Here is a 57,671-nt window from a genome sequence, read left to right as displayed (position 1 = left end):
CAAGCCAAGGCCCCACAGGCTACGCCTGAAAGCGTGTTGCCGCTCATGACAGTGGAGCCTATGGAGCTTGAGATAGGCTATGCCCTCATACCCCTAGTGGACCCCTCTCAGGGCGGGGATATGCTTGAACGCATAAGCACCATAAGGCGGCAGATGGCGCTCGACCTGGGGCTTATAGTTCCACCTATAAGGATAAGAGACAACATTCAATTAAAGCCTACGGAATATGTGATTAAGATAAGGGGAGTGGAAATTGCAAAGGGAGAGCTGATCCCCGATCATTATTTGGCCATCAATACATCGGGCACAGAAGAGACCCTTGTGGGTATTCCTACCACGGAACCCACCTTTGGGCTTAAGGCCTTTTGGATATCTCCCGAAATTCGCGAAAAGGCCGAAGAATTGGGCTTTACCGTAGTTGACGCTCCGTCAGTGTTAGCCACGCATCTGTCGGAAACAATTAAAAAATATGGCGCTGACCTGCTTTCAAGACAGGACGTGCAGAAGCTCATAGATATGGTCAAAGAAAACTATTCTGCCGTGGTAGAGGAGCTTATGTCCGTGATATCTTTGGGCGAGGTCCAGAAAGTCCTTCAAAATTTGTTGCGCGAGTCCATACCCGTACGCGATTTAGTTACCATATTCGAAGCTTTGGCCGATAACGCCCGCATTTCAAGAAACGTAGATTTCCTTACGGAAAGGGTGAGAGAAGCCCTTTCCAGGCACATAACGCACAGGTTTAAGGGAGATGACGGTCAGATCACGGTGATGACGCTTTCGCCTACCTGGGAGCAAAAAATTAGAGAGTCCTTAAAGGGAGACCTGCTGCAGGGTTGGCAGCTGCAGATGGACCCAAAGGAATTAAACTCAATGACTTCCCTTATCGCTAAGGCCGCCGAGAGAATGGCCATGGAAGGCAAGTTTCCGGTGCTGCTTGTCCATCCTGATGTTAGGTTTATTGTGAGAAAGATCATCGAAAACAAGCTGCCTGATGTACATGTTGTTTCATATAATGAAATAGAACCGGGCACTAAGGTCAGATCTTTAGGGATGGTGGAATAGATATGCGGGTCGTCAAACAGATAATTTATGAGGTGGATGCGGAAAGTGAGGCCTTTGAGAAGGCCAGAAAAAAGCTTGGTCCCGAAGCCGTCGTCTTATCAAGCGTCCCGGTTAAACGTGGGGGATTTTTAGGGTTGTTTAAAAAACGGAAATATATTGTGACTGCAGGTATTTTGGAGGACGATGAAGCACAGGAAAAGCTTGAACAAGGAAAGCGCGATCGCTTAATCGCCTTTCAGAAGTTGCTTGAGGGCGCATCGACTACTTCCTTTGATGTAGCATTAAATAAAGACTCAAATAACTTTTCAGATGTCCTTGAATTATCCAACGAGGCTGTTGCTTTATCGCATAAGCCGATCGAAGAAAAGGATAGATATAATCAGAAGCAATCCCCTGAAACCCTGGCCCCGCTTGGAAGTGATAACATTTACGAAGGATTGATGCAAAGCGGTTTCGACCCCCTTATCGCTATGGAAATAGTTAAGGAATATGCAAACATCAAGGAGGATAAATCCCTCGACGAATTTCTGGCCGATCACACCTTGGTGACGGGCAAGGATTTCATCTCAGCCTTAGGTGGCAAAAGGGCCATGTTCATAGGCCCTACGGGTGTGGGCAAAACCACCACCATAGCCAAGCTCGCAGCCATATTTGCCCTTTGGCATAAAAGAAAAGTCTTGCTCCTTGGGGCCGATACCTATCGCATAGCTGCAGTGGAGCAATTGCGCACATATGCAGGCATACTGGAGGTGCCCATGGAAGTTGTCTCGAACGCCGGCGACGTGGAGAGGGCTTTAAGTAATCACGATGCCGAGATTGTGTTGGCAGACCTCCCGGGAGGGAGCCAAAACGATCTCCTACGACTGGAAGAGTATCGCAAGGTTTATGAGGCCCTGCGTCCTGATTGTGTCCATCTTTTAATAGCGGCTAATCTTTCTTATCCTACCATGGCAGATGTCATGGAAAAGCTTAATGTGGTTCCTTACAATGCTATCATATTTACGAAGTTGGATGAGGCCCCTTCGCTGGGAAGTTTATTTAGGTTGATCAAGACCTACAAAGTACCTTTATCATACATTACTACAGGACAAGACGTGCCGAGAGATATAGAAGTGGCCTTACCCCTTCGACTTGCAAGGCTTGCTTTAGGCTTGGAGACGTTAAGACAAACAAGGGTTTAATGCGATGAAAAAGAAAGATCAAGCCTTCGAATTAAGGAATTTAAAGAGAAAGATCGCCGGTGGCATAAAGACTTATACGGTAGCAAGCGGCAAGGGCGGGGTTGGCAAAACAAGCCTGTCGGTCAACCTGGCTTTGGCCCTGGGAAGCATGGGAATTCGGACAATAGTGCTTGATGGTGATCTTGGCCTTGCAAATGTGGATGTCATGTTTGGGATGTATCCGAAATACCATCTAGGACATGTAATAAGCGGTGAAAAGAAGCTGTCGGAAATACTTGTCTCGGTACAGGAGAACGTGTACATATTGCCTGGAGGGACAGGTTTACAGGACATGGCAGACCTAGATATGACAAAACAAGTTAAATTGATCGAGGAGTTTTCATCTTTGGAAGAATATGGCAATGTCTTGTTAATTGATACGGGCGCGGGGATACATCGTTCCATAGTGGTATTTGCTATCGCCTCCGATTCATTGATCCTCGTTACCTCGCCTGACCCCACTGCAATCAGAGATTGTTACGGCTTGCTTAAGGCGGTGTCTCTGAGTGCCGCTGCGTCACCGGAAGTGCATCTTATAATCAATATGGCCAAATCAAACAAAGAGGCCCTCGAGATTGCATCGAGGCTTCAATTCACTGCAAGGGATTTTTTGGACATAAATCTCAATATGGCTGGTTATATCTTAAGAGATCCCCATGTTGAGGAGGCCGTGAAAATAGGAATACCTTTTATCATCGCAGACCCGAATTGTGAAGCTTCAAAGTGCGTCATTCAGATTGCACGAAAGATCTTTAACCTAGAAAATGAAGAAGGGATTGAAGAGGTTCCTACTGGCAGAGGAATTAAGGCTTTTTGCATGCGACTTTTGAGACAACTCCAATTGAGGTGAACGTCATTGGACAAGTTGCTGTCTATCCTCTTGGAAGAAAGAATCAGCTCTAAGGTCGTAATAAATGTCACATCGGGCTTATATAAGGGCAGTTATCCTTCAAGGATCGAGGATGTCAAAGATAATCTGGTAGCTGTCTCTCATCCACTTTTTAAGAATGCGCTTGTGCCATTATATAGGGATACCATCTTAGAGCTGGTGATGTACGAGAAACAGCCGCCGACGATGATTCCAATGAAGGTCTTGCGCAGGAGCATGAGCGGCAACGTCTCGTTATTGTGGCTTGTCCCTGCGGGAAACCCCGTCAAGATCCAAAGGCGAAGGTACGCCAGAGTCCAGTGTAATGTTGATATTTTGTTCTTCCCGCTTTCACTGGAGGAAATGTTTCCTATGGTTGGTCGCTGGGAAAAAGCTAGCTGCGTCGACATTAGTTTGGGCGGCATGAGATTGAGGACGAAAATGAAAGAGATGGGCTTGGATGTGGGCCATAGAGTGTATTTATGGGTAAACTTGAGCAGTGAAAATATTTTTTTAATATCCAATATCGCTCGTATTGTAGATGAAGGAGTTTTTCGCGAAATGGGGTTGCAATTTGAAGGTTATCCCCGCTTTGTTGAAAAAAGGCTCATCAGATTCATAAGGGATAAAGAATTAAGAAATGCAGGTGACGGGCTTCATGATTAAGCAGATAAAGGTATTAGTCGTCGATGATTCGGCTTTCATGCGCAAGGTCATCTCCGATTTATTGGAAGAGGATCCCCACATTAAAGTAATAGACAGGGCTAGAAATGGGAAAGAGGCAGTTGAAAAAGTTATTAAATTGCAACCTGATGTGGTTACGCTTGACGTCGAAATGCCGCAGATGGATGGGCTTGCTGCCTTGAGGGAAATAATGCGCCTTAAGCCCACCCCCGTCATCATGGTAAGCAGCCTTACGCGTCAGGGAGCGGAAACGACCATAAAAGCTCTGGCTTTGGGTGCGATCGACTTCGTGACCAAGCCCTCGGGTACCATATCATTGGACATGAAGACAGTAGCTCAAGAACTCAGAGAAAAGGTCATTGCTGCTGCTTCTGTCGCGGTTGAGAAGCTTACAGGCGTTGCTGTCTTGCCGATGATAGAGGTAAAAAAAGCACCAATTACAAGGAAAGGCCAAGTGGAATTGGTTGCTATTGCAGCGTCTACGGGAGGGCCTCGGGCTATACAGAGAATATTAGAAAAAATAGAAACTACATCTATAGCACCAATAGTTATCGTTCAGCACATGCCCAAGGGCTTTACCAAGAGCTTTGCGGAGAGATTAAACGAGGTCTCTAAACTTGAGGTAGTAGAAGGATACGACAATTTACCATTGAAGCCCGGTATGGCGGTAGTTGCCCCAGGGGGTAGTCATCTTATAGTAGAATACAATAAGATGAGACAGTTGGTATCTCGTTTATCGGACATGCCTCCACTTCATTCGGTTAAGCCCGCTGCGGATTTCTTGTTTTTAAGCGTGGCCGACACTGTCGGTGGAGCATCTTTAGGTGTAATACTTACGGGCATGGGGCGAGATGGGGCCGAAGGGGCAAAGGCAATTCGACAAAAGGGAGGTTACGTAATAGCGGAATCGAGCGAGACCTGCGTGATATACGGGATGCCTAAGGCAGCGGTAGAATCTGGTGGTGTGGATGAGGTTCTTCCGCTTGATGTCATACCTGAACGCTTAGAGGAGATGGCCGTAATAAGGCAAAAGCAATAAAGAGCAGCAAAAGAACGGAGCTGATGGCGATGGATATGAGCGAGTATTTATCTGCCTTTTTGGATGAATCCAGTGAGCATTTGGAGGAATTGAACGACTTAATCCTGTTGCTCGAGAAAGATCCACATTCTCGAGATACCATTAATGAAATATTTCGTATTGCGCACACCCTTAAGGGCATGGCTGCAGCGATGGGTTACGAAGGCATATCTACTTTGACTCATGCTTTAGAGGATATGCTGGACCTAGTTCGAAACGATGAATACGAATTGAAGACAGAGGATATCGATCTAATGTTCAAATGTCTAGACCTTCTTTCTGCAGCTATCGGAAAAATCAGGGAAGGCGGCAAAGAGGGGGAATTGGGCGACAAATTACGAGAAGTTGCAAGCGGTATAAAGGCGGCCTTTAATCGAGACGGCAAGAGTATCGCTAAAAAGGTAGAACCCGATGCGGTTGACAGTTTAAGCTCCTTGGAATTGGGATGGTTTGATAAGGCAAGAAAACAAGGAATGGATGTTTATAAGATTTTTGTAAAGATGGCTGAAGATTGCGCCCTTAAGTCTGCAAGGGTATACTTGGTAATTACGCGTCTTGATGAGATAGGTGAGATCATTAAAACTGTGCCCTCCATAGAGGACCTCGAGAAAGAGAATTTCGATGATAGCTTTTTCGTTTATCTTGCCACTAAGGAACCAAAACATGAAGTTGAAAAGATTATTTCATCAATTGTCGATATCGATGCCTTTGCTGTCGAGATTATCGAATCTGAGCCCGAGGAGCTGGGTGCTGAGGAAGTCGCCAACCACAAAGATGAAGGCGGTCATGATCAGGTCGAGACGAAGAGCCAAGAGAGTGCTTTGAACGGTGCTTTGAGCTCTATAAAAAAACAACAGAGCACTACCGTGAGAGTTGATATAGGCAGGCTGGATAAACTGATGAATTTGGTAGGAGAATTGGTCATAGGAAGGGCGCGCATTGAGCGGCTGGCAGCTGAGGCAGGTTTAAGTGAATTTGAGGAGCCGCTGTTACAGTTGGGCAGGATCTCGACGGAAATCCAGGAAATAGTTACAAAATTGAGGATGGTGCCGGTTGCTTACGTCTTTGACAGGTTCCCCAGGATGGTACGAGATTTATGTAAGGGCTTGGGAAAGGAGGCCGAACTTTTTATAGAGGGAAGCGAGACGGAGCTCGATAGGACATTGATAGATGAGATCGGGGATCCCATGATTCACCTTTTGCGAAACGCCATCGATCACGGAATAGAACCGCCACAGGAAAGGATAGCCAAAGGCAAGCCTCGCAGGGGTTCAATCACGATAGCGGCCTACCAGGAGGGCAACAGCGTTGTTATAGAGGTAATGGATGATGGAAAGGGAATTGACCCGAAGGTTGTCAAGAAAAAGGCGATTGAAAAGGGGCTAATTACTAAAGAGGAAGCTGACCTAATGCCCGATGAAGATGCCCTGGCACTCGTATGCCTTCCGGGTTTCAGCACCTCCGATAAGGTGACCGACCTATCTGGTCGCGGGGTTGGCATGGATGTAGTGAAGAGCAAGGTTGAATCCCTTGGCGGGCAGTTCTACATAACGTCAAAGGTGGACGAGGGCACAAAGGTAATTCTAAAGTTGCCCTTGACATTGGCCATAGTTCTTGCCCTTTTAATACGCATAGGCGATGAAACTTATGCAATATCTCTGGAAAACGTTGAGGAAACATTATTAGTAGATAAACAAGATGTCAAGCATGTACATGGATCCCTGGTTACCACTGTTAGGGGGGAGATTCTATCGCTTCATAATTTGAAGACATTATTAAATTATCCTGAAGTTGAACAAGATGGAGAGGAATTCCCCGTCGTTGTGGTACGAGCAGGTGCCAGCGGCAAACGTCGTGGTCTCATAGTCGATGAACTGATAGGCCAACAGGATATAGTTATAAAACCTTTGGGGAAGCTCTTATCAAAGGTTCGGGGTATGGCGGGAGCCACGATTTTGGGTGATGGCAAGGTTGCTTTGATATTGGATGTGGCTGGCGTCGGAAATTGGTGATAGAAAGATGGAATATGACGAGCTGGGGAAGCTGAGTCCTTTCCATCTGGATGTAATCAGGGAAACCGTGAATATAGGGGCTGGCAATGCCGCTACGGCTTTATCTCAACTGCTGGGGTCCGTCGTGACCATGGATGTTCCTAAGGCGGAATTGGTGTCCATATATGAGCTGACTGACAGATATGCCTCGCCCACGGAGTTGGTTTGTGCTGTCTATCTAAGGTTCGAGGGAGAAATTTCCGGAAATATGTTATGGATAATGAGCGAAGAAACGGCCCAAGAGTTAGTCAATATATTGATCAAAAAGGATCTTGGAGATATGCTCCAGGATCAAATTGACCAAATTGCCGACAGTCTGTTGGTGGAGGTAGGCAATATCGTATTGAGCTCCTTTTTGAATGCCATAAGCGCCATGATAAACTGCGCTTTGCCGGTCACGGTTCCGGCCATTGCCCACGATATGTTGGGGGCCATACTCGATCTTTTGGCTGCCTATTATGGTATGACAGGAGAAGTGGCCATAATATCTGAGACTAAACTTTGCGTTGCCAGCAACAAGAATTCTCTGGGCGGTCATGTCATGCTTTTGCCGGATCCTCAGTCTCTGTCTACGCTGCTTTCCAAGCTGGGGGTGCTCTGATACCATGACGTCAGTCTATCATGTTGGTATGGGGGATATAGTGGTGGCTAAACATCCCGTGGTGCTTACTTCCCTTGGCCTGGGCTCGTGTATAGGTCTAGTAATATATGACGATATAGCCAAGGTGGCTGGTATGAGCCACATCATGTTGCCCAATAATCACGAAGGCAAGGATGTTAAAAAACTTGGCAAATACGCCGATACGGCTGTCCCCAAGCTGATTGAAGACTTAATAGCTTTGGGGGCCTTGAAATCCAGGCTTAAGGCCAAAATGGCCGGAGGGGCTCAGATGTTCTCGGTCCCAGGAAAAAACTCTGCCTCCTTCTTGGCTATCGGTGAGCGCAATATCGAAACCACAAAAAAAATGCTCGAACAGTACGGGATTCCCTTAGTAGCTAGCGATGTGGGTGGCAATAAAGGGCGTAGCGTTGAGTTTTACACTGATAATTGGATAATGATAGTAAAGGTGATAGGTTCCGAGGTAAAAAAATTATAGATATACAGCATCAAATCTTTATAATAGGAAATACAGGATAAAGGTAATATTGAAGGGAGCTAGACTAAATTGAAGGAGGCAGAGAAAAACGACAAATTTAAACTGAAAGAAGAAGTAAAGGAGAGCTCGGTTGATGTTAACATGGTTCAACTTCTTTCCGATCAGACCGGCATTTCGGTAGAGGATATCAAATCCATATTTGAGCATAGTAAGGGCGATTTGGAAAAATTAATAGATATAATAAAAGATGTTGCTCCTTGCTACATGGCGATTAAGGGTAAATTTCAGTCAAAAAGACAAGGCGACTTGAATGGTGCCTTTTGCCTAGTGGCCCAAGGAGTTACTGGTGATATTTTAGTCCTAAAAAGCTGGGTGGATTTTGAAAGTCTATCTCAAAGCTTTGATATCAAGGCAACATGGGAATCTGTATTTTCATATATATGCAAACTTGAAAATGTAAAATATAAGCAGGCTCAACGGAGGTTCGAAGATCTGTTGTACAATTTTTTTACCAATACGACTTTGAATAGACTTTTTACCTCGAACCTTAGCTTGGCTGAATTGCAAAAGTCGCTATCACAGGCGATTGCTAATACTTTTAGATCCGCTTTAGTACTAGATATAGATATTGAGAAATTTAATCAAATAAGATATAAGTTATCACCAGTTGCTGGGAAAAGTGCAGAGGAAGGAATTCCTCAAGGGCAAGAGGGGCAAGAAAATTTACAGCAGGCTGTCAAGAGCGTTACTTTAGCGTGTGTGCCGAGATTGGATGTAATCAAAGGTAAAGCTGTAGCTGACTTGAGGGAAAACGATGAGATCGAGGTGTCGATCGCTTCCTCTTATCCTCTTGGGAAATTCATGAATAGATTGTTTGCGACAAATAAATTAATGCCTGTCTTTAAAGTAAAATCCGTGCAGCAATTGCCAAGCGGTGCCTATATGGTGCGACTTTTTATATCAGATGGTATAGAAGGTGTATTCAAGAGCTCTGGAGAGTTAAAGGTTAGGACTATGGAGAAGGCGAATCAGCGGAAAAAGTCCTTATATTTCTTCGTCTTTCTAACATTGATTATGTTGATTGGGTTTTTTGTGTTATTTTTTGTTTTCAGGAGGTAAAAATATTGACCAAAAGGCCAACAAGGGAAGCCGTGGATAAAATTTGGCAACAATATATTGCTACCAAATCAGGCGAGCTAAAGGAAGAAATTGTTCGCATCCACCTTCCATTGGTTCGTTATGTGGCCAATAGGATGTCGGTAGTGATACCGGTAGGCCTAAGCCAGGACGACCTTCTGAGCTTTGGCGTGATGGGGTTATTGGATGCCATCGATAGATATGATCCTTCCCGCGGGGTATCATTTAATACCTTTGCCTTTCCGCGAATTCGGGGAGCTATCCTTGACGAGCTAAGGCGATATGATTGGTTTTCGAGAAGCGCTCGCGATAAAATTCAGCGCCTGGAAAAGGCCATTGAAATCTTGGCGGAACAGGGAAACAAGATTGACGATGAAGAACTAATGAAAAAGCTTGGAATGGACGAAAAAGAATTGAAGGAGCTTTACGAGCTCATGAGTCGCAGTTTTGTAATCTCTCTCGATGAGGTAATTTCCTTGGAAGAAGGAGAAGTTGAAAGGGGAGCGCTGATACCTGACTCCTCGCCCAGCCCGGAGGAAGTGGCGGAGAGCAACGATGAACATGAGAAGTTGAAGAGTGCTCTGGAAAAATTGCCTCAAAAAGAAAAGCTGGTATTATCGCTTTATTATTACGAAGGACTCACCTTTAAGGAGATTGGCGAGGCACTTGGCGTCACTGAATCAAGGGTATCTCAAATTCACGGCAAAGCTTTGACTTCATTGAAGGTGATGCTCAAGACGGAGGACCAAAAAATTATATGAGTGCGTGAGGTGAAAAAGAGGTGGACTCTCGGCCCTTTTCGGTCTATGTGCGTGAAGACGGTGTATACTTAGAGGTAAAGCCTGATATCGAAGTTGGCAAAATTGAGATAATAGGCTACCTTAAACGTCAGGGTATAGACGTTGAAGAGGGCCTCATTGAAGAGATCATAGACCAACGGAGAGGTGAGATAGTTAAGGTTTCAGATCAAGTCCCTCCCAGCGCCAGGGAAGCTTTAATTGAGGTCGAAATATCCGAAGATGGTCTTACTGCCTCGATTCATATAATTCCTCCGCTGGACGAAAGAAATTGGCCATCCCCCCAGGATTTGGAAGCAGAGCTAAAGAAGAGAGGTGTAGTTTTCGGCATCAAGGAAGGTGTCTTGGAAAGGATATGCTCGGAAAAATTGGGGCATCAATGGATAGTGGTTGCGGAGGGGATAAAGCCGGTAAACGGCGAGGACGCCGTAATAGCTCTAAAAGTTGATGTGGAAAGGTTAAAACCAAAAATTGAAGATCCAAACGTTGCCAGAGTGGATTTAAGGGAGCTGGGTGCTGTCATCAACGTCTTAAAGGGTCAAGTATTGGCTGAAAAGACGCCTCCGAAGGAAGGCCGGGACGGCATAAATGTCTTAGGTAAGCCCATAAAGGCGAGACAAGCAAGGGATAAAAGTCTCCCTAAAGGCAGTAATACGGAAATATCGGAAGATGGATTAAAACTGATTGCCACAATCGATGGCAATCTGGTGCCTAAAGATGGGAAACTGCACGTGATGCCGGTTTACGAAGTCGATGGAGATGTGGATTATGGAGTTGGAAACATAAATTTTATAGGAAGCGTTGTAATTAAAGGGTCGATACGCGATGGTTTCAGTGTGGTTGCGGGGTCCGATATTCAGGTTGGCGGTGTAGTGGAAGCCGCTACGTTGCGGGCCGGGGGCAAAGTGATGATTCGCGGCGGAATAAGGGGGATGGGCAAGGCTAGCATAGAGGCAGAGTCAGATATAATGGCGTTATTTATAGATCAGGCTTATGTTAAAAGCAACAGCAATGTCATAGTGGAAAGATCAATCATGCACAGCACCGTCATGGCCACGGAGAAGATAACGGTCATGGGCGGAAGGAAGGGCATTATAGTTGGAGGAAGCTCATCTGCCGGTTTTGAGATATCCTGTGTCACTCTTGGAAACGAAATTGGAACAAGGACCGAGATTCAGGTAGGGGTTGTGCCGTCGTTACAACAAGAACTAAAGTCAATCTTGGAAAAGCTGGAGGATTTTAGAGAGAAGCTTAATAGCATTGAGAATAACCTCAACTACATAAGAAAGCTTGAAGCCCAAGGCAAGATCGATCAGCCTAAAAAAGCATTAATGTTGCAATTGTCTAAGATGAAGTTACAGTTGCAGTATAACTTGGAATTTTACGAGGCACAAAGGCAGAAACTGGAGCAAGAGGTAGCAAAGATAAATGAGGCGTGCAGAGTAAAGGTTAAGGGTGTATGCTATCCGGGTGTCATAATAAATATGCGTGGTGTCATTTATATGGTTAAAGAGAAAATGGAATACGTGACATTTTATTACGATAAGGGAGAGATTAAGTTTTCACCTTATTTTTAATGTGGTGAGGCGTCATGTTGCGTCCGATTCAGTGGCAGATAACGATGTTAAAAGCGGGACAGGAAGATCTTCTATCGAAGGATGCAGCTTCCTCGGCGTCGCAGTTTGCCATGAGACAGGAGGCAATTGAGGCAGCAGAGCGCGACCAGTCTCAAGTTAAGCGCAAGGAAAATACTCCGGCAACAAATAAATTGGCCGCTGACGATCGCAACTCCCCTAAAAAGGGAAATTTCTCCGGCAAAAAGAAACGCAGAAGTCAATTGGCTAACGCTGATGCGGGCGTAAATTCTGAAGAAAAACACGAGGGATTGGATATTTATGCCTAAATTTTACGGACAATCGTTAAAGAAAGATCTTTTTATCGGTTATTTGTATGTCTCGTCCCAGAGTGATAAAGATATTTATACCGGTGCAGCAATGATGACAGACCTCAGGGGTATCCCCGTTGAGTTCAAGTATGTAGATCCCATAAGGCCCAGCAAGCTGGAGAAGGTATTGTACGGGAATGCCTTAGAAGCCTATCTTAAAGAGGAATTGATTCTCCAGAATTTGATTAAATCCATCGAAAAGAAGCCCGAAGTTTTGATTTGCCAGGATCCGTCGCTGATTGGACCGGCTCGCTCGCTGCTAAAGACCTACGTAATCTCAATAGAGCGATATGCCGGTTCGCCCTTAGAAAGCAGGGGTGCCTTTGAACGGTTGCCTGACGGCGAAAGCTTGCTCTTACAGGCAGAAGAGGTCGGTCCCCCTATCAGAGTGCATTTTGGGTTTTCCTTTCAGGAAACGGAAATCGAAGCCGTCTTGCACATCCTAGAGGAAGCCGCCTGTTACATGGACTTGCTCGAACCATTTCAACGAATAATAAAGGCATTGGACGTAGTTATAGAGGAAAGCTAATGGACGAACGCTTTATGGACCGCATAAAACGCCTCTTGTTTGGCAGGATCAAAGTTTGCTCTATTCCGCTAGCAGGCCATCTTGTGGAGGTTAAGGATGCCGGTTTTGAAGTGGCAATTAAACGATTGAACCCAAATATCGGCGTGAGAACCGAAAATTGGTCCTTCCCCAAGGATGTTGTATTCAAGGTATATAACATAAGCTTGTGTGCCAATGATGTTAAGGTAAATAAAGCCATGTTGGAGTGGAGAGGCGTAGATTTGAAAAAAGTGAAATTACATAAACTTGCTTCGGTCCGCTCGAAGGTCAATCTCTGCAAGGCCCTGCCTCAAGCCAGGACAAATAAAGCGGTTTACGCAAGTAAGGGAAAATTTTGCGAGAAAGGGACTATCCTCATTGCTGCATTTTGCCCTATAATTAGGAGCAAAGTCGTGAAATTGGTCTTAAGCAAAAAAGATGGCATATTACTTGTATGGTACTCAAACGAACGCGGTAGTGATGTTCCTTATAGTTTGTTATTGTGTCGAAAGCTCGATGGACAAAGTAAAGGGGAGGATGTGTTTTGGCTTTGGGTACCCATGAAGCCCGAAATAGGTGGAGGTGGTTAGGACTGCATCGAAACAGGGTGTAGTTTGTGCTATCATATATCATCGTAGAAAGTTTCTGAGAATCTAAAAAAACGAACAAATGGAGGTATAAGGTATCTTATGAGCAACGGGCAAGAAACGACCACCTCGGTGAAGGTCAATGAAGTGGTTAAATGTGTGGTGGAGAAGATAACTCCCTATGGAGCTTTTGTAAAGCTTGAGAATGGACAAAGGGGAATGATACATATATCCGAAATAGCTCAAGGGTATGTAAAGAAGGTCGAAGATGTTTTAAGCTTAGGACAAGAAGTTGAGGCTAAGGTGATAAAGATCGACGAGAGAGGTCGTATCGATCTTTCGCTTAAGGCGCTTCATTCTTCCGCTGCTGGCGATGGTGAAGTCAGATCTTCCCACCAACAGCACGGCGAGGATGATTTCGAAAAGAAGCTCATGAAGTTCATGAAGCTGAGCGATGAGAAGATCTCCGATCTGTATCAAAAATTGGGCGATACCAAAAAAAGCGGAAAGCGTAAGGCCAGCAACAAAAGATAATTTATCGTGCAGATTTATACATACAAAGGGGGCCAATGTGCCCCCTTTGTATGTATGGCCACTTCGGCCTAGGGACAGCAGTGTTCTTATGCATCAGATGAGGGGAAGATCCTTTGAGCCTGCGATTGCCCTGGGCATTGCTAGGCGTTGCAGGTGGGGGATGCCTCAGGTTTTGCTGTGTGTCCCCCTTTTTCGCGGTAAACCCTTCCCGACGACTTTTTGGCTGTCTTGTCCCTTTCTGGCGATGATGTGCAGCCAGATGGAGGCCTTGGGGGGTATAAAGCAGCTTGAGGAATTTATGAAGGACAATGCAGATGACAGAGATTGGCTTGATTTCAACGTAGAACACGCCTTGCTGAGGCTTGCTTTATTATCTCGAGGAGAAAGACGATATTTGCAAAAGGCCAGGAAAGGCATGATGGACAGGCTGCGTTTGTCCGGTGTGGGCGGAATAGCCCGTCGCAGCGAATTTAACGTCAAATGCCTCCATCTGCAGGTGGCTTCGTGGCTGGCGCTACGCAAACACCCGGCAGAGTCATGGCTCAAAGAGCGCTTGTCGACGGTCGAATGCGAGGAACCTGACAGGTTTTGCATAAATTGACCTTAAACGTGAGGGGATAGCGTTGTCATCTCGCTTTGGTACTGTGGATATAGGGTCAAATTCTTTGAGGTTTTTGGCAGTTGAGAGGGCAAGTGGGCTTCTATGTTACCTTGATTCGGGAATTTGGACGATACGTCTGGGCCGAGGTTTAAGGGATGGCGAATACGTGATACAAGAAGATGTCTTAAGCATGGCGCTGCTGACTGTAGAAGAAGCATGGAAAAGGCTTGATGCCCTACATGTGCCTTTGAATAACAGAGTTATCTTTGCCACGGAATCGCTGAGGTCATCATCTAATGCCCACGAAATAGCGGATATCGTAGAAAAAAAGACCGGCCTTGCTCTTAGGATATTGGATGGCAGGCAGGAGGCCCTCTACAGTTACAGAGGTGCCCTGCTGGGGATGGATGTGAACGACGCCTTGGTCTTTGACCTCGGGGGCGGGAGCTTGGAGCTGTGTTGCAAAAATTTTAACGTCTCCCTGCCTTTGGGAGCCATAAGGATAAAGGCATCGTTTGACGAAGATACAGTAGCCATTAAGAGCCATGTACGTTCTAAATTGCGCGAGGTTTTAAAGGAAGGTTCGATGATGCAGGTCGCGGAAATAATAGGCGTTGGCGGCACATCATCGACGGCGGCAATGATCCTTAAGGGCATCCCAATTAAAAATTACCATCCATCGAAGGTGCATGCCACTAGGATTGAAGAAAAAGATATAGAAAGCCTGATTGAATTTTTGAAGCAAATGGATGTGGAAGCTAGAAGACATCTAACAGGCCTTGAACCCGCCAGGGCCGATATCATAGTAAGCGGCCTTTGTGTTATCTCGGCGATCTTGGAGTTTTTTGGCGCGGATCGCTATACCCATAGCGAATGCGATCTTTTATGGGGAGTGCTAGCCGATGCCGTTACCGAAAAGGATGCAGTTGATGTAAAGGGCATATGTTGGGGGGTAAATTAGGAGATGTGGAAGGGCAGGTTTAGTGAAGACACGGCTGAAGTCGTTCTAAAATTCACCCAGTCCCTGGATATGGACTGGCAACTGGCCGAGGCCGATATAAGGGGAAGCAAGGCTCACGTCAGGACATTGGCCTCGGCTGGCTTGATAAGCGCTGAAGAGGAAGCCGCCCTCATCCGAGGCTTAGATCAGGTGCTGGAAGAGGTTAAAAGCGGGAAACTAAAGCCGCAGATAGAGCTTGAAGACGTCCACATGAACGTAGAGGCTCGCCTTACCGAACTTCTGGGTGACGTCGGCAAAAAGCTTCATACTGGAAGGAGCCGCAACGATCAGATAGCAACGACATTGCGGCTGTTTTTAAGGGATCAGCTGATTCAGATAGGCAGCAAGTTGAAGGCCTTTCTTGAGGCCTTGCTCGATCGTGCCGAAAGCCATATCGATTTCGTCGTTCCAGGTTACACCCACCTGCGCCGTGCCCAACCTATCAGCATGGGGCATTACTGGATGTCGCACTTTTGGGCTTTCAACAGGGATTTCTTGCGCCTTAAGGCGGCCTTCGAGGCATTGAGCGAATGTCCTTTGGGATCGGCGGCCCTGGCGGGTTCTACGCTTCCATTAGATCGCAAATTATCAGCCAAGTTACTCCGCTTCTGCAAGCCGACGGAAAACAGCATAGATTCCGTAGCGAGTCGGGATTACTTAGCAGATTTTCACCACTTCGCATCTTTATTTGCCGTGCATTGCAGCCGACTGGCCGAGGACTTGATAATATATAACAGCGATGAGTTCGGTATATTGGACCTTCCTGATGCCTTTTGCACGGGTTCAAGCATCATGCCGCAGAAAAAAAATCCTGATGTACTAGAGCTGGTTAGAGGCAAAACCGGACAGATCCTGGCCGGCTACGTTGACCTCGCCGTTACTTTAAAGGGCATACCCCTAGCCTACGACAGGGACCTGCAAGAGGACAAGCGCGGACTGATGAGGACATTGCAAACCCTGCACGGGATGCTTGACGTGCTGACTCCTTTGATTTTGAGAGTGGAGGTAAACGCTAAAGGTGCATCAAAAGCTTTTGACGACGGCTTCATCTTTGCAACGGATGTAGCCGAATACCTAGTGTTAAAGGGCATCCCCTTTAGAAGGGCTCACGAGCTTGTTGGCAAGGCCGTAAAGTGGTGCTTAAGCAAAAATAAGGGTTTTTCGGACTTGAGCTTGGCGGAGTGGTACAACCTTATCCCCCAGATCGACGAGGAGATGATCACAAACCTAAATCCCCGCTCTTCGGTAGAAAGGCGCAATACATACGGCGGTACTTCTTTTGCTGAGGTGAGGCGTCAGATCAATGAGGGCAAAAAATTGGTCGAGGATGCAGAAAAATTTTTGTCTACATGGGTAGGGGATGTTGACTATTCTTGCGACCTGTGATAATTTGCTATTGCTCGGTTGAGGGGTTTATGGTAATTAAAATGGGGGCCGTTAGCTCAGGTGGCAGAGCACCGGACTTTTAATCCGGGTGTCGCAGGTTCGAATCCTGCACGGCTCACCAGGTTTTTAAACTTTAAAGCGGTCCCATCGTCTAGAGGCCTAGGACACCGCCCTTTCAAGGCGGCGGCACGGGTTCGAATCCCGTTGGGACCGCCATTGTGTAGTTGAAGTGCCTAAGCCGGTGTAGCTCAACAGGCAGAGCAGCGCACTCGTAATGCGCAGGTTGGCGGTTCAAGTCCGCCCGCCGGCTCCATCTGTATCGTTTGATGTGGATTGCGTCTGGAGGCAAATTTGATGCAAAAATTTAAGACCCTTAGGTTTGGGTTGTTAGAATACAGCGAAGACGATGTCCTCTATTTCCCCAAGGGAATTCCCGGTTTCGATGACCACAAAAGATGGCTGCTTCTAGGTGACGATGACGAAGGCAATCCCATAAAATGGCTTCAGAGCCTTGAAGATAGCGATGTCGCCCTTCCCGTGATGCCACCGGAATTTATAATTCCCAAATACGACCCCCAGCTATGCGAAGGCGACATAAAAGACCTGAAAGCCCCACTAAACGAGCTTTGCTTTTTCGTGGTGGTGGCCGTTCCGGAAAATGCACCGTGGGAAGCAACGGCTAACGTTCGTGCCCCAATTGTCATAAACATTGCGGAGCGTCTGGGCAAGCAAGTGATAGGTCAAAGAGAAGATTATGGAATACGGCATTATATCTTTGATGATACAACAAGAGAAAACATTAAAAATGCCTTCCTTGAGGCTCAAAGGGCATCGGGCAAAGGGGGTGCCCCTTAAATGCTTGTGCTTTCTCGTAAGGAAGGCCAGTCTCTGATCCTCAACGATAACATCGAAGTAATGGTCGTAGAAATTGCGAAGGGCCAGGTCCGTCTGGGGATCAGGGCGCCGAAGGACGTCTTGGTGCTACGCAAGGAACTTACCGAAGAGGTGGCTGACTCCAACAGGCTTTCTGCCCAAACGCGGGATGTGGAAGTCCTAGGTTCTGTCATTAAAAAATCGCATCCTGAAAACTAATAAGATGTTGTCGCTTTAATTTCTCGGTTCCTTGGATACACAACTGTTCGCGTATATGACCCCCTGACGAGACGGGGGCTTTTTATTTTTAATACGGGATGATGGCGATAAAGACTTTTTATGCCATTATACTTATAATACATCCGATGAGGTGATTACTTTTGAGGCGTATATTTTTGTTGCGCCACGGCAAAACCGAATGGAACGGACAATTTCGCTATCAAGGAAAAAGTGACGTTCCGCTAAACGAGGAAGGTCGTTTACAAGCTCAAAGAGCCGCTCTGAGGTTGACGTCCTTAGACATAGACGCCATATATGCAAGTCCGCTTTCTCGAGCAAAGGAGACAGCGCATATAGTCTCAAGGACCCTGGGCGTTCCCATAAAGGGCTTTTACGAAGAGCTCTGCGAGATGAACTTCGGTGCCTGGGAAGGGTTGACGGCGCCCGATATAGAAAGGTCTTACGCGGAAAGCTTTCGGCTTTGGAGGAGAAATCCCGAAAAGGTCAAGATCCCCAAGGGGGAAAGTTTTACCGAAGTTGTAGAACGCGTTACCTGCGGGATGAAGAAAATCTTAAACGATGCAGGCGAAAACATCCTGGTCGTCGCCCACGGCGGGTCTATAAGGGCTGCCCTGGCGGGACTTTTTGCGATGGATATCTCGGCATCTTGGAGGATTCGCATAGATAACTGCAGCTTGACATCGATGGAACTGGGAAGCGACAGGGTGATGCTCGCCTTTGCCAACGATACCTTGCATTTGCTGGTCGACGATGAGGGCCTGGTGCCCAATCTTCCCGTGTTGATATAGCAAAACCGATCAGACGAAGGAGACGGTGAAATGCGCCTCGACTCCGCTTTTAAGGACGGCTTTCCTGAAAAAGATTTATGGGAAAAGGTGAAATCGGGTGACGAAAAAGCGCGCGAAGAGGTGATAATTTCTTATAGGCCAATGGTGTTTTGGCTTGCGAGTAAGTTGCACGTGTCTCCCTCTTCCTATCAGGACCTGATACAGGAGGGCATGGTAGCCCTCATAGAGGCCGTTGACAGGTACGATTCGACGCGAGGGGTTAAGTTCATCACCTATGCGTATTATCGCGTCAAGGGTCATATGATCAATTTCCTGGAAAGGTCCGAGGCCAAGGCGCCCGAGCCGGTCGAAATAGACGAGACATTTCATCGGCGCGAACTGTTTTACGATGAAGACTGGCTTGTAGACCTTGAAGAGGCAATGGGGTCTTTAACCGCCAGCGAAGCCGAGATCATAACGGCGATCCATATAAAGGGTTTGACCGTCAAGGAGCTGGCTCGAAGGAAAGGGGTGGACATCAGCTACATCTACAGAATTAGAAGGAAAGCCATAGCGAAGCTGAAGAAGGTCTTTGGGGTAACCTAATTAAAGGCATAAATCCAGGAGGGGGCCTTCATGGAAAGGCGTCTTTTGAGAATAAGGCGATGGATAGATAGGAGCTTAGAGGCATGGAGGCGCGGAAATCCAAGGGATGTCATCGTGGAGCTTGAGTGTGCCGAGGCCGAGATGCGCATCGCCAAGGATGAAATCCTGTCCCTTGCCGTGTCGGGCAGTACTCCCAGACGGCGAAATATTTCGCAGCTTTTGTCGTCACTATTTGTCGCAGCTATATTTTTGATGGCCGTTGCCTTGCCCGTTTCCATGGATAGCTTTAATGGGCAAAACGAGGCAAACGTGATTGCAAAAGGAGAAAGCAGTTCACTTCATATGAGCCTTATAACAGACGATGAAGAGCGGTTTATCTTGGCTTTGAGGAAGAGCTTAAGCGATACGAACGTGGCGCGGGCTTACGAACTGAGTAAAGCGAGGGGCGAAGGGCAAATTATAAAAGGTCCTTCTTCCAGGACCTCCAAGCCCACATCTTCATCAAATGTGATAAAAAATGAGCAAAAGGACCTACGCGAGCATGGGCACCGCGATGTATCATTTGAGGAAACTATGCTGGAAGATTTCCTTAAATTGGTTCAGCGAGGGGAAAAGGCCCTACGCGATCAAAGCGGTACAGCTGTGGAGTTTTCAAACTGAAGGAGTGATCTTGGGGATGAGGTTTTGCGTAAGACTTATATTGATTAGTGCACTTCTTTTGCTATCGAGCTCATCTTTTGTCTTTGCCCAGTCCTATCCTAAAGTAGTGGAGCTGAAGGTGGAGGGCAACCAACAGGTCGATGCAAACTACATATTATCGGTCGTCGGAGTTAAGGTCGATCAGCCGGTGGACAAAGAACAGCTGGACAAAGACGTGGAGGCCATTTACAACCTCGGCTTTTTTTCCTATGTGGACGTAAGAGTTGAACCCGTCGAAGGAGGAACAAGGGTAGTTTACGTGGTGCAGGAAAACCCTGTCGTAAAGGAAATAAGGTTTGAGGGAAACGAAGTATATAGCGAGGATGAACTTAAAGAGCTTGTCTTTACGAAGCCTGGCAACATCTTTAACTCCGTCTTCTTCAGGCACGACCTAGAGAGGATCAGAAACAAATATCAGGAAGACGGATACGCCATGATGCGCGTGCAGGACGTTCGGATAGAGGATGGCGTCATTACGGTCAAGATCCTGGAGCCCAAGGTTGGCGAGATCGCAATTCAGGGCAACGAGAAGACGAAGACCTACGTAATAGAGCGCGAGATAAAGCTTAAACCAGGGGATCACTTCAACGCCAAGATCCTTAGGCATTCCCTAAATAAGCTGCAGAAGCTGGGATACTTCGAGACGGTAAACGTAGGGTTTGAGCCAACGGAGGACCCCGGCCTAGTTAACATCGTTGTCTCGGTGGAAGAGCAAAGGACAGGCAGGATTGGCCTGTCTATAGGGCATGGCTCAAGCAGCGGATGGAGCGGAGGCCTGTCTTACGAGGACACCAACTGGAAGGGGTTGGGACGTACCGCATCCGTCGGATTTGAGACGGGAGACAGAGAACAATATTGGATAACTTACGAGGAGCCCTACATGGACACGGATTACTACTCCTGGAGGATAAACCTCTATAAGTGGGAGTGGGACGACATAGAAAACTATATTGGCGGAGAGTCGGTATTCGAATACGAGGAGTCCAGGACAGGCATATCCATAGGGGCTGGCAAGAAGTTCAAACGCGATCCCAGGCTTAGCTGGTATGCAACGCTTGATTGGCACGATTCGGATATTCCCTATGGAGATATAGAGTGGAGTACTGAGTTTGATAATGCGGCCGTCGAGGTTGCCAAGAGAGATACCACCGGGAAATATACGGGCAAGACTGATGAAGAAATTAAGAAAGAAATCCGAAGGATGTACTTCGACGAACACATGCAGTCGGGAAAGACCTTCTCAATCAGTGGCAGATTGCAACGATCCACGCTGGATGAGTACCTGAGCTATCCAAAGGGAGATGTCGTCAGCTTAAACGTAGAACAGGCCCTGGATTTTCTGGGCAGCGAATGGAACTTCACCAAATACTGGCTTGAAGCCAAATATTACACGCCCGTAACCAAGATAGGGGAGATCTTCGATATCGACCTTGGTACGCAAGATACCCCTGTGATTTTCGCCGCCCGCGTGAGGACCGGCTTTTCAAGCGGCGAGATCCCATTCATGGATCAGTATTTCTTGGGCGGAGACAGGGACCTTCGCGGTTATGAAGAGGACGAGTTTTACGGTACGGAGATGTTTTTGGCCAACTTCGAGATTAGGATACCCATCGAGCAGGCCTTTGGGCTGGTATTCTTCTACGACGCCGGAAACGCCTGGGGGGATAGCGATCCCTTGATAGATTACCTTTATAGGACCGTAGGTCATGGCGAAAGCCGATCTTCGAGCTTCGACCTGTCGGATCTGCACGATTCCTACGGCATAGGCGTTCGCGTGAGGACTCCCCTTGGCAACTTGCGCATAGATCTGGCCGAAGGAGAGTACGAGACCTATACGCACTTCGGGTTCGGTGAGCTTTTCTAAAGGGCGACATGAAACGCCTGTGGGGGGTAGCTTTTCTGCTTTTATGGGCAGTTTTTTGCAGGCCTAAAGGGGCGGAATGCAGCGTAGTCGTTGCAGGTCCGCCCGAATGGCTTGCCGATGCCATAAGGGGAAGCATCATCGCTGTCATGAATGAGATGCCATCCTACGAGTTAAAGGATCAGGAAAGGCTTCTTGCCATGGTATCCGAGAGGATCTTTGAAGGTTACAGGGTAAATGCCCTTCGTATAGCCGGTAAAGACGATGTATTTATAGAGCTTATTCCCGTTAAGGCAGACAGCTGGGAGGCAGACGTTACATTTCCGAAGCTTTATCCACCCTGCGATGAGTGGTTTCGCCTAGACGCCTCAGGAATGAAAGAAGAGATTTTGAGCCTTTTGCAGGGCGTGCCTGTCGAAGCGCTACGTTGGGCCGATGAGGTCTTTTTAAAGGAAGTACGCAATATAGCCTCCTCCCGCCTTCCAGGGTGGGAGCCTCATGTTATGGTTAGCAAAAAAGACGAATGTTATGTCGTAGAGCTGTCCTTTACTGCAAGCCAAGACCTGGTCTTGGCGATAGATGCCCACGTATTTTCCAGGTCTTTGCCGTCCTTTTGGCAGTACGATATGCGAGAAAAGCTGCTTGAAAGCCTGTCGCCCTTCATTGGGATCCCCGTAGGTTGGGCAGCTAAACATGAGAGAGACGTAGAGCGGGTTGTGAACGAAAGGCTCAAAGATACTCGGCTTTCCGGCACGGCAAGGATAGAAGTTGAATCCCAGTTTGTTTCCTCTAAGATAGCAAAGGCCAATGTGAACGTGGAAAGCAAAAGGTATACCCTTAACGTCTGGGGGGCGGCTTACGCAGGCACTGAGGATAAGTCTACCGAGCTCGGACTGCATTTCGGGCGGAAGGCGCAGCCCCTCCATTCGTGGGATATCGAGCTTTATGGAGAGGCAGTAATGTTATTGGATGATGGCGATACCGAGGAAAGGCTTGGTTTCAGGTGGTCTCCCTACAAGAACTTTTGGCTTGGAGCCGAAAGGGAGCTTGAAGAGGATAAGACCTGGTATCGCCTGTGGATTGAAGGAGGCCTTAAGGCCTTTTACGCCTGGTGGCGTCATTCCGACGAACATGAAAACAATGCCGCATTAGGCTATCGATTTACCGAACACCTTTCTTTGGAGCTTTACATAGACGAGCGAGATGACGACGAGGTAAGCATTAGAGCGGTAGGCAATTTTTGATCTTTGTTCGGGAAGGGGAAGAACGTTGAAGAAATTCGATGATGCATGGAGACTTTCACAGGTTGCATCCTTTTTATGCGGTCGCCTCGTGGGCGACCCGGATAGGCTCATTTTAGGGGTGGCCTCTCCGGAGGAGGTCACTCCGGAATGCATATGTGTATTATGGGAAAAAAGTGCCTTCAGGAAGCTGGTAAAAGACGTACCCGTAGTGGTGCCCCTTGGCTGGCTCGAGCCTGACAGGATCGGTGTTGAGGTGGAAGAACCGAAGATTGCCTTTGCCAAACTGCTTTCGCTCTTCGAGAGGCCCCGAACGCCTAAATGCGAGGTACATCCTACTGCTGTGATATCGCAAAGCGCTGAAGTGCATCCTTCGGCTTACATCGGTCCGTTTTGCGTGGTAAGGGAAGGGGCAAAGATCGCCAATGACGTCGTATTGGAGGCACACGTATTCGTGGGGAAAGATGTCTTCATCGACGAAGGTACGATCGTTGAACCTCACGTTACCCTGTATCATGGCGTGAAGTTAGGAAAGAGGTGTCTGATCCATGCAGGCGCTTCTTTGGGTTGCGAGGGCTTCGGTTTCTGCAGTAGGGATGGCAGATTGATCAAAATACCACAGGTTGGGGGTCTGGTTATAGGAGACGAAGTCGAGGTTGGGGCATTGACCAGCATCGATAGGGGCACCCTGGGAGACACGTGCATCGGCTCAGGTACCAAGATAGGCGATTGCGTCCACGTGGGACACAATGCACAGGTCGGATCTAACTGCATCTTGGTTGCCATGACAGGGATCGCGGGAAGTGCCGTGATCGAGGATAACGTCATAATGGCTGCCCAAAGCGGGGTCAAGGATCACGCAAGGGTAGGTAAAGGTTCCATAGTGGCCGCCAAATCGGGAGTTACGAAGGACATACCGCCCGGCATGATGGTCTCGGGCTTTCCGGCGCGGGATCATCGAGAGGAGCTAAAAATCCAGGCCTTGACTCAGAGGTTACCAGAGATTTACGAAAGGCTTTTGCGTTTAGAACGCTTGCATGAAGGAGTTGGCAATGAGGATGAAAAGGGTAACCCTTCAAAGGCCGATTGAAGTCGAGGGCTTGGGATTACACAGCGGCAAGATTAGCAAGGTTGTAATGCTTCCCTCCGATGGGGGAGATGGTATAATGATTGGCGCCGTAAAGGGGCAAATGCCCTATCCCATAGGAGAGTGCGATATATTCTCTCCTGGGCGTTCAACATGTGTTGTATTGCCCAGCGGGCATACGATCTTTACGATGGAGCACTTGCTGGCTGCCCTTTACGGAATGGGCGTTGACGATATCATAGTATTGGTGGATGGTGACGAGATCCCCATATTTGACGGCAGTGCAGGTCAATGGGTCAAGCTTTTGGAAGAAGCTGGCCTAAGGGAGAGGGAAGGTACCGAAAAGACGATTTATAGCGTATGCTCTCCCCTTTGCGTCGAGGACGAATCTGGCGATGCCTGGGTGGCGTGCTTGCCCTGCGAAAATCTGAAGGTCACTTACGTGATCTCTTTTGATGACGTCTCCATAGGGACTCAAACCTTTGTCGCGGAGGTTACAAGAACAAGGTTTGTCGAAGAGATTGCTCCTTCCAGGACTTTCGTCAGGCTCAAGGATGTGGAGGAGCTGAAAAAAGAAGGGTTGGCCCGCGGAGGAAGCTTGCATAATGCCTTGGTCTTCGGCAATGATGGTCTGCTGAACGATACCCAGATGCGTTTTGCCAATGAATGTGCCCGCCATAAGGCCCTGGATTTACTGGGCGATTTGGCGTTAGTGGGGTTGCCCCTGCAGGCGCACGTGATCGGTTACAAGGCAGGCCACAGGCTTCACTTGCGTTTGGTGGACCGATTAAGACGGCTGTGTAAAGGTGGTTGGAGCTGATGGACTTGGAGAAGTATGTTGACATTCACAAGATAATGGAGTTTCTCCCTCACAGGTACCCCTTTTTATTGGTGGACAGGATACTCGAGGTTGACGAAGGAAGGATAGTGGGGCTTAAAAATGTTACCATTAACGAGCCCTTCTTTCAGGGGCATTTTCCGGACGAGCCCGTCATGCCGGGCGTCCTGGTCTTGGAGGCGATGGGGCAAGTTGCAGCCATGATGATAGTCCTTCGTCCCGACATGCAGGGCATGGTCACCTACCTGACGGGCGTGGACAAGGCCAAGTTTCGAAGGCCCGTGTGTCCGGGAGATCAGTTGATAACCGAGGCAAAGGTTTGCAGGTTGCGAGGACGCGTGGGGCAAGTGAAGGCAGTGGCACGCGTCAACGATGAGATGGCTGCGGAAGCGTTGTTCAGCTTCGTGGTGGCCAAGAATTTGTTGCAGAGGGGATAGACATGAAGGGGACCATACATCCGACTGCTATCGTATCTTCCAAGGCCGAACTGGACGAAGGGGTTACCATAGGTCCCTACAGCATCATTGAAGATGAGGTATTTATCGGCAAAAATACCGTGATAGGGGCTTACGTGAGGATATTTAATTTTGTCCAGATTGGGCAGGATTGCAGGATATATGAAAATGCTGTCATAGGCGGGGAGCCGCAGGATCATTCCTTTCGTGGCGAAAGGACGAAGGTCGTCGTGGGCGATCGCACAATAATAAGGGAAGGCGTGACGATACACCGTGCCACGGGCGAAGGGCAATCTACCGTGATCGGTGATGACGTGTTTCTGATGGAGGGTGTTCACGTGGGACATAACGTTAGGATCGGAAATCACGTCATTGTGGCAAACAAAAGCGGGCTTGCCGGCTACTGTGAGGTGGAAGATTACGCCAATCTCGGGGGAATGGTGGGAATACATCAGTTCGTCAAGATAGGCAGGTTGTGCATGATCGGAGGCCTATCCAAGGTCGTAAAGGATATCCCCCCCTTCGTCCTGGCGGACGGAAGGCCCGCAAGGATCTACGGCATAAATAAGGTCGGCCTTCAGCGTGCAGGCTTTGACTCGACGTTAAGGGAGCATATAAAGCGAATTTACAGACAACTTTATCACAATGGATTGCCCTTAAGACAAGCTGTCGAGATGATGCGAAGGCAAGGCCTTGGCGATCCCATCATCACTGAGATAGTAAGCTTCTTCGATAGATCCAGGAGAGGCTTGGTGCCATGGCCCAGCGCGCGCGTCTTCATGGGAGATGTGGAATGATGGATATTAAGCTTTTGGCGCTGGATGTGGATGGGACGTTGACCGACGGATCGGTTTACATGGACGGCGAAGGCCATGAATTTAAACGTTTTGACATCCAAGACGGCATGGGAATTGCCATGCTAAGGCGCCAGGGCATCGAGGTTGCGATTATAAGCGGAAGGTTTTCTGCCTCCACCGATCAACGAGCAAAGGACCTGGGCATACCCTTTGTATTTAATGGCGTGAAGGATAAGCTGGCTACCCTTGTATCCCTTTCCGAAAAGCTGAACTTGAAGCCTGAGGAAGTTGCCTACATGGGCGATGACGTCAACGATATCGAATGCATCAAGTGGGCTGGCCTCGGCGTAGCGGTGGCGAATGCCAGACAGGAGACGAAAGAAGCTGCAGATTACGTCACGGCCTCAAGCGGCGGACAAGGGGCCGTCAGGGAAGTTGCCGATATGCTCCTTAAGAGGGGACGGTAGGTGCCATCATGGCCGGATTTCGAATTAGGTTGCTGGACAAGTTCATCATAAACGAATTTTATCCGACCTTCGTCTTCGGCGTAATGGTCTTTACGACCCTCCTTGTCGCAGGAGACCTGCTTTTTGACATAGCCGATCTGCTCATACAAAGCCGGGTGCCCTTTGGGGTCGTTTTCAGGTTGTTTCTGTATCGCCTGCCTGGCGTGGTGGTGCTGACGTTGCCCATGGCAGCCCTTTTGGCGACCATATTGAGCTTTGGAAAGATGGCGGCGCAGTCGGAGTTAACGGCCATAAAGGCCTCCGGAATAAGTTTCTATCGCGTCTTGCGCCCCATAATCTTGGCCAGCATCATCGTTGGCGGTTGTGCGCTCCTTTTCAATGAGACCGTAGTTCCGTTGACGGACAGGGCAGCCGATAACGTCATGAGGTATGAGGTGGCCAAACAGAAGCCGGCGTTGCTCAAGGAGCAGATGTTTTTGAAGGAAGAGAAGGGCGGAAAATTGTCGAGGGTCATCTACATAGGGAAGCTCTTTCCTCAAGAGGGAAATATGGACGACGTGCTGATACAGGAGTTCGACTCCGACAAGCTTGTGCGTATAATGACGGCCAAAGGCGGCGAATGGAAGGACGGAGAGTGGTGGCTTTACAACGGCCAGGTCTTTAACGTCACCCAGGAAGGCTTGGTAGAGCCTCTTTTCAGTTTCGAAAGACAACAACTGACGCTTCCGCTGTCGCCTGCCCAGGTAGTTGCCAGCTCGCAGGATCCCAAAAAGATGTCGGCCCTTGAGCTTTACAGCTATATTAAATTGATGAAGATCCAGGGCGTGGACGTCGATTCCCTATGGGTCCTCTTGCACCTCAGGCTGGCCGTCCCTTGGGCAAGCGTCGTGCTGGCCCTGGTGGGAGCTTCGGTAGGAGCCGGAAGCAGGCGGTCTGGATCCGGCATGGGCATCGGCGTGTCGATCATCTTGGTCTTCGCCTACTACGTCTTCATGTCCTTTTGCCGTTCCCTGGGACAGGGCGGTTACCTCTCGCCCCTTGCGGCGGCCTGGATCCCGAACTTGATATTTTTGTTGTGCGGATCTTATACGGCCAAAAGGGCCAACAGGTGATGACGATGCAGTTTAAAGGACTTGCCATCATAGCAGGTGATGGTCGGCTGCCCCTTGAAATAGCGCGTCGTCTCACCACGCGGGGGTATCCTCCCATAGTGTATTCCTTTGGAGAACACGAGGCATCCCTCTCGAAGTTTGCCCTGGAATTAATTGAACTTTCCAGCCTGAACTTGGGATTCGTCATCGAAGACATGAGGCGTAGGGGTGTCTGTGAAATAATTATGGCGGGGGTAGTGCCAAAGACCCTGATGTATCATCAGGGATTGCACGACGAGCAGTTAAAAAAATTACTTCAAAGCTTAGAATCTCGCGACGATCACAACTTGCTCGGCAATATAGTCTTGACTTTGGAAAAAGAAGGTTTTAAGGTAATTGGCTACAAGGAAATCATCTCCGATTGGCTTGCCCCTGAGGGGCATTTTGCCGGCAGGCTTCCGACAAATGGCGAGCTTGAGGACGTGGAATACGGCAAGGCCATTGCAAAGGTGTTGCTTCCCCTCTCCTTTGGACAGACATTGGTGGTACATAAAAAGGCAGTAGTTGCCGTGGAGGCAATGGAGGGAACGGACGCCATGTTGCTTAGGGCCGGCAGCCTGGCTAAGGGCGGCGTAGTCATAAAGATGATGCGTCCCGATCAGGACGAACGATACGATTTACCTACCGTGGGAGTTAGGACGTTACAGAACATGTTGAACGCCGGTCTTAAGTGCCTTGCCGTTGAGGCAGGAAAGACCGTGATAATCAAACCTGACGAGTTTAAGCGTTTTGCTTCGGATTTCGACATATCCGTTCTGGGGGTAAGGCATTGAGCTTATTTTTAAGCTGCGGTGAGGCCTCCGGCGACCATTATGCCGGATGCCTCATAAAGGCCTTAGATGGCAGGCTGGGGCGTTGTTGGGGGATGCTCGGACCCGAAGGCACTACGTCGGGAGGGCATGAAGTTTGGAGCTACAGCGAGCTTCAGGTCATGGGCATTTCGGAAGGCCTCAAAAGCCTTTTAAGGCTGTCTCGCCTCAAAGATAGAATGGCAAATTCCGTACTGAAGGAGATGCCCGATTGTGTGGTGGTCATCGATAGCCCCGACTACCATATACCCTTGATTAAGGCGATTCGAAGAAAGGGGTATCGAAACCCTATCTTTTATGTCTCGCCGCCGACGGCTTGGGCGTGGCGGGCAAAGAGGGCTGATGTGATCAGGGATCTTGAGGTAACGTGTTTCCCGTTGTTTGAGTTCGAACACCGCTTTTACACCGACAAGGGAGTCGAAAGCCGCTGGATGGGACATCCCTTGCTGGATGACCTGTGCGATTACGCCCCGGACGAAGATGTAATTAATGCCTATAGCGGAAAACGCATAGTTGCCCTCCTGCCGGGCAGCAGATCGACAGAGGTCAGGCGCCTTGCCCCTGTTTTAAGGGAAGTTGGCGTCGAACTGAAGCGTATGGGCTATAATCCGGTGGTCTCTGTCGCCAAAAGCTTGCCTTCCGTCGATCGGCAGGCGCTAAAAAGAATGGATAGCGGCTTGTCGTTTTTTGAGGGCAAGGGAGTTGACCTGATGTACGTGTCGGAATTTGTCATCGGTGCCTGCGGTACAGCTGCCGTGGAGGCCATGATGTTGGATAAATTCATGGTCGCTTTGTACAAGGCCTCGTTTTTAAGCTATTTGGTCTACAAGCTCATGGTTAAAACGCAGTGGGTTGCCATGCCCAACATACTGTTGGGGCGCGAAGTTTACCCCGAGCTGCTTCAAGGCGAGGTCAAAGCTTCATCGGCGCTGGAGGCGGTGTTAAGGTATTTGAAGGACACAACAAAGGTACACAACGATCTGGCAAAGGCCAGAAGCAAGATGGGCGATCGCGGAGCGTACAAATTTTGGGCTGACGTCATTGCCGAAACGGTGGGACGATGAAGGCGGTATATATACTTACAAACGGTCCGGGAGAGCTTTGGGATTGGGCTAGGCCCTTGGTTTACGAGCTCGATAAAAGGGGGATCAGATCCGTATTATGGTTGCTCCCGTGCCAGTTCGCTTCCGGCATGGAAAGAACCTGTGCCCACAGGCTTTCCTTTTATCGCATCATCGGTCCCTACAATTGGGCAAAGACCTTTTATGAGTCGATCAGGGCAAGAGATGTTGGGTTAGTCGTACAGCTTGGCGGAGACTTGATGTTTGGAAGGTTTTTATCGAGGATGAGCGGCGCGGAGCTTTTCTGCTATACCTATGGCAGGAAAAGGGGACTGCGCGGTTGTTCCAGGGTCTTTACCGCTTATGAGGTCATGGCAGACCACATTCGAGAAGATGGCGTTTCCCCCCTGGTGATTGGCGATCTGGTCGCCGATTCTCTGAGATTGGATCTTGACGTGGGCGAAGGCCCTAAAATGGGTTTACCGGCTCAAAAGTACACGTCACGAAAAGTTGCCCTTTTCCCGGGCAGCAGGCCGGCCATAAGGCGAAGGGCCTTGTCTTATTTAAGGGAACTGTACGGCCATCTTCGAAGCTTATTGGATATAGACGTCATAACCTTGCTTTCGCCTTTTTCTTTGGACGAAGAGGTAAAGGCATGGGAAGAAGCCGGCTTGAATCCAACCAGGGAAAGCACCCCGTTTGCTTTAAGGGGCGTAGATTTGGCGTTGACGCAGCCTGGTACTAACACGTTGGAATTGCTTTATTTAAGGGTGCCTACTCTCGTGGCAGTGCCTTACGCCTTTTTAAGCGATATACCGTTTAGCGGACTTAAGGGAGTTATGTTGCGTTTGCCCTTGGTTAAAGATAGGCTGTTGCAGTCCCTATCTAAAAAGAAGGGCATGCTCTCGTGGCCTAATAGAATAACAGGTATAAACTTGATCCCTGAACTTGTGGGAGATTACACGCCAAAGGAGCTTGCAGAGGCGATGATCGAATATTTAAACGACATCGATTGGCTTAAAAAAACGTCCGAACTGATGGGCCAATTGACATCGTCATACGGGGCCTCGAAGCGATTGGCGGAGGAGATAATGCAATGTCTTGGTTAAAGAAGAAACTCATATTGACCAGATCGCAGAGAAGCACTTATCTGCGTCTGATAAGTTATTTAAAGCCCTATTTGGGCAGATTGTTTGCTGCTATCGCCTGCATGTCCATTTCTTCCCTGTTGGCGGTGTTGCCGCCCTGGTTGCTCAAAAACATAGTCGATGACGTATTGATACAGAAAAACCTATTCTTGCTTCATTTTCTGGCCCTAGGCATAGTTTTAATCTACCTGTGCAAGGCGGTATTTTCGTATGGGCAGACCTATTTGATGGGTTGGGTGGGGCAACGCGTGATAATGGATATAAGGGTTCAGCTTTACGATCACATGCAGAAGATGTCCTTAAGATACCTATATAAGTCTCGCATAGGCGATTTGATCTCCCGCATAACGAACGACGTGATGACCCTTCAAAACCTGGTGACTAACGTAGTAATCGATCTGGTCGTACAAAGCGTTACCTTTGTAGCAGTGATAATATTTCTTTTGGCATTGAACTGGCGACTGGCTTTGCTCACCTTTGTGGTCCTTCCGTTGACTGGATATGTTTTAAACGCAGCCTCAAAGAAGCTTCGCATTGTGGGCTACGAAATTCAGGAGGAACTTGGCAGGGTCGTTGCCATAGCACAGGAAGCCCTTTCTGCAATAAGGATAGTGAGGTCCTTTGCCACAGAGGACGAGGAGCTGGATAAATTTAAAAACCAAAATGTGTCTAACTTCCGCGCCCTCATGCATGGCATGCAAATTCATGCTGTTTTAGAGGGTGCCGTCGAGGTCATCCTGATCGGGGCGCTGGCGTTGATCTTATGGATAGGCGGAAGAGAGGTCGTAAGAGGCAGGAGCACTCCGGGGGAATTGATAGCCTTCATAGGTTACTTGGGCTTACTTGTACAGCCGGTAAGGGTGTTAAGCAAGGTAGTTTCCGGACTTCAAAGGGGATTGGCCGCTGCCGACAGAATATTTGAGGTGCTGAATATCTCCACAGAGGTACGTCCGCCTCGCTACCCCATAGTGCTTGAGGACGTCAAGGGCATGATAGACTTTGAGGATATCTACTTTGCCTACGAGGACGAGCTTTGGATCCTAAGGGGCATCAACCTTCACATCGAGCCCGGCGAGAAGGTTGCCATTGTCGGTCGCACCGGTGCCGGGAAATCCACCTTGGTCGACTTAATTCCAAGGTTCTACGATCCCAACAGGGGAAGCATCAAGATAGATGGGTATGACGTGAGACAGTTGGATTTAAAGGCGCTTCGAAAGCACATCGGCATCGTCCCGCAAGACCCCGTATTGCTTAAGGGTTCCATTGCCTACAATATAGCCTACGGCTGCCCATGGGCAACTCATGAAGATATAGTTCGGGCGGCATGGCAGGCCGGGATATTGGATTTCATAAAGAGCTTACCGGATGGTTTTGATACAGAGATAGGCGAGAGGGGCGTCACCCTAAGCGGCGGTCAGCGCCAGCGCATAGCCATTGCTCGGGCCATAGTCAGAAATCCGAGGATTCTCATAATGGATGAGGCAACGTCATCCCTGGATGCAGCCATGGAGCAACACATACAGGAATCAATGCAAAGGGCGATGGAGGGAAGGACATCTCTGGTCATAGCCCACAGGCTTTCAACCGTCAGAAATGCAGATCGCATAATCGTCTTGGAGGGTGGCAAGATCGTCGAAGAGGGAGATCACGATGCCTTGCTGAAGCAAAACGGCGTGTACGCCGAGCTGTACTCCCTCCAGATGGGCGAAAAGAGCTCAAGCGCGGGACATGGCTAAACGGACATTATCTCTTCCGCTATGTTGACGGCGTGATCGCCTATCCTTTCCAGGTGGCTCAGCATGTCCAGAAATACAACGCCAGAAGCGGGATAGCATATTCCTTTGTTCAACCTTTGTATGTGTCTGGAACGGAGGTTTCTTTCCAGCTCATCCAACACGTCGTCCATGGGTATTATGCTAGCTGCCTTTCGTTTATCGCCGGTCTCGAGCGCCTCGACCACGGTCCTTACCGATTCAACCGCTTTGTCCAGCATCTCGTTCAGCTCTTCCACGGCCTCCTGGGAAAAGGGGAGGTTATGTTTTTCTTTATAATCTGCAAGTTCCACGATCGCCGTGGCATGATCTCCGATTCGTTCAAGGTCAGCGGAAATGCTTATGGCCGAAGTTAATATCTTTGCCTGAGCGCTATTTACGTTCTGCTGGAAGACTTTTGCCACGTAATAGCTTATGGCCTCCTCGATCTCGTCAATCGTCTCCTCTATGTTGTCGAAACGCTTCCTGTCTGCCTTCGGATCTCCTCGAAATATCCCTACTGCCGTTTCCAGATTTTCAAGGCACAGCTTTGCCATCCTTATGACTTCCTTTTGGGTCTGCACCACCGCCATGAAGGGGACGGAGACCAATTTTGCGTCCAGGTATTTGGGACCGTACTCAATGGCCTGCTCTGTACCTTTGACGAGCCTGCACGCCAGGGACGCGAATTGAGGCATAAGCGGCAATAAAAGCAGTGTGGTCGTGATGTTGAATATAGTATGTGCGTTAGCGATCTGTCTTGCCATGTCAGTGCTGGTATAGGCTACGATTCGTTGAAATGGTTTTAAAAATGGGAAAAATATCGCCACCCCGACAATATTGAACAGAAGGTGAGCGTAGGCGGTCCTTCTGGCGGCTAGGGAAGTGTTTATGGAGGCCAGAAGCGCCGTCGAAGTTGTTCCAATGTTGGCCCCAAGTATTATCGGAAGAGCTGACCCCAAATCCATCACATCCCTCGAGGCCAACATCACCAAAAGTCCGGTGACTGCCGATGAGGATTGAAGTAGGGCCGTAAATATTATTCCCACTATCACGCCTAAAAAGGGGTTGGTCCTTCCTATGCACAGGATGTTTATAAATGGAGGGTAAGATTGCAAAGGCATTACGGCATCTCCGGTGATGGAAAGTCCCAAGAATAGCATGCCAAAGCCCATGAAGCAATCGGCCCAACCTTCCTTTACGCTTTTCCTCTTGCCCAGCAACATCAAAGCCATCCCCAGCGCTATTGCTGGCAAAGCAGCTCGTTCGAGCCTAAAGGCCACCATCTGCGCTGTCACGGTTGTACCTATGTTTGCGCCCATTATCACTCCGATGGCCTGTTCAAATCTCATTATCCCTGCATTCACGAAACTTACGCACATCACTGAGGTGGCACCGGACGATTGGATTATGGCCGTAACGATTAACCCTACGGCAACGCCCGATAGGCGGCTCGACGTAAGCGTCTCAAGGATCCTTCTCAGCTTGTCTCCGGCGATCTTCTGTAAGCCCTCTCCCATCTTTGTCATTCCGTATAAAAAGAGGGCTATGCCTCCGCATGCCATAAGTATCGTTCCCAAATCGAGCCCCCCATTCGTTATTTCCCTCACGTTATTTTATAGCACACTTTCAATGGTTTTGGATGATATAATTAACGTTACCGTATTTTTGGCTTGAAAGCTTGCGGTGTCTCATATTGTTTGTCGGTTGGTGGTCGAAATGTCTGGGCCCTTGAATAGGTATTTAGATTATACAAGAGGTAAGGCCAAAAACTTCCTCTACAAGTTGCTTTTTTCTCCCCTTGGATTGCTTTACGAAATCGGCGTGTCATGTCGTAACTTCGCGTACGATCACGGCATCAATTCCTCCTTTGAGTCCTCCCTTCCGGTCATAAGCGTCGGAAATATCACCATGGGGGGGACCAATAAGACTCCCTTCGTTGAGATGCTGGCGCGAAGGTTTTTGGAGTTGGGGTTAAGGCCCGGCATTGTCACAAGGGGATACGGAGGCAAGAAGAAGGGCAGGAGCCCCCTTCTCGTGATAAACGGCCAAGGAAAGCGAGATGAAGTTGGAGACGAGTCTCTGCTCCTTTCGTCGAGGTTGCCGGATGTTCCCATCGCAGTCTCACTCGACAGGCTTGCTGCCCTTGAGAGGTTGCATTCGGAGGGAGGCGTGGATATAGCCATCTCCGACGACACCTTTCAACATAGGCGAATGGCCAGGGATGTGGACATAGTGTTGATCGATGCCACTTGCCCCTTCGGCAACGGCAATCTTTTCCCCGCAGGGATATTGCGCGAGCCACCCAAAAACTTAATGAGGTCACATATAGTGGTGATCACGAAATCCGACCAGGTGGACAAAGACGACCTTAATTCTTTAATAGCTGCTGTTCAGGGATATGCGCCAGGGAAGCCTCTTTTTACCTCGAAACTGGTCTTGGAAAAATGGCAGCGATGGGACGGCGATGCGCTTGTCGATGCAGATCCCTTAAAGCCCGGCGTGCCTGTCTTGATATTTTCGGCCATAGGCAATCCCGAAAGCTTTCGAAATTTTATCGAAAGCATGGGGTTTGATGTCAAAGAGGAGTTGCGCTACAGAGACCATCATTTGTACTCAAGAAATGACCTTGACGACATCATGCGGCGCTGCAGTGCTGTCGGCGCTCAAGTCGCCGTATGTACCGAAAAGGACGTCTACAATTTGCCCAGGGATGGTAAGGCCTCTTTTCCCGTATTTATTCCGAGCGTTATGACCACGGTCGACGATGAAGCGAATTTTTTTGCTGCACTGACGAAGGCCCTGCGACCCAAGATCGTCATCTCGTCCAACGGACATGGGGAGGATTCCATGGCGTGCATGCTTGCCGGTCGTTTAAAAAGGGACCTGCCTAAAGCTCAGATGTATGCTTTCCCGCTGGTGGGGAAGGGCAAGGTCTTTGAGGATGCAGGAATAGAAGTCTACCCGCCGCCCTTCGATACGCCGAGCGGGGGCGTGATAAAGTATAGCTTTTCTGAGCTTTTGAAGGACATAAGAGCCGGGTTGTTTGGTCATATAAAAAGGCAACTGGATGCCTGGTCTCGCTTGAGGGGAACGATTAGGACCCCATTGTGTGTGGGCGATGTCTACCTGTTGCTCCATGCATTATGGGGGCAGGGGATGCCCCCCATCCTTTTGGCCACGGCAAAGACCGTCTACCTTAGAGGTCACCTAGTAATCGAAAGGTGGATACTAAGGAATAAGGCCAGAAGGGTATGGACCAGGGATGAAATGACTGCCGTTGAGCTGAAAAAAAGTTCCGTCGATGCAGTCTATGCAGGCAATCCAATTATGGATTTGGCAAGTGATAATAATAATGAAGCCGATGAAGCCCTATGGCCAACGGGGGAGGGTTACAGGGTTCTTTTGCTCCCCGGCAGCAGGCAGGACGCCTACAACGACGTGAAGCTGCTTTTAAGGGCTGCCGAGCTGGTTTCAAGGGAGCTCAAGGCCAGCTTTCTGATGGTCATAGCTCCCAGCATCGAGTGGCATAAGATGGCATCAAGCCTCGAGGATTATTGTTTAAGTGGCGATATCTTGGAGAAGGATGACCTGAAGGTGAAGGCGGCCTTCTGTCCGGTCTCTACGGCAGCGCGAAGGGCTGACGTTTTGCTTGGCCTCGGCGGCACGGCCAATCAGGTATGTGCAGGCTTGGGTGTCCCTGTAGTTTCCGTGGATGACAAGGGAAAAAGGGTCCAAAAAAAGCTCTTGGGCGATGCCGAGGTGCTCGTAAAAAGAGATCCGCGAAGGCTTGCCCTAGAGGTCGTATCTATATTGAAGGACCGCGAAAGGCACAGGTATATGTCTTCGGTGGGCAGGCGAAGGATGGGCCAACCGGGATGCATAGAAGACGTTACGGGGTATCTTTTATATGAATTGGGCTGGAAGCACAGGCATGACCTTTATTGCTTCTTAGAGGATAAGTTTTTGGATGTATTCAATGAAATAAACGATGAGGAAGAGGTGAAGCTGAGCGTTGAGTAATCGCATTTTAGCGGTAGTGCCGGCGCGATACGGCAGTACCAGGTTGCAGTGCAAACCTTTGATGGAGATGGGGGGCAGGCCTTTGCTCTCCTGGGTCCTTAAAGGGCTTTCGGGTTGCAACGTAGATGATATAGCGGTTGCCACCGATCACGAGGATATAGCTGCCCTCGCCCGCAAAGAGGGGTTTGAGGCGATTATGACTCCTTCGGAGCTGCCGTCGGGAAGCAACAGGACTGCGTGGGTGGCCAGACGAAAGTCTGCAGACATCGTTTTAAACGTGCAGGTCGACGATCCCATGGTCGGTCCTGATATGATAGACCCCCTAGTCGAGGCTTTAGGCAAATCTAGGAATATAGGCGTGGCATTGTTGGCAAAGCGAATTGAAAATGCAGATGAAGTTTCTAATCCCAACGTAGTGAAGGTCGTTTTCGACCGAAACATGCGCGCCCTGTATTTTAGCAGGTCCCCCATTCCCTACGAGAGAAATAAAGGCGCCGCATACTTCAAGCATATAGGGCCTTACTGTTACAGGCGGCAGTTTCTGCTTGAATTTGACAGCTGGCCGCAGACTCCCTTGGAAAAGATCGAGAGCCTTGAGATGCTGCGTATTCTTGAAATGGGCTTCGACATATTGTGCGTGGAGTCGAAGAGAGACACCATCGAGATAGATACTCAGGAGGACGTCTTAGCCTTTGAGAAATATTTAAGAGAGCATGGAGATGAATTGCCTTGGTTAAAAAAGTAAATGTCGGAGATATAGTTATAGGGGAAGGACGCTTCGTCCTGGTGGCTGGTCCTTGCGTGCTTGAAAGTCTACCGCTTGCCCTTGAAGTGGCAAGCGAGGTCAAGGGGATATGCGACGAGCTGGGGTTGCGCTATATATTTAAGTCTTCCTTCGATAAGGCCAATCGTACGTCCATTTATTCATTCAGAGGCCCGGGCCTTGAGGTTGGCCTAAGGTGGCTTGGCGAAGTCAAATCGACCGTTGGCGTGCCGGTATTGACCGACATTCACGAGCCTGCTCAAGCTGCACCCGTTGCCGAAGTGGCAGACGTGCTTCAAATACCGGCCTTCCTGTGCAGGCAGACCGATTTACTCGTCTCGGCGGCTAAAACAGGCAAACCACTCAACATAAAAAAGGCGCAGTTCGTGAGCCCCTACGACATGCGTTTCGTCTTGGAGAAGGCCAAGGAAGCCGGTAACGATCAGGTCATATTGTGCGAGAGGGGAACGACGTTCGGTTATAAACAGTTGATCGTGGATTTCCGTTCCATCCCCATAATGAGGTCATTTGGTTGTCCGGTGATGTTCGATGCAACCCACAGCGTGCAAATGCCGGGAGGATTGGGCGGTGCAAGCGGGGGCGACAGAAAGTTCGTGGCGCCCTTGGCGAGGGCGGCAGTATCCATAGGGATAGATGCCCTCTTTATGGAGGTACACCCGAACCCTGACGAAGCAAAAAGCGATGGCCCCAACATGATAGCGCTGTCCGATTTGAAGGGCCTTCTTGCCCAATTGATCGCACTTGATGACCTGGTAAAGAGCGAACTCGGTTACGTCGACATTGAGGAGGTGTTACCCAGATGAACGATACGGCAACCGAAAGGGATGTTTTTGTCCTTTCTAGCGAAGAAGAAAGGTTGCTTGACATAGGCAAAAAAGTGCTGACGCAGGAGGCACAGGAGCTAATCAACGTCTCATCGCGCTTGGGAGTGGAGATGATAAGGGCGGCAAAGCTTGTATTTGACTGCAAAGGTCGTGTTGTCCTAAGCGGGCTTGGAAAATCTGGGATAATAGCCAAAAAGATCGCTGCCACCTTTGCATCGCTGGGTACGCCATCGATCTTCCTGCATGCTACCGAAGGCATCCACGGCGACCTGGGGATGGTATGTCGCGGTGACGTGGGCATATTTTTGAGCAACAGCGGCGAGACGAACGAGGTGCTTGAGATTATCCCCTACTTTAAGCGCTTCGGCATCCCCATAATAGCCATAACGGGCAATGTTTCCTCCAGGCTTGGCAAGGAAGCTGATATAGTGATCGATGCCAGCGTCACCAGGGAAGTCGATCCTTTGGGGTTGGCGCCTACCAGCAGCGCCATCGTCCAGCTTGCCATAGGTGACGCCTTAGCCGTGATGGTGGCTGATATGCGACACCTAAAAAAAGAGGACTTTGCCCTGTTTCATCCCGGAGGCTCTTTGGGCAAGAGGTTGCTCCTAAAGGTGTGCGACGTGATGGGAAGCGACGACAGGCTTCCGGTCGTCTCGGAAAAGGCGACCGTAAGGGAAGCGTTGTTCGAGATCACGAGCAAAGGTTACGGAGCCACCATCGTGGTAGATGGCGAAGGAAGGTTAAAGGGCATATTTACGGATGGCGACTTGCGGAGGCTCATAGAAGATAGGGGAGAGGCGGGCGTCCTTTCCATGCCCGTCGCTGAGGTGATGACCAAAAATCCGAAGACCATCGATGCGGACGAGCTGGCTGTAAGGGGCGTCCTGTTGATGGAAAAATACGAAGTGAGCGTCCTCGTGGTGATGAAGGACGGATTGCCGGTAGGCATGGTTCACCTGCACGATATGCTGAAGGCGGGGGTGGCTTAGCTGAACCTAAGGTCCTATTCCCTGCTGATAAGCCTTGCCTACTTGGGGCTTTACCCCTACCTTAGGTTTCGATATCGCGAAGGTTTCGGCGATAGGATCGGCAAACCTGACCTTGAGCAGTTTGAAAAGCTTAAAAGCCGCCCAATTTGGGTTCACGGCGTATCCGTGGGTGAGGTCCAGGCGGCCTTCCCCCTGATACTGCAGGCGAGACGGTACGGTTACGACGAGTCTATATTAATTTCGACGGTGACCTCTACGGGCAAAAGCATGGCAGAAAAGCTGCTCTCCGGCTTGGTTGACGGGCACTTTTATTACCCCTGGGATGTGCCCTGGGTGATAAGGCGCCTATTGGACTGCCTAAAGCCGAAGGCTTACATCGGCCTGGAGACGGAAATTTGGCCTTTCCTTCTGCACGAACTGAAGAAAAGGAATGTGCCCTCTTTCTTGGTCAACGGAAGGTTTTCGGACCGCTCCTTTAAGAAGGCCTGTAGGGCCGTAGATTTTTGGAGGGAAACCCTTGAATGTTTTTCAAAGATCTTGGTGCGGTCGACGTCGGATGCCGATAAGCTTTTCCGTTTGGGCGTAGATACAGGTAGGGTAAGGATAATAGGAGATATAAAGATAGATGCGCTTCTTTTCAGGAAAGGCTATGTCGATTCGAAAGAACTAAAGAAGAGGCTTAACGTAAATGAATCTGACATCTGTTTTGTTGCAGGCAGCACACACGAGGGAGAGGAAACCGTGGTGCTCGAGGCCTTTGGTATGGTTAAAGGGGAGGTACCAAGCTCAAAGCTGATATTGGTCCCGAGGCATCCCGAACGAGCGAGAGGAGTTTGTGCTTTAGCGTGCAATAAGTTTGTGGCTTGCCTGTCATCTGAGGTGAAGCCAAATTGGGATGTCTTGATAGTAGATGAAGTCGGAGTTTTGTTTGAGCTCTATTCCCTGGCCGCCGGAGCATTCGTGGGGGGCAGCTTAGTGCCCAAGGGGGGCCAAAACGTGTTAGAGCCGGCCTGCTTTGGGGTGCCGATAGCATTTGGTCCTCACATGGAAGATTTCTCGCTGCCTGCCGTGGAGCTTGAGCGCCTGGGCGTGGCTCGCGTGATTAGGGGCGAAAAAGACCTTGCTCAGGCGTGGCTAAATGCGATAAAGTTCGATGCCGGTTTGAGGGAAAAAGCTGTACAATACGTAGAAAGCTTAGGAGGCGCCTCAAAGTTGGCATGGGAGGAGATAGCTTCGCATCTGAAATGACGAATTTACCAATTGACGGGAGGGATTTAGCTTGTCCTTTGAGATGTTCATTCCGGGAAGGGCGCTTTTTGGCGCAGGCGTGGTCGCGAAAGTTGCCGAAGTGATCGGCGAGGATGCAAAGAGGGTATTTTTAGTCACCGACGAAAATTTGGTGAAGCTTGGGACTGCAAAAAGGATCGAGGAGATACTTAAGTCAGCCGGCAAGGAAGTGGCGACCTTTGATTCGGTAGAGCCCGAGCCATCGGTCGAAACTACCGACAAGGCCGCTGCAGCCGCCAGGGATTTTAAGGCCCAGGCGGTCATAGGCTTGGGCGGCGGCAGCTGTATGGACGTTGCCAAGGCCGTAAGTGTACTGATCACCAACGAGGGATCTGCCGCCCGGTACCAGGGTTTGGGCTTGGTAAAAAAACCGGGAGTCTTGAAGGTCATGATACCCACGACGGCCGGGACGGGTTCAGAGGTTACCTTTACTGCAGTTTTGATTCGCAGAAGTGATGGCTTTAAGGGAGGCATAAACGACGACAAGCTGTTTGCCGATTATGCCCTGCTTGACCCAGAACTGACCCTTACGGCTCCCCCCAAGGTCACCGCATCGTCAGGCATGGACGCGCTTATACATGCGGTGGAGGCCTACACCAGCAGATATGCGACATGGTTTAGCGATATGTTTGCACAACAAGCCATCAAGCGAATAGGGAAATGGATAAGGATCGCGACTTGGAACGGAAGGAATGTGGAGGCCAGAAGCCACATGCAGTATGCCGCCTATTTGGCGGGCTTGGCATTGGTGCACGCCGGAGTTGGGGCTTGCCATGCCCTTTCCTATCCGCTGGGAGGGATGTTCGGCGTAGGGCATGGCGTAGGCAATGCCTTACTAATGCCCCATGTTGTCAGGGCAAACGCGTTCAGCTGCCCTGATCGCTATACGGATGTCCTAAAGTGGTTGGGATATATCGACGAAGGAACCAAGGTCAGTCCCAGAGATGGTGCGCTTATGTGCGCCGATGCCTTCGACGAACTGCTCGAGGATCTGGAGTTGCCCGCCACCTTAGATTCTTTAGGGGTCGGCATAACGAGCAAACACTTTCCTGAGATGGCAGAAAAGGCCTTGGCCGTCAGCAGGCCCATGGAAAACAACCCTAGGCCTTTCGATAAGGAACTTTGCATCAAAATTTACGAGGAGGCGATGAGGTAATGCCTGGTTTTGAGCTGTTTGACGAGAAGGAGATCGAGGCTTTGGCCGATGTCATCAGGAGAAAGGTCGTGCACAGGTATTCCTTTCAAGGCGTGAGGGAAGGGATCTACCGCGTATCCGAATTTGAGCAGGCCTTCGCCAAAAGGGTGGGCACAAGGTATGCCCTGGGAGTAAGCAGCGGTTCTGCGGCCCTTTATGTTGGCCTAAAGGCCTTAGGAATAGGACCCGGAGACGAGATCATAACTAGCGCCTTTACCTTTATCGCGAGCATAGAGGCGATACTTGAGTGCGGGGCCGTGCCCGTGCTCGGCGATATCGACGAGAGCTTGAACTTGGATCCCGCTTCCGTGGAAAGCCTAATCACGGATCGCACAAAGGCGATAATGCCCGTCCATATGTTTGGCGCAGCGGCCGACATGGATGCCTTCAGGGAGATATGTGACCTGCATGGCCTTTACCTAATAGAGGATGCCTGTCAGGCAGTAGGCGCTACTTACAAGGGTAAGGCCTGTGGCGGACTGGGCATTTGGGGTGCCTTTAGCTTGGATCCTTACAAGGTCATAACGGTGGGCGAGGGCGGCATGATATTTACCGACGACGAAGAGCTCTACAAGAGAATGGAGTATTATCACGATCATGGCCACCTGCATGACTATAACATAGAGAGGGGAGCCGAGAAGAAGGCTTGTCTGGGCTTTAATTTCAGGATGAGCGAATTGCAGGGCGCCTTAGGCTTGGTGCAGCTGTCGAAGTTGGATCGTGCCATCGAAGCGCAAAAGAACAACAAGAAAAAGATCTTGGATGCCATTGGCGACGTGGAGGGTCTTTCTCTGAGGGATCTGCCCGATAGGGAAGGCGAAATAGCGTCTCATCTGGTGCTAATGTTGCCCGATGGCGACGCGGCAATGCGCTTTAAGAAGGCATGTGCGGAAGCCGGTGTCGGCTGTGCGATATTGAGCGACAACACGTGGCATTACGCGAAGCACTGGGCAACATTGAGGGAAGGCAAATACTACTCCAGAGTGCGTTGTCCCTTTGACTGTCCTTACGCCGAGGACATGCCGCTGTATCGTCCCGTGGAATGGACTCAGACTGAGGACATACTGTCCAGGTCCGTAATGTTCGGCATAGATGTCGTAATGGACGACGCCAAGATAGAAAAGATCGTATCCGGGATCAAGGCAGGGTTAAAGGCAGCTCTTTAAAGCGTATTTTGTTCCTTCGGCCGTTAACGGGACGCGTTCTTTAAATTTAAAGGTGCGTCCCGTTATTTTTTGTCGCTACCGATATTGCCGGGAACGGCAGCGGCGATTCCATTAAAAAGGCATCCTCGCTGTCCTCGTAATAATGGGGAATTACCTTTATGCGTCTGAAACCCAGCTCCTCATACAAAAGCTGTGCCGCATAGTTGGTTATTCTTACCTCCAGGGTGGCCCTTTTACATCCGAGACGTATCCCTATCTCGCCCATGGCGATTAAAAGCTGCGTCCCTATTTTGTTACGCCTAAAATCTGGGTGGACGGCTAAATTCATTATCTTGAGGCTGTTTTTTTCCCGGCGACAGGCACCGAATCCGCACAAAACCCTGTTCCACCTTGCACCGATGTAAAATATCTGGCCGGTCTTGTGTCTGAGGTCCGACTCTATTATCTCGTAGGGCCAGGGGTGTCCGTGTGCTGCCTCTTCTATGGCATAAATGTCGTCGAGATCCGCCAGACTGCAAAAATCGATGTCGACCAATAACATCTCGCTTAGCTCCTTCATATTGTTTTGTTGCAACTTGAGATGAAGGCACATAAAGCATAGTTAAAGTATATTGCAACTGCGGTCTAAGGCTCAAGAATTTTTGACATTTGATATGGTCTGTTTTAAAGTTAGACAAAGAGGTGCTACGGCATGAAGAAATCTGATTACCTGGCAATGCTTGAAAGTAGGCATAGATATTATTTCGATGTTCATAGAGATTACGAAATAGCCGGAAGGCGTTTTGACCTGTATGCCGAATGTCACGTGAGGACGGAACGTACAGTGCTTGGATACCTCTTGGACAGCTACGAGTCTCATGATTATAGGATGATAAAATACTACGATGAAGCATCGCTCCAGGATCTGCATATCCTATATGATTGGATCAGCAAAGAGTATGGAATTTGGGTAGCTCCGAATGATGGCCATATGTGCACTTTTCTCGCGTTGGTGGTAGTATTGGGCAAAGGGGTTTCGCAGGATCTTATACGTTTCATTAAAAGGGCAAAGCAGAGCCGTTATTTTGCGCTTGGGCTGAAGGGTTGGTACGAGTTAAGGCTGTTATTGGTGGATTTAAACGAAGAGAAGTTATGGTGCAACAGCAGCGGAAATCGCATTAGGATGGACTTTGAGATGAAGGCTAAACCTAACGGCCTTTTGAAGAAACTACTTTTTTGGAGGTGAGGTTTTTATGAGCGGTGTTATGTTGATGTTGGTTACCTTCGTGCTTTTCATCCTGGCTTACATATTTTACGGCGGTTGGCTTGCTAAGCAGTGGGGGCTGAACCCACAGGGGAAGACCCCGGCCCATGAGTTTTACGACGGCGTTGATTATGTCCCGGCAAAGGCGCCCGTGCTGTTGGGCCATCACTTTGCATCTATAGCCGGGGCGGGCCCCATTAACGGCCCGGTATTGGCAGCTGTCTTTGGATGGCTGCCCGTGACGCTTTGGATAGTAGTCGGGAACATATTCATGGGTGCTCCACACGACTTTGGCTCGCTTATGGCCTCAATAAGGCACAAGGGCTTGTCCATCGGAGGCGTCATAGAGGTAAACGTGGGCAAGGGCGCTAAGAGGCTTTTCCTGCTTTTTTCCTGGCTGACGCTTGTGCTTATAATTGCTGCCTTCGCAAACATAGTGGCTGATACCTTTGTGTCCACGCCGCAGGCGGCTACGTCGTCGCTTTTGTTCATACCGCTTGCCATGGCTTTCGGCTTCGCCATCTATAGGAGAAATGCACCGTTGCTGATTAGCACAGTAGTTGGAGTTGCCATCTTAGCGCTTTGCATCTGGCTTGGCGTGCTCTTCCCGCTGGCGTTGAGCAAAACTGCATGGCTGATAATCTTGTCGATATATATTATCGCTGCATCAATATTGCCAGTATGGATATTGCTTCAACCAAGAGATTACCTTAATTCCTTCCTGCTCTATGCCATGATAATTGGCGGCTTTTTGGGAGTTATTTTATACCACCCGACTATTTCGATGCCGGCAGTGACTGCTTTTAAGCATCCGACACAAGGCTACCTTTTTCCCATGCTATTCATAACAATAGCTTGTGGGGCCATATCTGGGTTTCATTCTCTTGTGGCATCGGGTACGACCGCCAAACAGCTTGATAGGGAAGGAGACGCAAAGATCATAGGTTATGGTGGCATGCTCATAGAAGGAGCTTTGGCCATACTTGCGACGATTACTGCCGTTTACCTTACAGCGGACGGTTACGCCGAACTCCTGAAAGGTGGTCCCGTGAACGTCTTTTCCACCGGCCTGGCCACTTTCATGACCAGCTTTGGCGTAGATGCCACTACCGGCAAGACCTTCACTGCCTTGGCCGTATCTGCCTTTGCGTTGACCACCCTTGATACGGCAGGCAGGCTTGGGAGGTTCGCCTTCCAGGAGTTCTTCCAGGAGGCAGTTTCTACAGAGGTTGCCGAGAAGAAGGCTGCTCCCTCGACGACTTCGTTTTTTGCCAACAGATATGTCGCCTCCGTAATAACTATAGGCTTATCCGTATATTTGGCATTTACCAGTTGGCAGGTAATATGGCCCATGTTCGGTTCGGCCAACCAGCTCTTGGCGGCGGTGGCCCTTTTGGCGGTAGCCACCTGGCTTGCAAACAGGGGCATGAACAACAAGATGTTGATAGCTCCGATGATATTCATGTTCATCGTCACTCTCACTGCGCTTGGCTTCTTGATGCAATCCAATGTGGCAAGGGGAAACTACGCCTTGGTGTCCTTTGCGGCCCTTCTTTTCGTGTTGGCGATCGTCTTAATTGTATTAAGCTATAACGTGTTAACCGGAAAAAACAAGAAACAACAGGCGTAGTAGCTGCCTTCCAAGGAGCATAGATGCTCCTTGGAAGGCTTATACAAAGGGGGTGATTGCGATGTGGAAGAAAGCGATGAACTTCTTGCGGGATTTTTTTTCGACTTTACTAAGGCCGATCAACAGGACTCACCCCATGGTGATGAAGGAGGCATCGAGTGCCAACGATGCGTTCATGTTGCTTATCTTTGGCGATATGTTAGGAATACCTAACCCGGCATCTTATTATACTTTGGAACTGTTGCCTTATCTGGCCGATGAGATAGAAGGCTGGCAACAGCGCATGATGACCAGAGGTACTGTGCTTGAGGAAAAGGCTGCCCAGTTTGACTTCTGATGTTAGTCCATCGCCCCGTGTGGGCGAAAGAAGGATTTGGAGGATGTTGCGAAATGAATGCGTCCGATTTGTTCGACAAAAAATACGTCTTCTTCGGCGGTAAGGGCGGTACGGGTAAGACTACGTGTGCTGCAGCCTTTTCGCTAAAGGCCTCAAGGATGGGCAAAAAGCTGTTGTTGGTATCCACCGACCCGGCTCACTCCCTGTCGGATATTTTTGACAAACGCATCGGCCCTAAAGGTGCACAGCTTGCAGAAAAGCTCTTTGCCCTGGAGATCGATCCGGAGGCGGAATCTAAGAAATACATGGAGGGCATCAAAAGACAGCTTTCGGGAGTGGTGAGCAATGTCGTGGTGGAGGCCTTGCAAAAGCAAATAGATGCGGCCTATATGTCGCCCGGCTCCGAAGAAGCGGCCATCTTTGACAAGTTCATCGAGATAATGGAGCAGGCAGAGGATTCCTTTGATATTGTAGTCTTTGACACCGCACCTACGGGACATACCCTGAGGCTTTTGTCATTGCCCAAATTGCTTGACCTTTGGATGGATAGCCTTATCGAAAAGCGTAAGAAGGCTTTGAAGCTTTTGGAAAGGGCCTCAGGCACAAAAAGCGACGATCCGATATTGCGCATCCTTCAAAAAAGAAAGGACATGTTCGAAAAAGCCTGGGAGGTGTTGAGCGATAGAGACAAGACCGCCTTCGTCTTCGTGGTCACTCCGGAAAGGCTCCCCATCTTTGAGACGGAGCGCGCCTTGAAGTATCTTGAAAACTCAGGCATAAGCGTAGCCGGCATCGTCGTAAACGGCATAATTCCGTCGGAGGTCGATGGAACCTTCATGGAAAAGCGACGGGAATTGCAAAAGAAGTACTTAAGGGAAATCCGCGAGAAGTTCGGCGATAAGGTATTGGCCGAAATCGAACTGCTCGATAATGACGTGTGGGGCCTTGATGGTCTTTGCACTATAGCGGACATGTTGGTGTTGCAAAAATGACAAAAACAGCAAGGAGATTTTGCCCCTTGCTGTTTTTGTCATAAATTATGCAGCTACTTAACGCTAAAGCTTTTACTGCTCCATGGTTTGCCCCTTAGGGGCTCTCCTTCTATCAGTTCGACAAATCGGGTATGGCATTTTGGACACTTCATCACCGGGGGGACGTCTTCTACCTCAAATTCATGCTTGCATACGAGGCAACGAAATCTTCTCATAATGACACCTCCCATTTCTCCTTTGCCTATATTATACACGACTTTGCCCGTGCATTCATGCATTTTACAAAAAGAGCGAAAATACGACCACCAGCAATAAAGAAGGTATCATGTTGAAGACCTTGAACTGCTTCAAGTTTAATATGGAAAAGGCTAGCCCTAACAGCATTATCCCACCCACAGCCGTTATCTCGTCGATCATTATATCCGATATAAAGCCGTTAAGGCAAAAGGCCCCTAAAGTCAATCCTCCCTGATATATGAAAAGCGGTATCGCAGAAAATAGCACGCCGATGCCAAGCGTGGAAGCCAACGCGATCGAGGAGACGAAATCCATCATGGATTTTACCAGCAATAAATTGGGCGGCTTCCCCACGCCCTCCTCAAAGGCCCCCAGTATGGCCATAGAGCCCATGCAGAAAAGCAAAAAGGCCGTCAGAAAACCTTCGACCAAGTGATCTCCGCCAAACTGAAATCCGCGTTCTATCATCCTGGTCCTCATCTTTTTTAGGCCGTTCTGGAGCTTTTCCTCTAGCTCTATCCATTCGCCAATTATCGTGCCTACAAGCAGGCTCAAGATCACCACCAATATGTTCTTGCCCTGAAAGGTCATTTGCATTCCGAGCGCCAGTACGAATAACCCTATGACCTGAAAGGCCACCATCGTAATCCTCTCTGGCAACCTTCTTTGTATGATAAGGCCGATCATGCTTCCGACGATTATAGCCAATGCGTTTATGATAGATCCTGCTGCCGGAATGGCATCGATGAAGTCGTACATTTAAGTTTCCTCCCCTTTTGAAGATATATGAAAGAAATTTTACCCGCAAGGCAGAAATCCTTCTACCTGCAATTCGCGCTTTTACAGTATAACCCGTGATTTCTAAAGCTAGGACGAATATGGTCCAAATAAATAGTATAATTTAGTAAAAGCAAGCAGCCTATCGTCGCTTTTAGGTGAAGGATGTGATCTTGTGGAAGGGGTAACACGGGATGTATCTTTGTGGTCAGACTACGACATATACCTGTTTAAGCAGGGTAGCCATTTCCGATTGTATGAAAAGATGGGCTCTCACCCCATGGATGTCGATGGCAAGAGGGGCACATACTTTTCCGTGTGGGCACCAAATGCCCGCGCCGTCTCCGTCATGGGGGATTTTAACGGCTGGGCAAAGTGCAGCCACTATTTGAAGGCACGGGACGACGGCTCGGGTGTTTGGGAAGGTTTTATCCCTGGTTTACCCGAGGGGGCGCGCTATAAGTATCACATCTTTTCGATGTATAACGGATATGAGGTCGATAAGGGCGATCCTTATGCCTTCCTTTACGAGACGCCGCCCAAGACCGCATCCGTCGTTTATGACCTGTCTTACAGTTGGAAGGACGAAGCTTGGATGAAGGAAAGGGCTTCGCGCAACTCGCTAAAATCGCCGATCTCGATCTATGAGGTGCATCTTGGATCTTGGCGACGCGTTCCCGAAGAGGGAAATAGGTTTTTGACTTACAGAGAGATGGCCAATTACCTTCCCAAATACGTCAAGGAAATGGGGTTTACCCATGTGGAATTTTTGCCGGTGATGGAGCATCCCTTTTATGGTTCCTGGGGGTATCAAATCACGGGATACTTTGCTCCCACGAGCAGGTACGGTAACCCTGCGGACTTCATGTACTTAATCGACAGGCTGCATCAGGAAGGCATTGGGGTGATCTTAGACTGGGTGCCCTCCCATTTCCCGGGCGACGAACAGGGCCTTGTGTATTTTGATGGTACGCACCTGTACGAACATGCCGATCCCCGAAAGGGGTTTCATCCCGACTGGAAGAGCTACATCTTCAACTATGGCAGGCATGAGGTCAGGTCCTTTCTCATAAGCAGTGCCAGATTTTGGTTCGATAAATACCACATAGACGGCATCAGGGTCGATGCGGTAGCTTCTATGCTGTATCTTGACTACTCAAGGAAGGAGGGAGAATGGATACCCAACGAATATGGGGGAAAGGAAAACCTGGAGGCCATATATTTCATTAAACGGCTAAACGAAGTGATATATGGAGATTTCCCCGATGTCCAGACGATAGCCGAGGAGTCCACCGCATGGCCCATGGTAACTAGGCCTACCTACATAGGAGGTTTAGGCTTTGGCATGAAGTGGAACATGGGGTGGATGCACGATACCCTTCATTACATGTCGCTTGATCCGATATACCGCAAATATCACCATAATCAGCTTACCTTCAGCATATGGTACGCCTTTAATGAAAACTTCATGTTGCCGTTATCTCACGATGAGGTAGTCCACGGCAAGGGATCCCTTCTTTCAAAGATGCCAGGAGATGATTGGCAAAGGTTTGCGAACCTACGCCTTCTTTTTGGCTATATGTTTACCCATCCCGGCAAGAAGTTGCTGTTCATGGGGGAGGAATTCGGACAGTGGTCCGAATGGAATCACGATGCCAGCTTAGATTGGCATTTGTTGCAGCATCCTTTTCACGAGGGCGTCAGCAGGTGGGTTAGGGACCTGAATGGATTATATTCAAGCGAGCGAGCCCTCCATGAATATGATCACGATCCCAGGGGTTTTGAATGGTCCGACTTTTCGGATTGGGAACAAAGCGTGATCGCTTATCTTCGAAAGGATGGAGACGATGTGCTTTTAATAGTGTGTAACTTTACGCCCGTTCCAAGGTTCGATTATAAGGTGGGCGTGCCAAGGGAAGGCTTTTGGAAAGAGGTGTTAAACAGCGATGCCGTCGAGTATGGAGGAAGCGGTCTTGGAAACATGGGGGGGTCTAGCTCGATAAATGCCCCATTTCATAACTGGCCGCACCATCTTTCTTTGATGTTGCCGCCCCTTGGAACGGTGATATTTAAACATGAAAAAACTGATTCGAGGAAGGTGTAACTTTGGACCGTTACATATGCATTCATGGTCATTTCTATCAACCTCCCCGGGAAAATCCGTGGCTTGAGTTCGTCGAAAGAGAGGATTCCGCGCACCCCTACCACGATTGGAACGAAAGGATAACCTACGAGTGCTACGCTCCCAATGGGGCCTCCAGGATATTAAACGGCGATAGGCATATAATTGCCATAGTTAACAACTATTCAAAGATCAGCTTCAATTTCGGTCCCACGCTTTTAGGTTGGATGGAAAAAAACTTTCCGTGGGTTTATGAATCGCTCCTTGCGGCCGATCAAGTGGCCATGAAGAACTTTAACGGCCACGGTTCGGCAATAGCACAGGTGTATAACCACGTCATAATGCCCCTGGCGAGCTACCGCGACAAGAAGACGCAGGTGCTTTGGGGGATCAGGGATTTCGAGAGAAGGTTTAAGCGATTTCCGGAAGGCATGTGGTTGCCCGAAACGGCGGTGGACATGGAAACGCTTGAGGTATTGGCTGAATCGGGCATAAAATTTACCATCCTGGCGCCTCATCAGGCAGGGCGCGTAAGACCTCTCGAGGGTGGCAATTGGGTAAACATCACCGCCGCAAGCTTGGATAAGAAAAAGGCCTATCTCTGTCGCTTGCCTTCGGGAAGGGAAATAGCCATATTCTTTTATGACGGGCCCATAGCCCAAGACGTGGCGTTTGGAGGGCTTTTGCAGGACGGAAAACTTTACGCGCAAAGACTCGTGGCTGCCTTTGAAGAAGAGGATTATCCCCAATTGGTAAACGTGGCCACAGATGGTGAGACTTACGGTCACCACCATAGATTCGGGGATATGGCGCTTGCCTACTGCATATATTCCATAGAATCTCAGGGCTTGGCGAAGATGACTGTTTACGGCGAATTCCTGGAAAAATTTCCACCCCAAGATGAGGTTGAAATTTTGGAAAATACCTCATGGAGCTGCGCCCATGGCGTAAAGAGGTGGTGCGACGATTGCGGATGCAGTACGGGATCTCACCCAGGTTGGAATCAAAAGTGGAGAAGGCCTTTAAGGCAAGCCGTGGAATCGTTAAGCAAGGATGTAAGTAGGATATACGAGGATCTCTCCAAAGGCCTTTTGTCGGATCCCTGGAGCGCCAGAGATGATTACGTGGAGGTAGTTTTAGACCGGACTGTTGAAAATGTCGAAGGCTTCTTTCGCCGGAACGCTGCGAAGGAGCTTGCCGGGGGCGAGAAGGTCGTCGCATTAAAGCTCCTTGAGATGACGAGAAATGCCATGCTGATGTTCACCAGCTGCGGATGGTTTTTCGACGATATATCGGGCATAGAGACTGCTCAGATCATGAAATATGCCGCTCGCGCAATTCAGTTGGCTAAAGAAGCTGGTGGCAGAGATCTTGAGGGGAATTTCATGCACATGCTGGAGGAAGCGAAGAGCAACGATCCCACCGCTGGTGACGGCCGTGCGATATACGAACGTGCCGTTCTTCCCAAGGTTTTGGACCTATCCAGGGTATGCGCTCACGGTGTAATGTCGTCCATGTTCATTGACGGGAAAGGCAATGGGGAAAGGGAAATCTATTGTTACAGACTAAAAAGTTTGGAACTGAAAAGCTTGGGCTCGGGAAAGTTCATCATGAATATGGGAAAGGCTAGCGTCCATTCAACAATCACGTGGGAGGAGGCGCTTTTGCAATTTGCCTCATGCTATATCGGCGGGTTACAGCTTTTCTGTGGCGTGTCCGGCTATGCGGATGAGATTTCTTACAGAGAGATGCTTAAAGGGCTTCAAATCGCCTTCGAAAACCACGACGTTCCGGATATGGTGAGAAAGATGGACAGACACTTCGGCGGAAGGACCTTTACGCTAAAGCATTTATTTCGCGACGAGCAGTGTACGATTGTAAATAACCTGGTCGAGGACGTATTAGACGTCATCATGATAACTTATGAGGAGCTTTATGACACGCACTATCCAGCGATGAAATTGCTCAACGAGCTGAATATTCCCTTGCCCGATGCCTTTCGTGCTACGGTTGACGTTGTCTTGAGCGGCAAGCTGAATGCGATCCTGGAGTCGCCAAATATAGATCTGGAAGAATTGGCAAAGGTATGTGGAGAGATCAAGGAGTGGAACGTAGCTATAGATAGGCATCACGTAAGCAGGATCGCCAGTGAGAGGGTCAGTTCGCTGCTTAAGGACTTCAAGGAACGTAAGGAAGACTTTGACCTGATATTCGAAGCAGGTCAAATTATTGAGCTCTTGACGCAGATAAACGTAACGTTAGACTTATGGAAGGCGCAAAACATATACTTCGACATAGTGGCCGACATGCTCAGGCATGGCAGGCCATTGGAAGGCAATGTCTTAAATGCGATGAAACGCCTTGGCCTTTTGTTGGGAGTAATGTTTCCGGTGTAGCAATGGGTATTGAGGTGTCCGTCAATGCCAGGTCGCTTTGAATTCCTTCTTGAGGTTCAATATCCTAGCAATATTGTCGACATTTTCGTTTTGGGCCAAGTGCGTTAAGCATCCTATGATTTGTTTTGTCCTTTCGCTGTCAAACGTGCCCCTGGATTGAGAAAAAGTTATGGCAAGAGGAATTAGCTTTTCGTACACCTCGGGGATTGGCACAAAGGCCAGCCCCTTTTTTGTAAGCGTTATGGTAAAGACGTGAGACAAGGGCTCATCCTGGCCGTCCGGCTCGCAGGAGACGAAGAGAAATACGCCATCAGGCAACGGCAACTGCGATGCTATTCTATACCATTCGTTGTGTGCCGTTTTGCCGCTAGCCACTTCTATGGTCTTTTCCCTTGGCATGTAGGCCACCCATAGCTGCATGACTTCTATGGGATCGTCAGGCTTGGCGAATTCCAACCTCCATAGAAATCTGTTGATGCCATCGTCGTTTTTCGCGTTCAGCAACACCTCTTGAATAGGACGATACCCTTCTACGGATTTGATCGGAAAGGAGCCGGCAGGGGTGCCGAGGTAAGCCTGCGATACTGTGCCATCCTTCTCGTCCAAGACCAGATAAAGGGGGCACTGCTTTGCCGTGACTATCGATAAAAAAGCTAAAGCTTCAGTATTTACGAAGGGCAAAAGAACGAACAAAAGCCCAAAAATTGCAACGAAAAGGCGTTTTTTCATGAGCAAGATCTCCCCCCATCTTGTAACTTTAGGTTTACAGATTTGTTATCCTGATAATCGAAGTTGTGTCAATATCCTTGCACAATTCCTCGATCGTCAGGCCCAGCAAGGGATGCCTCCATTTTGGGCAAATTTGGGCCAGCGGAACTATCACGAAAGGCCTTTCGTGAAGTCGCGGGTGGGGAATGACCAAGTCTTCATCGTTTAGCACCAAGTTGTCAATGAAGAGGATATCCAGGTCGATCTCTCGTGGTCCCCACCTCAATCGTGGCTTTCTGCCCAATTTCACCTCGATGTCTTTCAGTCGCCTCAATATTTCGTGCGGACCTTCAAAGAAGTCCGCCAGTAAGCAAGCATTTAGAAAGTAAGGCTGATCTTCCACGCCAAAGGGCGGCGTTTCGAAGACGTCGCTTTTGCTCTTGATGCAAAAGCCTTCATTTTCAAGCCGCCAGACCGCCGAACGCAAGTTGTTTAGGCGGTCTCCCAAGTTGCTCCCAAGCCCTATGCCTATTAACGCCATGGCAGCTAAGCCCTTTGGATGGCATCAATCATTTCCACCACGTGCCTGTTTTCCAGTACATCATGAACCCTTATTATTTCTATCTTGTTCATGGCGCAATATGCTGAGATCGCCAAAGTGCCGTAAAGGGCTTCTTCGGGGCCTTTGCATCCTAGTATTTTGCTTATGGTTCCCTTTCGCGAGTGGCCGATCAGTATGGGCTTGCCCAGGGACCTGAACTCCTGGACATGCTTTAATATCTGCAGGTTGTGATCATGCCCCTTGCCAAAGCCCAATCCTGGATCAATCACAATTTGCTCCGGATTTACCCCACAGCTGACGGCATATTCAATTTTTTCCTTAAGAAAATCCTTTATTTCGCCTATTACATCTTCGTACCGTGGATCCCTTTGCATGTCCTTTGGCGTGCCCTTAATGTGCATTATTATTACGGGGACACCAAATCTTGCCGCCACTTTGGCCATGTCGGGGTCGAACGACAGTCCGGAGATGTCGTTTATTATATCAGCCCCAAGCTCTAAGGCCGCCTCTGCTATTGCCGATTTGTAGGTGTCTACCGAGATGACGACGTCAGGAAATTCCTTTCTCAATGCCTTAAGGGCAGGCAGCAACCTTCTTTCTTCTTCCTCCAACGGTACGGGGTCCGCTCCCGGTCGTGTGGATTCAGCCCCTATGTCCAAGATGTCCGCTCCGTCGTCTATCATTTTTCTTGCCCTCTCAATTAAAGAGGTCATATCGGGTATCCTGCTTTGAGGAAAAAAGGAATCGTTGGTAAGATTTAAAATTCCCATTATGAGCGGTCTTCCGCTGAAGCTTAGCTTTCGCCCCCTGGGCAGCGCCAATGGTTTCATCGAACTTTCAGCCCCTTCCCTTATATCCATTCGCTAGTGAAGTTTGCCAGATGTTTCGTTTGATTGAGCAGGGTTAAGCAATATCCCCTTTCTTCCTCGTACATCATAATACTATAGGATGCGGTGTCGACGTGTATCCGCCAAAAGTAGGGATCCGCTATTTGAAGGCAGGCAGCGATTAGGGGTTTAAGGACGGCGCGATGGCTTACTATCGCAAATGTTTTGCCTGCATATTTTTGTACGAGAAACTCAAGCGTTGAGTAGGCACGTCTCTGTACGTCAGGTATGCTTTCCGAATTGGGAAGTTTCAACCGTTCTGGGCAATTTATCCATAGAGCCCACTCCTCCGGGTATTCCTGCATTATTTCTGCCTTCTTGCGGCCTTCCCAGGGGCCCAAGGAGATGTTGGTGAAGCCCTGCAACGGCGTTACCGGAACATCTCCGTTCTTCTTTGAGATGATCTCCGCCGTTTGAAATGCCCTCTTCAGGGGACTTGTGAAGATGAAATCTATAGGACCTAAATTGGCAATTTCTTCAGCGAGACATTGGGCTTGCCGTATTCCGTTTTCGTTTAAGGGAAAATCGCTTCGGCCTCTAAAAAGTCCCTCTATGTTACCCCTGCATTCTCCGTGCCTTATGAGCAATATCTTGGTCTTTTGCGTATTATTGGACAACAACACCATCCTCCAGTGCAATGAATCTGTGTAATCAAAATTATTGTACACCCAAATTAGAGGGGGCAAAATGAGCCACCTCTATCTTTTTAGTCGCATGTTCCGCGATCCATAAGGCCTCGGTAGGGGCAAGATTTTGACCTGTCTTGACAATACGCATATAAAGTTGATAATCTATTTTGCGGCCGATTAGCACTTATGGACCTTAAGTGCTAACGGTCTACCTTGCTCCGGGGGGTGAGAAAGTGTTGACGGAGCGGCAACTGGAGATCCTTTATTCTATAGTTCATGAGTATATCAGGACCGGGGAGCCCGTGGGCTCCAGGACCATATCTAAAAAATATCTGACAAATAAGAGCGCTGCGACGATACGCAATGAGATGGCAGATCTGGAAGAGGCGGGTTATTTATGCCAGCCTTACACGTCTGCCGGTCGAGTTCCTACGTCCAAGGCATACAGGGTCTACGTGGATATGATCCTGCAAAAGAGGGCCCTTTCTGTGCCCTCCTTGGCAAGAGAAAAGCTCAAGGTCTTAAAGGAAGAGAAAAGAAGCGTGGAAAGGACTTTGTCCTACCTCACGCAACTTTTGGGAAGCATAACTCACTATATCTCGCTTGCCGGCATTGCCGTCTTGAACGACGCCACGTTGAACAGGTTGGACCTGGTAAAGGTGGACAGCGCCCATATTTTGTTGCTGATAATACTTGAAGGCGGGCTTGTACATCACGACGTCATAAGGGCCGATCAGGAGGTTAAGCAGGAAGAGCTGGACGAATTAAGTTCCTATTTGAACAACATAGTCTCTGGTCGGTCATGGCTCGAGGCCCGCGATGTCATAAGGGAAAAGGTCTTTAACGAGCTGGTCCGTTATGCAGAGATATGTCGTCAAACTCTTGATGAAATTGATTTTGTACTAAAGAAGTCCCGTTACAGGTTCTTCACCGGAGGAACCAGCAACGTATTGCTTTTGCCTGATTTTAGGGACGCCGAAAAGTTACGCTCTCTGCTTGTATTGCTCGAGGACGAGGACGAGTTTAGGAAGGTCGTCGAGGCTTGCGCTACCGAAGAGCCGATAAGCGTGATCATTGGCGAGGAAAACCCGGTCGAGGCGATGAAGGACTGCTCTTTGGTGCTGGCCAGCTCCGAAAGCGGCGCTAAAAGGACGATCCTGGGCGTTATTGGCCCTGTCAGGATGGACTACGAGAAGACCATAGGGGTGCTTGAGCTTTTGTGCGAACATCTGTTAAATTAGACTTTTTAAGAGGGAGGAATTGGAAGTTGTGCGATAAGGACTTGAATAAAGAGCCCGAAGATGGGCTCAAAAATTTGCTCATCGATGACAATTCTGGGGAATTGCTGAAGCTGCTTGAGGAAAAGGAAGCTCTGGAAAAAGAGCTTGCGGCTTTAAAGGAACAATATGATGCCTTGTACAGTGAGGCTGCAAGGATAAAGGCTGATTTTCACAATTACAAGAGAAGGTCCGAATCCAACCTTAAAAGGCAAAAGGACATGATCGTCGCGGAATTGGTGCTGAACCTACTGCCAGTAATCGACAACTTTGAGCGTGCCTTGGATTGCGATTTTGATAAAGAGTCAAATTTCTACAGAGGTATATATATGATCTACCAGGATCTTTTAAGCGTCATGGCAAGCTTTGGCGTTACGCCAATAAAGGCGCTGGATGAGCCCTTCAATCCGGCCTTTCATGAGGCAATTGCGGTGGAAACCGTCACAAGCGCCGATCGCGACGGAAAAGTAGTCAAAGAAGTCCTAAGGGGATATGCTTTAAACGGAGAAATTATCAGACCTGCGAAGGTGATTGTAGGCAGACTGAACGAAGAAGAGGTGGGTAACGATGAGTAAGATCGTAGGGATCGATTTAGGAACGACCAACAGCGTCGTAGCTGTAAAAGAAGGAGATAACATAGTTGTAATACCTAACGCCGAAGGAAGCAGGTTAACTCCTTCGGTGGTGGCATTTACCAAAGACGGCGAACGCCTGGTGGGCCAATTGGCCAAAAGACAGGCTGTAATTAACCCAGAGCGAACCATAATTTCCATAAAGCGTAAAATGGGAAGCGACTACAAGGTCAGGATAGACGATAAGGAATATACTCCGCAGGAGATCTCGGCCATGATACTTCAAAAGCTTAAAAAGGACGCTGAGGACTACCTGGGTGAGGAGGTAAAGCAAGCCGTAATAACGGTTCCTGCCTATTTCACCGACGCCCAAAGGCAGGCAACCAAGGATGCTGGCAAGATAGCTGGGCTCGAGGTATTGAGGATAATTAACGAGCCTACGGCCGCGTGCCTTGCCTACGGCATGGATAAGGGCGGGGAGTTCAAGGTATTGGTCTTCGACCTCGGCGGCGGCACCTTTGACGTCTCCATTTTGGATGTGGGAGATGGAGTCTACGAGGTCATGGCTACGAGCGGTGACAATCAC

59 protein-coding genes and 3 tRNA genes (2 of these 62 cut by a window edge) are annotated in these 57,671 nt (G+C 49.0%); 54 read left to right on the top strand and 8 right to left on the bottom strand.

Translation table 11 applies throughout. The features are described 5' to 3' along the window. From flhA to BUQ78_RS03910, 38 genes are all read left to right on the top strand, one after another. On the top strand, window positions 1-1,062 hold the 3' portion of the coding sequence (gene flhA / locus BUQ78_RS04095; protein ID WP_074199363.1) for a flagellar biosynthesis protein FlhA. 1,011 nt of this gene lie to the left of the window's left edge; 1,062 of the gene's 2,073 nt are visible here — the last part of the coding sequence; the start codon falls outside the window, past its left edge; its stop codon occupies window positions 1,060-1,062. Between the two features lie 2 nt (window positions 1,063-1,064). Further along, a complete protein-coding gene (locus BUQ78_RS04090) occupies window positions 1,065-2,243 on the top strand; it encodes a flagellar biosynthesis protein FlhF (protein WP_074199362.1) in 1,179 nt (392 codons plus the stop codon). A gap of 4 nt (window positions 2,244-2,247) precedes the next feature. After that, a complete protein-coding gene (locus BUQ78_RS04085) occupies window positions 2,248-3,132 on the top strand; it encodes a MinD/ParA family protein (protein WP_074199361.1) in 885 nt (294 codons plus the stop codon). Between the two features lie 6 nt (window positions 3,133-3,138). Continuing rightward, window positions 3,139-3,816: a flagellar brake protein gene (locus BUQ78_RS04080; protein WP_074199360.1), complete on the top strand. Its 678-nt coding sequence runs from the start codon at window positions 3,139-3,141 to the stop codon at window positions 3,814-3,816. Beyond that, a complete protein-coding gene (locus BUQ78_RS04075; protein WP_318259485.1) occupies window positions 3,809-4,873 on the top strand; it encodes a protein-glutamate methylesterase/protein-glutamine glutaminase in 1,065 nt (354 codons plus the stop codon). The genes BUQ78_RS04080 and BUQ78_RS04075 overlap by 8 nt, the downstream gene beginning before the upstream one ends. Window positions 4,874-4,902: 29 nt before the next feature. Further along, window positions 4,903-6,924 carry a chemotaxis protein CheA gene (locus BUQ78_RS04070; RefSeq protein ID WP_074199358.1) on the top strand — a complete coding sequence of 674 codons (2,022 nt, stop codon included), beginning with the start codon at window positions 4,903-4,905 and terminating at the stop codon, window positions 6,922-6,924. Beyond that, window positions 6,899-7,564, top strand: coding sequence for a chemotaxis protein CheC (locus BUQ78_RS04065; protein ID WP_084532207.1), 666 nt, complete (start codon window positions 6,899-6,901; stop codon window positions 7,562-7,564). The genes BUQ78_RS04070 and BUQ78_RS04065 overlap by 26 nt, the downstream gene beginning before the upstream one ends. Window positions 7,565-7,568: 4 nt before the next feature. After that, on the top strand, window positions 7,569-8,060 hold the full coding sequence (locus BUQ78_RS04060; RefSeq protein ID WP_074199356.1) for a chemotaxis protein CheD: 492 nt from the start codon (window positions 7,569-7,571) through the stop codon (window positions 8,058-8,060). A gap of 69 nt (window positions 8,061-8,129) precedes the next feature. Continuing rightward, window positions 8,130-9,179 carry a ubiquitin gene (locus BUQ78_RS04055; protein WP_074199355.1) on the top strand — a complete coding sequence of 350 codons (1,050 nt, stop codon included), beginning with the start codon at window positions 8,130-8,132 and terminating at the stop codon, window positions 9,177-9,179. A gap of 5 nt (window positions 9,180-9,184) precedes the next feature. Continuing rightward, complete coding sequence (locus BUQ78_RS04050; RefSeq protein ID WP_014806191.1) at window positions 9,185-9,958, top strand: sigma-70 family RNA polymerase sigma factor; 774 nt, start codon at window positions 9,185-9,187, stop codon at window positions 9,956-9,958. A 20-nt stretch (window positions 9,959-9,978) separates the two neighbouring features. Beyond that, window positions 9,979-11,571: a FapA family protein gene (locus BUQ78_RS04045; protein ID WP_074199354.1), complete on the top strand. Its 1,593-nt coding sequence runs from the start codon at window positions 9,979-9,981 to the stop codon at window positions 11,569-11,571. Window positions 11,572-11,585: 14 nt separating this feature from the next. Further along, window positions 11,586-11,897 carry a hypothetical protein gene (locus BUQ78_RS04040; RefSeq protein ID WP_074199353.1) on the top strand — a complete coding sequence of 104 codons (312 nt, stop codon included), beginning with the start codon at window positions 11,586-11,588 and terminating at the stop codon, window positions 11,895-11,897. Continuing rightward, window positions 11,890-12,468 (top strand): hypothetical protein, encoded by a 579-nt coding sequence (locus tag BUQ78_RS04035; protein ID WP_074199352.1) that lies wholly within the window; start codon window positions 11,890-11,892, stop codon window positions 12,466-12,468. Before BUQ78_RS04040 ends, BUQ78_RS04035 begins: the two co-directional genes overlap by 8 nt. Next, entirely contained in the window at window positions 12,468-13,076 is a 609-nt protein-coding gene (locus BUQ78_RS04030; protein WP_074199351.1) for a hypothetical protein, read from the top strand. The genes BUQ78_RS04035 and BUQ78_RS04030 overlap by 1 nt, the downstream gene beginning before the upstream one ends. Before the next feature lie 99 nt (window positions 13,077-13,175). Next, complete coding sequence (locus tag BUQ78_RS04025; RefSeq protein WP_014806196.1) at window positions 13,176-13,607, top strand: S1 RNA-binding domain-containing protein; 432 nt, start codon at window positions 13,176-13,178, stop codon at window positions 13,605-13,607. 88 nt (window positions 13,608-13,695) lie between these two features. Next, window positions 13,696-14,208, top strand: a complete 513-nt coding sequence (locus BUQ78_RS04020; protein ID WP_318259484.1) for a DUF501 domain-containing protein — start codon at window positions 13,696-13,698, stop codon at window positions 14,206-14,208. Window positions 14,209-14,230: 22 nt separating this feature from the next. Next, window positions 14,231-15,169, top strand: coding sequence for a Ppx/GppA phosphatase family protein (locus tag BUQ78_RS04015; RefSeq protein ID WP_074199349.1), 939 nt, complete (start codon window positions 14,231-14,233; stop codon window positions 15,167-15,169). Window positions 15,170-15,172: 3 nt separating this feature from the next. After that, window positions 15,173-16,594, top strand: coding sequence for an argininosuccinate lyase (argH, locus tag BUQ78_RS04010; protein WP_074199348.1), 1,422 nt, complete (start codon window positions 15,173-15,175; stop codon window positions 16,592-16,594). A gap of 45 nt (window positions 16,595-16,639) precedes the next feature. Next, window positions 16,640-16,715, top strand: a tRNA-Lys gene (locus BUQ78_RS04005). 19 nt (window positions 16,716-16,734) lie between these two features. Continuing rightward, a tRNA-Glu gene (locus BUQ78_RS04000) sits at window positions 16,735-16,810 on the top strand. Window positions 16,811-16,831: 21 nt separating this feature from the next. Beyond that, a tRNA-Thr gene (locus BUQ78_RS03995) sits at window positions 16,832-16,907 on the top strand. Between the two features lie 41 nt (window positions 16,908-16,948). Beyond that, window positions 16,949-17,449 carry a flagellar assembly protein FliW gene (gene fliW / locus BUQ78_RS03990; protein WP_014806200.1) on the top strand — a complete coding sequence of 167 codons (501 nt, stop codon included), beginning with the start codon at window positions 16,949-16,951 and terminating at the stop codon, window positions 17,447-17,449. Further along, entirely contained in the window at window positions 17,450-17,686 is a 237-nt protein-coding gene (locus BUQ78_RS03985) for a carbon storage regulator (RefSeq protein WP_014806201.1), read from the top strand. 161 nt (window positions 17,687-17,847) lie between these two features. Continuing rightward, window positions 17,848-18,495 (top strand): alpha-ribazole phosphatase, encoded by a 648-nt coding sequence (gene cobC / locus BUQ78_RS03980; RefSeq protein WP_074199347.1) that lies wholly within the window; start codon window positions 17,848-17,850, stop codon window positions 18,493-18,495. A gap of 30 nt (window positions 18,496-18,525) precedes the next feature. Further along, window positions 18,526-19,080, top strand: coding sequence for a sigma-70 family RNA polymerase sigma factor (locus BUQ78_RS03975; protein WP_074199346.1), 555 nt, complete (start codon window positions 18,526-18,528; stop codon window positions 19,078-19,080). A gap of 30 nt (window positions 19,081-19,110) precedes the next feature. Continuing rightward, the gene (locus BUQ78_RS03970; protein ID WP_074199345.1) at window positions 19,111-19,740 is read left to right on the top strand and encodes a hypothetical protein; all 630 of its coding nucleotides are present in this window, start codon (window positions 19,111-19,113) and stop codon (window positions 19,738-19,740) included. Window positions 19,741-19,756: 16 nt separating this feature from the next. Beyond that, window positions 19,757-21,643, top strand: a complete 1,887-nt coding sequence (locus tag BUQ78_RS03965; RefSeq protein WP_074199344.1) for a BamA/OMP85 family outer membrane protein — start codon at window positions 19,757-19,759, stop codon at window positions 21,641-21,643. An 8-nt stretch (window positions 21,644-21,651) separates the two neighbouring features. After that, entirely contained in the window at window positions 21,652-22,884 is a 1,233-nt protein-coding gene (locus BUQ78_RS03960) for a hypothetical protein (RefSeq protein ID WP_074199343.1), read from the top strand. A 25-nt stretch (window positions 22,885-22,909) separates the two neighbouring features. Then, window positions 22,910-23,971, top strand: coding sequence for a UDP-3-O-(3-hydroxymyristoyl)glucosamine N-acyltransferase (lpxD, locus tag BUQ78_RS03955; RefSeq protein ID WP_074199342.1), 1,062 nt, complete (start codon window positions 22,910-22,912; stop codon window positions 23,969-23,971). Then, window positions 23,940-24,788 carry a UDP-3-O-acyl-N-acetylglucosamine deacetylase gene (gene lpxC / locus BUQ78_RS03950; RefSeq protein ID WP_074200160.1) on the top strand — a complete coding sequence of 283 codons (849 nt, stop codon included), beginning with the start codon at window positions 23,940-23,942 and terminating at the stop codon, window positions 24,786-24,788. The genes lpxD and lpxC overlap by 32 nt, the downstream gene beginning before the upstream one ends. Beyond that, window positions 24,788-25,243, top strand: coding sequence for a 3-hydroxyacyl-ACP dehydratase FabZ (gene fabZ / locus BUQ78_RS03945; protein WP_014806209.1), 456 nt, complete (start codon window positions 24,788-24,790; stop codon window positions 25,241-25,243). The genes lpxC and fabZ overlap by 1 nt, the downstream gene beginning before the upstream one ends. A gap of 2 nt (window positions 25,244-25,245) precedes the next feature. After that, the gene (gene lpxA / locus BUQ78_RS03940; RefSeq protein WP_074199341.1) at window positions 25,246-26,058 is read left to right on the top strand and encodes an acyl-ACP--UDP-N-acetylglucosamine O-acyltransferase; all 813 of its coding nucleotides are present in this window, start codon (window positions 25,246-25,248) and stop codon (window positions 26,056-26,058) included. Next, window positions 26,055-26,525 carry a KdsC family phosphatase gene (locus BUQ78_RS03935; protein WP_074199340.1) on the top strand — a complete coding sequence of 157 codons (471 nt, stop codon included), beginning with the start codon at window positions 26,055-26,057 and terminating at the stop codon, window positions 26,523-26,525. Before lpxA ends, BUQ78_RS03935 begins: the two co-directional genes overlap by 4 nt. A gap of 8 nt (window positions 26,526-26,533) precedes the next feature. Further along, window positions 26,534-27,637 carry an LPS export ABC transporter permease LptG gene (lptG, locus tag BUQ78_RS03930; protein WP_074199339.1) on the top strand — a complete coding sequence of 368 codons (1,104 nt, stop codon included), beginning with the start codon at window positions 26,534-26,536 and terminating at the stop codon, window positions 27,635-27,637. A 5-nt stretch (window positions 27,638-27,642) separates the two neighbouring features. Further along, window positions 27,643-28,449 (top strand): LpxI family protein, encoded by an 807-nt coding sequence (locus BUQ78_RS03925; protein WP_074200159.1) that lies wholly within the window; start codon window positions 27,643-27,645, stop codon window positions 28,447-28,449. Further along, complete coding sequence (lpxB, locus tag BUQ78_RS03920) at window positions 28,446-29,549, top strand: lipid-A-disaccharide synthase (protein ID WP_074199338.1); 1,104 nt, start codon at window positions 28,446-28,448, stop codon at window positions 29,547-29,549. The genes BUQ78_RS03925 and lpxB overlap by 4 nt, the downstream gene beginning before the upstream one ends. Beyond that, entirely contained in the window at window positions 29,546-30,655 is a 1,110-nt protein-coding gene (locus tag BUQ78_RS03915) for a glycosyltransferase family protein (RefSeq protein WP_074199337.1), read from the top strand. The genes lpxB and BUQ78_RS03915 overlap by 4 nt, the downstream gene beginning before the upstream one ends. Beyond that, the gene (locus BUQ78_RS03910; protein ID WP_074199336.1) at window positions 30,643-32,430 is read left to right on the top strand and encodes an ABC transporter ATP-binding protein; all 1,788 of its coding nucleotides are present in this window, start codon (window positions 30,643-30,645) and stop codon (window positions 32,428-32,430) included. Before BUQ78_RS03915 ends, BUQ78_RS03910 begins: the two co-directional genes overlap by 13 nt. Here the strand turns inward: BUQ78_RS03910 and BUQ78_RS03905 are convergent. After that, a complete protein-coding gene (locus BUQ78_RS03905; RefSeq protein WP_084532199.1) occupies window positions 32,427-34,025 on the bottom strand; it encodes a Na/Pi cotransporter family protein in 1,599 nt (532 codons plus the stop codon). The two genes, BUQ78_RS03910 and BUQ78_RS03905, sit on opposite strands and share 4 nt — an antisense overlap. 139 nt (window positions 34,026-34,164) lie before the next feature. Between BUQ78_RS03905 and lpxK the strand changes: the two genes are divergently transcribed. Genes lpxK through BUQ78_RS03870 form a run of 7 tightly spaced genes read left to right on the top strand, consistent with a single transcriptional unit; the run spans window position 34,165 to window position 42,716 of the window. After that, window positions 34,165-36,468, top strand: coding sequence for a tetraacyldisaccharide 4'-kinase (gene lpxK / locus BUQ78_RS03900; protein ID WP_074199335.1), 2,304 nt, complete (start codon window positions 34,165-34,167; stop codon window positions 36,466-36,468). Continuing rightward, the gene (gene kdsB, locus BUQ78_RS03895; RefSeq protein WP_074199334.1) at window positions 36,461-37,213 is read left to right on the top strand and encodes a 3-deoxy-manno-octulosonate cytidylyltransferase; all 753 of its coding nucleotides are present in this window, start codon (window positions 36,461-36,463) and stop codon (window positions 37,211-37,213) included. The genes lpxK and kdsB overlap by 8 nt, the downstream gene beginning before the upstream one ends. Next, on the top strand, window positions 37,198-38,055 hold the full coding sequence (gene kdsA, locus BUQ78_RS03890; RefSeq protein ID WP_074199333.1) for a 3-deoxy-8-phosphooctulonate synthase: 858 nt from the start codon (window positions 37,198-37,200) through the stop codon (window positions 38,053-38,055). Before kdsB ends, kdsA begins: the two co-directional genes overlap by 16 nt. Then, window positions 38,052-39,068 (top strand): KpsF/GutQ family sugar-phosphate isomerase, encoded by a 1,017-nt coding sequence (locus BUQ78_RS03885; RefSeq protein ID WP_074199332.1) that lies wholly within the window; start codon window positions 38,052-38,054, stop codon window positions 39,066-39,068. The genes kdsA and BUQ78_RS03885 overlap by 4 nt, the downstream gene beginning before the upstream one ends. 42 nt (window positions 39,069-39,110) lie before the next feature. Beyond that, complete coding sequence (locus BUQ78_RS03880) at window positions 39,111-40,316, top strand: 3-deoxy-D-manno-octulosonic acid transferase (RefSeq protein WP_074199331.1); 1,206 nt, start codon at window positions 39,111-39,113, stop codon at window positions 40,314-40,316. Between the two features lie 31 nt (window positions 40,317-40,347). Then, window positions 40,348-41,511, top strand: coding sequence for an iron-containing alcohol dehydrogenase (locus BUQ78_RS03875; RefSeq protein ID WP_084532197.1), 1,164 nt, complete (start codon window positions 40,348-40,350; stop codon window positions 41,509-41,511). Further along, window positions 41,511-42,716: a DegT/DnrJ/EryC1/StrS family aminotransferase gene (locus tag BUQ78_RS03870; protein ID WP_074199330.1), complete on the top strand. Its 1,206-nt coding sequence runs from the start codon at window positions 41,511-41,513 to the stop codon at window positions 42,714-42,716. Before BUQ78_RS03875 ends, BUQ78_RS03870 begins: the two co-directional genes overlap by 1 nt. A gap of 46 nt (window positions 42,717-42,762) precedes the next feature. Here the strand turns inward: BUQ78_RS03870 and rimI are convergent, their stop codons facing one another. After that, window positions 42,763-43,257 carry a ribosomal protein S18-alanine N-acetyltransferase gene (gene rimI, locus BUQ78_RS03865; protein WP_074199329.1) on the bottom strand — a complete coding sequence of 165 codons (495 nt, stop codon included), beginning with the start codon at window positions 43,255-43,257 and terminating at the stop codon, window positions 42,763-42,765. 150 nt (window positions 43,258-43,407) lie between these two features. On the opposite strand from rimI, the gene BUQ78_RS03860 reads away from it, so the two are divergent. From BUQ78_RS03860 to BUQ78_RS03845, 4 genes are all read left to right on the top strand, one after another. Then, on the top strand, window positions 43,408-43,941 hold the full coding sequence (locus BUQ78_RS03860; protein WP_014806226.1) for a DUF8052 family protein: 534 nt from the start codon (window positions 43,408-43,410) through the stop codon (window positions 43,939-43,941). 7 nt (window positions 43,942-43,948) lie between these two features. Continuing rightward, complete coding sequence (locus BUQ78_RS03855) at window positions 43,949-45,589, top strand: carbon starvation CstA family protein (protein WP_074199328.1); 1,641 nt, start codon at window positions 43,949-43,951, stop codon at window positions 45,587-45,589. A 61-nt stretch (window positions 45,590-45,650) separates the two neighbouring features. Beyond that, on the top strand, window positions 45,651-45,926 hold the full coding sequence (locus tag BUQ78_RS03850) for a DUF7990 family protein (RefSeq protein ID WP_074199327.1): 276 nt from the start codon (window positions 45,651-45,653) through the stop codon (window positions 45,924-45,926). A 53-nt stretch (window positions 45,927-45,979) separates the two neighbouring features. Continuing rightward, window positions 45,980-46,918 carry an ArsA family ATPase gene (locus BUQ78_RS03845; protein WP_074199326.1) on the top strand — a complete coding sequence of 313 codons (939 nt, stop codon included), beginning with the start codon at window positions 45,980-45,982 and terminating at the stop codon, window positions 46,916-46,918. Window positions 46,919-46,971: 53 nt separating this feature from the next. On the opposite strand, the gene BUQ78_RS03840 is transcribed toward BUQ78_RS03845, so the two are convergent. Then, window positions 46,972-47,133: a hydrogenase expression protein HypA/HybF gene (locus BUQ78_RS03840; RefSeq protein ID WP_074200156.1), complete on the bottom strand. Its 162-nt coding sequence runs from the start codon at window positions 47,131-47,133 to the stop codon at window positions 46,972-46,974. A 64-nt stretch (window positions 47,134-47,197) separates the two neighbouring features. After that, on the bottom strand, window positions 47,198-47,914 hold the full coding sequence (locus BUQ78_RS03835; RefSeq protein ID WP_074199325.1) for a DUF554 domain-containing protein: 717 nt from the start codon (window positions 47,912-47,914) through the stop codon (window positions 47,198-47,200). A gap of 193 nt (window positions 47,915-48,107) precedes the next feature. Between BUQ78_RS03835 and glgB the strand changes: the two genes are divergently transcribed. Beyond that, window positions 48,108-50,036, top strand: a complete 1,929-nt coding sequence (gene glgB, locus BUQ78_RS03830) for a 1,4-alpha-glucan branching protein GlgB (protein ID WP_074199324.1) — start codon at window positions 48,108-48,110, stop codon at window positions 50,034-50,036. A 2-nt stretch (window positions 50,037-50,038) separates the two neighbouring features. Further along, a complete protein-coding gene (locus BUQ78_RS03825) occupies window positions 50,039-52,450 on the top strand; it encodes a DUF3536 domain-containing protein (RefSeq protein ID WP_074199323.1) in 2,412 nt (803 codons plus the stop codon). Window positions 52,451-52,471: 21 nt separating this feature from the next. Here the strand turns inward: BUQ78_RS03825 and BUQ78_RS03820 are convergent, their stop codons facing one another. Genes BUQ78_RS03820 through BUQ78_RS03805 form a run of 4 tightly spaced genes read right to left on the bottom strand, consistent with a single transcriptional unit; the run spans window position 52,472 to window position 55,233 of the window. Continuing rightward, window positions 52,472-53,179, bottom strand: coding sequence for a hypothetical protein (locus tag BUQ78_RS03820; protein WP_074199322.1), 708 nt, complete (start codon window positions 53,177-53,179; stop codon window positions 52,472-52,474). Window positions 53,180-53,213: 34 nt separating this feature from the next. Next, entirely contained in the window at window positions 53,214-53,699 is a 486-nt protein-coding gene (gene folK / locus BUQ78_RS03815) for a 2-amino-4-hydroxy-6-hydroxymethyldihydropteridine diphosphokinase (protein ID WP_074199321.1), read from the bottom strand. 5 nt (window positions 53,700-53,704) lie between these two features. Beyond that, complete coding sequence (folP, locus tag BUQ78_RS03810) at window positions 53,705-54,550, bottom strand: dihydropteroate synthase (RefSeq protein WP_074199320.1); 846 nt, start codon at window positions 54,548-54,550, stop codon at window positions 53,705-53,707. Window positions 54,551-54,570: 20 nt separating this feature from the next. Beyond that, on the bottom strand, window positions 54,571-55,233 hold the full coding sequence (locus BUQ78_RS03805; protein ID WP_074199319.1) for a histidine phosphatase family protein: 663 nt from the start codon (window positions 55,231-55,233) through the stop codon (window positions 54,571-54,573). A 236-nt stretch (window positions 55,234-55,469) separates the two neighbouring features. On the opposite strand from BUQ78_RS03805, the gene hrcA reads away from it, so the two are divergent. The 3 genes in view from hrcA to dnaK are tightly spaced (at most 26 nt apart) and all read left to right on the top strand, a layout consistent with a single transcriptional unit that may run on beyond the window. Further along, window positions 55,470-56,477: a heat-inducible transcriptional repressor HrcA gene (gene hrcA / locus BUQ78_RS03800; RefSeq protein ID WP_074199318.1), complete on the top strand. Its 1,008-nt coding sequence runs from the start codon at window positions 55,470-55,472 to the stop codon at window positions 56,475-56,477. Window positions 56,478-56,503: 26 nt separating this feature from the next. Then, on the top strand, window positions 56,504-57,088 hold the full coding sequence (locus BUQ78_RS03795) for a nucleotide exchange factor GrpE (RefSeq protein WP_074199317.1): 585 nt from the start codon (window positions 56,504-56,506) through the stop codon (window positions 57,086-57,088). Beyond that, window positions 57,081-57,671 carry the start of a molecular chaperone DnaK gene (gene dnaK, locus BUQ78_RS03790; RefSeq protein WP_014806240.1) on the top strand. The gene runs 1,242 nt beyond the window's last position, so 591 of the gene's 1,833 nt are visible here — the first part of the coding sequence; it begins with the start codon at window positions 57,081-57,083; its stop codon lies beyond the right edge, outside the window. The genes BUQ78_RS03795 and dnaK overlap by 8 nt, the downstream gene beginning before the upstream one ends.

Source organism: Acetomicrobium flavidum (assembly GCF_900129645.1).
Taxonomy (GTDB): Bacteria; Synergistota; Synergistia; order Synergistales; family Acetomicrobiaceae; genus Acetomicrobium; species Acetomicrobium flavidum.
This window is presented reverse-complemented; position numbering and strand designations above follow the sequence as displayed.

Coding starts and splice junctions, on each gene's coding strand:
- BUQ78_RS04090 (WP_074199362.1), top strand. CDS start 1,065: ATGCGGGTCGTCAAACAGATAATTTATGAGGTGGATGCGGAAAGTGAG.
- BUQ78_RS04085 (WP_074199361.1), top strand. CDS start 2,248: ATGAAAAAGAAAGATCAAGCCTTCGAATTAAGGAATTTAAAGAGAAAG.
- BUQ78_RS04075 (WP_318259485.1), top strand. CDS start 3,809: ATGATTAAGCAGATAAAGGTATTAGTCGTCGATGATTCGGCTTTCATG.
- BUQ78_RS04070 (WP_074199358.1), top strand. CDS start 4,903: ATGGATATGAGCGAGTATTTATCTGCCTTTTTGGATGAATCCAGTGAG.
- BUQ78_RS04065 (WP_084532207.1), top strand. CDS start 6,899: ATGTGGCTGGCGTCGGAAATTGGTGATAGAAAGATGGAATATGACGAG.
- BUQ78_RS04060 (WP_074199356.1), top strand. CDS start 7,569: ATGACGTCAGTCTATCATGTTGGTATGGGGGATATAGTGGTGGCTAAA.
- BUQ78_RS04040 (WP_074199353.1), top strand. CDS start 11,586: ATGTTGCGTCCGATTCAGTGGCAGATAACGATGTTAAAAGCGGGACAG.
- BUQ78_RS04035 (WP_074199352.1), top strand. CDS start 11,890: ATGCCTAAATTTTACGGACAATCGTTAAAGAAAGATCTTTTTATCGGT.
- BUQ78_RS04030 (WP_074199351.1), top strand. CDS start 12,468: ATGGACGAACGCTTTATGGACCGCATAAAACGCCTCTTGTTTGGCAGG.
- BUQ78_RS04025 (WP_014806196.1), top strand. CDS start 13,176: ATGAGCAACGGGCAAGAAACGACCACCTCGGTGAAGGTCAATGAAGTG.
- BUQ78_RS04020 (WP_318259484.1), top strand. CDS start 13,696: ATGCATCAGATGAGGGGAAGATCCTTTGAGCCTGCGATTGCCCTGGGC.
- argH (WP_074199348.1), top strand. CDS start 15,173: ATGTGGAAGGGCAGGTTTAGTGAAGACACGGCTGAAGTCGTTCTAAAA.
- fliW (WP_014806200.1), top strand. CDS start 16,949: ATGCAAAAATTTAAGACCCTTAGGTTTGGGTTGTTAGAATACAGCGAA.
- BUQ78_RS03985 (WP_014806201.1), top strand. CDS start 17,450: ATGCTTGTGCTTTCTCGTAAGGAAGGCCAGTCTCTGATCCTCAACGAT.
- BUQ78_RS03975 (WP_074199346.1), top strand. CDS start 18,526: ATGCGCCTCGACTCCGCTTTTAAGGACGGCTTTCCTGAAAAAGATTTA.
- BUQ78_RS03970 (WP_074199345.1), top strand. CDS start 19,111: ATGGAAAGGCGTCTTTTGAGAATAAGGCGATGGATAGATAGGAGCTTA.
- BUQ78_RS03965 (WP_074199344.1), top strand. CDS start 19,757: ATGAGGTTTTGCGTAAGACTTATATTGATTAGTGCACTTCTTTTGCTA.
- BUQ78_RS03960 (WP_074199343.1), top strand. CDS start 21,652: ATGAAACGCCTGTGGGGGGTAGCTTTTCTGCTTTTATGGGCAGTTTTT.
- lpxC (WP_074200160.1), top strand. CDS start 23,940: ATGAAAAGGGTAACCCTTCAAAGGCCGATTGAAGTCGAGGGCTTGGGA.
- fabZ (WP_014806209.1), top strand. CDS start 24,788: ATGGACTTGGAGAAGTATGTTGACATTCACAAGATAATGGAGTTTCTC.
- lpxA (WP_074199341.1), top strand. CDS start 25,246: ATGAAGGGGACCATACATCCGACTGCTATCGTATCTTCCAAGGCCGAA.
- BUQ78_RS03935 (WP_074199340.1), top strand. CDS start 26,055: ATGATGGATATTAAGCTTTTGGCGCTGGATGTGGATGGGACGTTGACC.
- lptG (WP_074199339.1), top strand. CDS start 26,534: ATGGCCGGATTTCGAATTAGGTTGCTGGACAAGTTCATCATAAACGAA.
- BUQ78_RS03925 (WP_074200159.1), top strand. CDS start 27,643: ATGCAGTTTAAAGGACTTGCCATCATAGCAGGTGATGGTCGGCTGCCC.
- BUQ78_RS03915 (WP_074199337.1), top strand. CDS start 29,546: ATGAAGGCGGTATATATACTTACAAACGGTCCGGGAGAGCTTTGGGAT.
- BUQ78_RS03910 (WP_074199336.1), top strand. CDS start 30,643: ATGTCTTGGTTAAAGAAGAAACTCATATTGACCAGATCGCAGAGAAGC.
- lpxK (WP_074199335.1), top strand. CDS start 34,165: ATGTCTGGGCCCTTGAATAGGTATTTAGATTATACAAGAGGTAAGGCC.
- BUQ78_RS03885 (WP_074199332.1), top strand. CDS start 38,052: ATGAACGATACGGCAACCGAAAGGGATGTTTTTGTCCTTTCTAGCGAA.
- BUQ78_RS03870 (WP_074199330.1), top strand. CDS start 41,511: ATGCCTGGTTTTGAGCTGTTTGACGAGAAGGAGATCGAGGCTTTGGCC.
- rimI (WP_074199329.1), bottom strand. CDS start 43,257: ATGTTATTGGTCGACATCGATTTTTGCAGTCTGGCGGATCTCGACGAC.
- BUQ78_RS03860 (WP_014806226.1), top strand. CDS start 43,408: ATGAAGAAATCTGATTACCTGGCAATGCTTGAAAGTAGGCATAGATAT.
- BUQ78_RS03855 (WP_074199328.1), top strand. CDS start 43,949: ATGAGCGGTGTTATGTTGATGTTGGTTACCTTCGTGCTTTTCATCCTG.
- BUQ78_RS03850 (WP_074199327.1), top strand. CDS start 45,651: ATGTGGAAGAAAGCGATGAACTTCTTGCGGGATTTTTTTTCGACTTTA.
- BUQ78_RS03845 (WP_074199326.1), top strand. CDS start 45,980: ATGAATGCGTCCGATTTGTTCGACAAAAAATACGTCTTCTTCGGCGGT.
- BUQ78_RS03840 (WP_074200156.1), bottom strand. CDS start 47,133: ATGAGAAGATTTCGTTGCCTCGTATGCAAGCATGAATTTGAGGTAGAA.
- BUQ78_RS03835 (WP_074199325.1), bottom strand. CDS start 47,914: ATGTACGACTTCATCGATGCCATTCCGGCAGCAGGATCTATCATAAAC.
- BUQ78_RS03820 (WP_074199322.1), bottom strand. CDS start 53,179: ATGAAAAAACGCCTTTTCGTTGCAATTTTTGGGCTTTTGTTCGTTCTT.
- folK (WP_074199321.1), bottom strand. CDS start 53,699: ATGGCGTTAATAGGCATAGGGCTTGGGAGCAACTTGGGAGACCGCCTA.
- folP (WP_074199320.1), bottom strand. CDS start 54,550: ATGAAACCATTGGCGCTGCCCAGGGGGCGAAAGCTAAGCTTCAGCGGA.
- BUQ78_RS03805 (WP_074199319.1), bottom strand. CDS start 55,233: ATGGTGTTGTTGTCCAATAATACGCAAAAGACCAAGATATTGCTCATA.